The 55,609-nt window shown below is 73.0% G+C and carries 52 protein-coding genes (1 of these 52 cut by a window edge); 18 read left to right on the top strand and 34 right to left on the bottom strand.

Annotated features, from left to right (window positions below):
- Positions 1 to 409 carry the start of an FAD-dependent oxidoreductase gene (locus AB0D46_RS08325; RefSeq protein ID WP_362876498.1) on the bottom strand. 1,547 nt of this gene lie to the left of the window's left edge, so the window shows 409 of its 1,956 coding nt (coding positions 1-409); the start codon lies at positions 407 to 409; its stop codon lies off the left edge, out of view.
- Positions 410 to 568: 159 nt separating this feature from the next.
- Between AB0D46_RS08325 and AB0D46_RS08320 the strand changes: the two genes are divergently transcribed.
- Positions 569 to 1,219, top strand: a complete 651-nt coding sequence (locus AB0D46_RS08320) for a hypothetical protein (protein ID WP_362876497.1) — start codon at positions 569 to 571, stop codon at positions 1,217 to 1,219.
- A gap of 110 nt (positions 1,220 to 1,329) precedes the next feature.
- On the opposite strand, the gene AB0D46_RS08315 is transcribed toward AB0D46_RS08320, so the two are convergent.
- From AB0D46_RS08315 to AB0D46_RS08305, 3 genes are all read right to left on the bottom strand, one after another.
- Positions 1,330 to 2,775 (bottom strand): glyceraldehyde-3-phosphate dehydrogenase, encoded by a 1,446-nt coding sequence (locus tag AB0D46_RS08315; protein WP_362876496.1) that lies wholly within the window; start codon positions 2,773 to 2,775, stop codon positions 1,330 to 1,332.
- A 146-nt stretch (positions 2,776 to 2,921) separates the two neighbouring features.
- The gene (locus tag AB0D46_RS08310) at positions 2,922 to 3,920 is read right to left on the bottom strand and encodes a hypothetical protein (protein WP_362876495.1); all 999 of its coding nucleotides are present in this window, start codon (positions 3,918 to 3,920) and stop codon (positions 2,922 to 2,924) included.
- Positions 3,921 to 4,041: 121 nt separating this feature from the next.
- Positions 4,042 to 5,403 carry a lysine N(6)-hydroxylase/L-ornithine N(5)-oxygenase family protein gene (locus AB0D46_RS08305; protein WP_362876494.1) on the bottom strand — a complete coding sequence of 454 codons (1,362 nt, stop codon included), beginning with the start codon at positions 5,401 to 5,403 and terminating at the stop codon, positions 4,042 to 4,044.
- Positions 5,404 to 5,782: 379 nt separating this feature from the next.
- Here AB0D46_RS08305 and AB0D46_RS08300 point away from each other — a divergent pair, with 379 nt between their 5' ends.
- Both AB0D46_RS08300 and AB0D46_RS08295 read left to right on the top strand, forming a co-directional pair.
- Complete coding sequence (locus AB0D46_RS08300; protein WP_362876493.1) at positions 5,783 to 7,849, top strand: discoidin domain-containing protein; 2,067 nt, start codon at positions 5,783 to 5,785, stop codon at positions 7,847 to 7,849.
- An 87-nt stretch (positions 7,850 to 7,936) separates the two neighbouring features.
- Positions 7,937 to 8,548, top strand: a complete 612-nt coding sequence (locus tag AB0D46_RS08295; protein ID WP_362876492.1) for a TetR/AcrR family transcriptional regulator — start codon at positions 7,937 to 7,939, stop codon at positions 8,546 to 8,548.
- A gap of 14 nt (positions 8,549 to 8,562) precedes the next feature.
- Here the strand turns inward: AB0D46_RS08295 and AB0D46_RS08290 are convergent, their stop codons facing one another.
- The 4 genes from AB0D46_RS08290 to AB0D46_RS08275 form a co-directional block, all read right to left on the bottom strand.
- Entirely contained in the window at positions 8,563 to 9,051 is a 489-nt protein-coding gene (locus AB0D46_RS08290; protein WP_362876491.1) for a DUF6328 family protein, read from the bottom strand.
- A gap of 31 nt (positions 9,052 to 9,082) precedes the next feature.
- Positions 9,083 to 11,563, bottom strand: coding sequence for a SpoIIE family protein phosphatase (locus AB0D46_RS08285; protein ID WP_362876490.1), 2,481 nt, complete (start codon positions 11,561 to 11,563; stop codon positions 9,083 to 9,085).
- A 37-nt stretch (positions 11,564 to 11,600) separates the two neighbouring features.
- Complete coding sequence (locus tag AB0D46_RS08280) at positions 11,601 to 12,710, bottom strand: glutamate--cysteine ligase (protein WP_362876489.1); 1,110 nt, start codon at positions 12,708 to 12,710, stop codon at positions 11,601 to 11,603.
- A gap of 93 nt (positions 12,711 to 12,803) precedes the next feature.
- A complete protein-coding gene (locus tag AB0D46_RS08275; protein ID WP_362876488.1) occupies positions 12,804 to 14,210 on the bottom strand; it encodes an NADP-dependent succinic semialdehyde dehydrogenase in 1,407 nt (468 codons plus the stop codon).
- A 179-nt stretch (positions 14,211 to 14,389) separates the two neighbouring features.
- Here AB0D46_RS08275 and AB0D46_RS08270 point away from each other — a divergent pair, with 179 nt between their 5' ends.
- The gene (locus AB0D46_RS08270) at positions 14,390 to 14,569 is read left to right on the top strand and encodes a CsbD family protein (protein WP_362876487.1); all 180 of its coding nucleotides are present in this window, start codon (positions 14,390 to 14,392) and stop codon (positions 14,567 to 14,569) included.
- Positions 14,570 to 14,667: 98 nt separating this feature from the next.
- On the opposite strand, the gene AB0D46_RS08265 is transcribed toward AB0D46_RS08270, so the two are convergent.
- Positions 14,668 to 15,471, bottom strand: a complete 804-nt coding sequence (locus AB0D46_RS08265; RefSeq protein ID WP_362876486.1) for a LysR family substrate-binding domain-containing protein — start codon at positions 15,469 to 15,471, stop codon at positions 14,668 to 14,670.
- Positions 15,472 to 15,529: 58 nt separating this feature from the next.
- Between AB0D46_RS08265 and AB0D46_RS08260 the strand changes: the two genes are divergently transcribed.
- Positions 15,530 to 15,937, top strand: a complete 408-nt coding sequence (locus tag AB0D46_RS08260) for a DUF5997 family protein (RefSeq protein WP_362876485.1) — start codon at positions 15,530 to 15,532, stop codon at positions 15,935 to 15,937.
- 108 nt (positions 15,938 to 16,045) lie between these two features.
- On the opposite strand, the gene AB0D46_RS08255 is transcribed toward AB0D46_RS08260, so the two are convergent.
- From AB0D46_RS08255 to AB0D46_RS08215, 9 genes are all read right to left on the bottom strand, one after another.
- Positions 16,046 to 17,506 carry an ATP-binding cassette domain-containing protein gene (locus tag AB0D46_RS08255; RefSeq protein ID WP_362876484.1) on the bottom strand — a complete coding sequence of 487 codons (1,461 nt, stop codon included), beginning with the start codon at positions 17,504 to 17,506 and terminating at the stop codon, positions 16,046 to 16,048.
- Positions 17,503 to 18,315 (bottom strand): ABC transporter permease subunit, encoded by an 813-nt coding sequence (locus AB0D46_RS08250; RefSeq protein WP_362876600.1) that lies wholly within the window; start codon positions 18,313 to 18,315, stop codon positions 17,503 to 17,505. Before AB0D46_RS08250 ends, AB0D46_RS08255 begins: the two co-directional genes overlap by 4 nt.
- A 38-nt stretch (positions 18,316 to 18,353) precedes the next feature.
- On the bottom strand, positions 18,354 to 19,307 hold the full coding sequence (locus tag AB0D46_RS08245) for an ABC transporter permease (protein ID WP_362876483.1): 954 nt from the start codon (positions 19,305 to 19,307) through the stop codon (positions 18,354 to 18,356).
- Positions 19,304 to 20,857: an ABC transporter substrate-binding protein gene (locus AB0D46_RS08240; RefSeq protein WP_362876482.1), complete on the bottom strand. Its 1,554-nt coding sequence runs from the start codon at positions 20,855 to 20,857 to the stop codon at positions 19,304 to 19,306. Before AB0D46_RS08240 ends, AB0D46_RS08245 begins: the two co-directional genes overlap by 4 nt.
- A 61-nt stretch (positions 20,858 to 20,918) precedes the next feature.
- Positions 20,919 to 22,178, bottom strand: a complete 1,260-nt coding sequence (locus tag AB0D46_RS08235) for an MFS transporter (protein WP_362876481.1) — start codon at positions 22,176 to 22,178, stop codon at positions 20,919 to 20,921.
- On the bottom strand, positions 22,175 to 23,224 hold the full coding sequence (locus AB0D46_RS08230; protein ID WP_362876480.1) for an enolase C-terminal domain-like protein: 1,050 nt from the start codon (positions 23,222 to 23,224) through the stop codon (positions 22,175 to 22,177). Before AB0D46_RS08230 ends, AB0D46_RS08235 begins: the two co-directional genes overlap by 4 nt.
- The gene (locus AB0D46_RS08225) at positions 23,221 to 24,330 is read right to left on the bottom strand and encodes a pyridoxal-phosphate dependent enzyme (RefSeq protein WP_362876479.1); all 1,110 of its coding nucleotides are present in this window, start codon (positions 24,328 to 24,330) and stop codon (positions 23,221 to 23,223) included. The genes AB0D46_RS08230 and AB0D46_RS08225 overlap by 4 nt, the downstream gene beginning before the upstream one ends.
- Positions 24,327 to 25,328, bottom strand: coding sequence for a DUF364 domain-containing protein (locus AB0D46_RS08220; protein ID WP_362876478.1), 1,002 nt, complete (start codon positions 25,326 to 25,328; stop codon positions 24,327 to 24,329). Before AB0D46_RS08220 ends, AB0D46_RS08225 begins: the two co-directional genes overlap by 4 nt.
- Positions 25,325 to 26,593, bottom strand: a complete 1,269-nt coding sequence (locus tag AB0D46_RS08215) for an ATP-grasp domain-containing protein (RefSeq protein ID WP_362876477.1) — start codon at positions 26,591 to 26,593, stop codon at positions 25,325 to 25,327. The genes AB0D46_RS08220 and AB0D46_RS08215 overlap by 4 nt, the downstream gene beginning before the upstream one ends.
- Before the next feature lie 321 nt (positions 26,594 to 26,914).
- On the opposite strand from AB0D46_RS08215, the gene AB0D46_RS08210 reads away from it, so the two are divergent.
- From AB0D46_RS08210 to AB0D46_RS08200, 3 genes are all read left to right on the top strand, one after another.
- Positions 26,915 to 27,835, top strand: a complete 921-nt coding sequence (locus AB0D46_RS08210; protein ID WP_362876476.1) for an ion transporter — start codon at positions 26,915 to 26,917, stop codon at positions 27,833 to 27,835.
- A gap of 165 nt (positions 27,836 to 28,000) precedes the next feature.
- Positions 28,001 to 28,786 (top strand): molybdopterin-dependent oxidoreductase, encoded by a 786-nt coding sequence (locus tag AB0D46_RS08205; RefSeq protein ID WP_362876475.1) that lies wholly within the window; start codon positions 28,001 to 28,003, stop codon positions 28,784 to 28,786.
- A complete protein-coding gene (locus tag AB0D46_RS08200) occupies positions 28,770 to 29,390 on the top strand; it encodes a cytochrome b/b6 domain-containing protein (protein ID WP_362876474.1) in 621 nt (206 codons plus the stop codon). The genes AB0D46_RS08205 and AB0D46_RS08200 overlap by 17 nt, the downstream gene beginning before the upstream one ends.
- A 45-nt stretch (positions 29,391 to 29,435) precedes the next feature.
- On the opposite strand, the gene AB0D46_RS08195 is transcribed toward AB0D46_RS08200, so the two are convergent.
- The 6 genes from AB0D46_RS08195 to AB0D46_RS08170 all read right to left on the bottom strand — a co-directional run bounded on the left by AB0D46_RS08195 (position 29,436) and on the right by AB0D46_RS08170 (position 36,271).
- Entirely contained in the window at positions 29,436 to 30,947 is a 1,512-nt protein-coding gene (locus AB0D46_RS08195) for a hypothetical protein (RefSeq protein ID WP_362876599.1), read from the bottom strand.
- A gap of 186 nt (positions 30,948 to 31,133) precedes the next feature.
- Entirely contained in the window at positions 31,134 to 31,793 is a 660-nt protein-coding gene (locus tag AB0D46_RS08190; RefSeq protein ID WP_362876473.1) for an ATP-binding cassette domain-containing protein, read from the bottom strand.
- Positions 31,786 to 32,706: an ABC transporter ATP-binding protein gene (locus AB0D46_RS08185; RefSeq protein ID WP_362876598.1), complete on the bottom strand. Its 921-nt coding sequence runs from the start codon at positions 32,704 to 32,706 to the stop codon at positions 31,786 to 31,788. Before AB0D46_RS08185 ends, AB0D46_RS08190 begins: the two co-directional genes overlap by 8 nt.
- Positions 32,707 to 32,795: 89 nt before the next feature.
- Positions 32,796 to 33,668 carry an ABC transporter permease gene (locus AB0D46_RS08180; RefSeq protein ID WP_362876472.1) on the bottom strand — a complete coding sequence of 291 codons (873 nt, stop codon included), beginning with the start codon at positions 33,666 to 33,668 and terminating at the stop codon, positions 32,796 to 32,798.
- Positions 33,661 to 34,626: an ABC transporter permease gene (locus AB0D46_RS08175; protein ID WP_362876471.1), complete on the bottom strand. Its 966-nt coding sequence runs from the start codon at positions 34,624 to 34,626 to the stop codon at positions 33,661 to 33,663. Before AB0D46_RS08175 ends, AB0D46_RS08180 begins: the two co-directional genes overlap by 8 nt.
- A 46-nt stretch (positions 34,627 to 34,672) precedes the next feature.
- Positions 34,673 to 36,271, bottom strand: coding sequence for an ABC transporter substrate-binding protein (locus AB0D46_RS08170; RefSeq protein WP_362876470.1), 1,599 nt, complete (start codon positions 36,269 to 36,271; stop codon positions 34,673 to 34,675).
- 243 nt (positions 36,272 to 36,514) lie between these two features.
- Between AB0D46_RS08170 and AB0D46_RS08165 the strand changes: the two genes are divergently transcribed.
- Entirely contained in the window at positions 36,515 to 37,489 is a 975-nt protein-coding gene (locus AB0D46_RS08165) for a fibronectin type III domain-containing protein (protein ID WP_362876469.1), read from the top strand.
- 150 nt (positions 37,490 to 37,639) lie between these two features.
- Positions 37,640 to 39,664 carry an NB-ARC domain-containing protein gene (locus tag AB0D46_RS08160; RefSeq protein ID WP_362876468.1) on the top strand — a complete coding sequence of 675 codons (2,025 nt, stop codon included), beginning with the start codon at positions 37,640 to 37,642 and terminating at the stop codon, positions 39,662 to 39,664.
- A gap of 143 nt (positions 39,665 to 39,807) precedes the next feature.
- Here AB0D46_RS08160 and AB0D46_RS08155 read toward each other — a convergent pair whose 3' ends face one another.
- Positions 39,808 to 39,993 carry a DUF5999 family protein gene (locus tag AB0D46_RS08155; protein WP_362876467.1) on the bottom strand — a complete coding sequence of 62 codons (186 nt, stop codon included), beginning with the start codon at positions 39,991 to 39,993 and terminating at the stop codon, positions 39,808 to 39,810.
- A 156-nt stretch (positions 39,994 to 40,149) separates the two neighbouring features.
- Here AB0D46_RS08155 and AB0D46_RS08150 point away from each other — a divergent pair, with 156 nt between their 5' ends.
- On the top strand, positions 40,150 to 40,596 hold the full coding sequence (locus AB0D46_RS08150; RefSeq protein WP_362876466.1) for an SRPBCC family protein: 447 nt from the start codon (positions 40,150 to 40,152) through the stop codon (positions 40,594 to 40,596).
- A 5-nt stretch (positions 40,597 to 40,601) separates the two neighbouring features.
- On the opposite strand, the gene AB0D46_RS08145 is transcribed toward AB0D46_RS08150, so the two are convergent.
- Positions 40,602 to 41,828, bottom strand: a complete 1,227-nt coding sequence (locus tag AB0D46_RS08145; protein WP_362876465.1) for an acyl-CoA dehydrogenase family protein — start codon at positions 41,826 to 41,828, stop codon at positions 40,602 to 40,604.
- 182 nt (positions 41,829 to 42,010) lie between these two features.
- On the opposite strand from AB0D46_RS08145, the gene AB0D46_RS08140 reads away from it, so the two are divergent.
- Positions 42,011 to 42,655 carry a TetR family transcriptional regulator gene (locus AB0D46_RS08140; protein ID WP_362876464.1) on the top strand — a complete coding sequence of 215 codons (645 nt, stop codon included), beginning with the start codon at positions 42,011 to 42,013 and terminating at the stop codon, positions 42,653 to 42,655.
- A gap of 7 nt (positions 42,656 to 42,662) precedes the next feature.
- Here AB0D46_RS08140 and def read toward each other — a convergent pair whose 3' ends face one another.
- Positions 42,663 to 43,235 (bottom strand): peptide deformylase, encoded by a 573-nt coding sequence (gene def, locus AB0D46_RS08135; RefSeq protein WP_362876463.1) that lies wholly within the window; start codon positions 43,233 to 43,235, stop codon positions 42,663 to 42,665.
- A 123-nt stretch (positions 43,236 to 43,358) separates the two neighbouring features.
- Here def and AB0D46_RS08130 point away from each other — a divergent pair, with 123 nt between their 5' ends.
- The 6 genes from AB0D46_RS08130 to AB0D46_RS08105 all read left to right on the top strand — a co-directional run bounded on the left by AB0D46_RS08130 (position 43,359) and on the right by AB0D46_RS08105 (position 48,664).
- A complete protein-coding gene (locus AB0D46_RS08130) occupies positions 43,359 to 44,597 on the top strand; it encodes a MurT ligase domain-containing protein (RefSeq protein ID WP_362876462.1) in 1,239 nt (412 codons plus the stop codon).
- 29 nt (positions 44,598 to 44,626) lie between these two features.
- Positions 44,627 to 45,355, top strand: coding sequence for a glutamine amidotransferase (locus AB0D46_RS08125; protein WP_362876461.1), 729 nt, complete (start codon positions 44,627 to 44,629; stop codon positions 45,353 to 45,355).
- Positions 45,356 to 45,557: 202 nt separating this feature from the next.
- Positions 45,558 to 46,583 (top strand): 6-phosphofructokinase, encoded by a 1,026-nt coding sequence (locus AB0D46_RS08120; RefSeq protein WP_362876460.1) that lies wholly within the window; start codon positions 45,558 to 45,560, stop codon positions 46,581 to 46,583.
- A gap of 91 nt (positions 46,584 to 46,674) precedes the next feature.
- Complete coding sequence (locus AB0D46_RS08115; protein WP_362876459.1) at positions 46,675 to 47,631, top strand: cytochrome c oxidase assembly protein; 957 nt, start codon at positions 46,675 to 46,677, stop codon at positions 47,629 to 47,631.
- Positions 47,632 to 47,663: 32 nt separating this feature from the next.
- Positions 47,664 to 47,822 (top strand): hypothetical protein, encoded by a 159-nt coding sequence (locus AB0D46_RS08110; RefSeq protein ID WP_362876458.1) that lies wholly within the window; start codon positions 47,664 to 47,666, stop codon positions 47,820 to 47,822.
- Between the two features lie 134 nt (positions 47,823 to 47,956).
- The gene (locus tag AB0D46_RS08105; protein WP_362876457.1) at positions 47,957 to 48,664 is read left to right on the top strand and encodes a lysophospholipid acyltransferase family protein; all 708 of its coding nucleotides are present in this window, start codon (positions 47,957 to 47,959) and stop codon (positions 48,662 to 48,664) included.
- A 37-nt stretch (positions 48,665 to 48,701) separates the two neighbouring features.
- Here the strand turns inward: AB0D46_RS08105 and AB0D46_RS08100 are convergent, their stop codons facing one another.
- The 7 genes from AB0D46_RS08100 to AB0D46_RS08070 all read right to left on the bottom strand — a co-directional run bounded on the left by AB0D46_RS08100 (position 48,702) and on the right by AB0D46_RS08070 (position 55,132).
- Positions 48,702 to 50,366: an alpha/beta hydrolase gene (locus AB0D46_RS08100; protein WP_362876456.1), complete on the bottom strand. Its 1,665-nt coding sequence runs from the start codon at positions 50,364 to 50,366 to the stop codon at positions 48,702 to 48,704.
- A gap of 195 nt (positions 50,367 to 50,561) precedes the next feature.
- The gene (locus AB0D46_RS08095) at positions 50,562 to 51,368 is read right to left on the bottom strand and encodes an urease accessory protein UreD (protein WP_362876455.1); all 807 of its coding nucleotides are present in this window, start codon (positions 51,366 to 51,368) and stop codon (positions 50,562 to 50,564) included.
- Complete coding sequence (gene ureG, locus AB0D46_RS08090; RefSeq protein ID WP_362876454.1) at positions 51,365 to 52,060, bottom strand: urease accessory protein UreG; 696 nt, start codon at positions 52,058 to 52,060, stop codon at positions 51,365 to 51,367. The genes AB0D46_RS08095 and ureG overlap by 4 nt, the downstream gene beginning before the upstream one ends.
- Before the next feature lie 21 nt (positions 52,061 to 52,081).
- Positions 52,082 to 52,756 (bottom strand): urease accessory UreF family protein, encoded by a 675-nt coding sequence (locus AB0D46_RS08085; protein WP_362876453.1) that lies wholly within the window; start codon positions 52,754 to 52,756, stop codon positions 52,082 to 52,084.
- A gap of 34 nt (positions 52,757 to 52,790) precedes the next feature.
- Positions 52,791 to 54,512, bottom strand: coding sequence for an urease subunit alpha (locus tag AB0D46_RS08080; RefSeq protein WP_362876452.1), 1,722 nt, complete (start codon positions 54,510 to 54,512; stop codon positions 52,791 to 52,793).
- Positions 54,505 to 54,816, bottom strand: coding sequence for an urease subunit beta (locus AB0D46_RS08075; RefSeq protein WP_362876451.1), 312 nt, complete (start codon positions 54,814 to 54,816; stop codon positions 54,505 to 54,507). Before AB0D46_RS08075 ends, AB0D46_RS08080 begins: the two co-directional genes overlap by 8 nt.
- Before the next feature lie 13 nt (positions 54,817 to 54,829).
- The gene (locus AB0D46_RS08070) at positions 54,830 to 55,132 is read right to left on the bottom strand and encodes an urease subunit gamma (protein ID WP_362876450.1); all 303 of its coding nucleotides are present in this window, start codon (positions 55,130 to 55,132) and stop codon (positions 54,830 to 54,832) included.
- Positions 55,133 to 55,609: the final 477 nt, after the last annotated feature.

Genomic DNA, 55,609 nt, shown 5'->3' with positions numbered 1-55,609 from the left:
CGTTGGCCTCGATGACGGTGACCTGGTGGCCGGCCTGGCGCAGCAGGTGCGCGGCGGTCAGTCCGGCGGGACCCGCGCCGACGACCAGGACCTTCTTGCGGTTGCGGGAGCGGGGCAAGCCGTTCTTCAGCAGGATGTCCGCGTACCGGGGCACCAGCGGCTGGTCGTCCTCGTCGCGTACGAGGACGGCCCGGGCGATGGTCAGGCAGGTCTCCCAGTCGGGGCGCGCGGACCCGGCAGGGGCCTGCGGGGTCTCGGCGGAGGCGGCGGCGACGGTGAACGCGCCCGCCCCCGCGACGGCGGCGGCGCCTGCGATGAGGGTGCGTCGGGAGGGCCGGTTGGCGGGCTCCGACGGTGCCCCACCGGGGAGTTCGGGACGCTCGGGGGTGGGAAGCGGTTCCTTGATCATGACGCAACTCTTGCGGCCCGTCGGTGCCCAGGTTCACCGAAATCCCCCGGTGGGGGCAACAACCACCCGGACGTGATCCCCGGGCCGCGGTGCTGACGAACGGAGTTTCGCACGGCGGCCGGCACCTGTGCGAGGGTGATCGTTCGAAAGGAGATCATCATGCGCAGACCGAGCGTGCCGGAGGACCTCGATCCCGCCGGACGACTGTGGGCGAGGGCCGTGACGTTCGCCGTGCTGGCCGCCGCACGGGGCGATCACGAGGAGTACTGGCTGGACGAGGACGGGGTCTCGGGCGAGAACGGCAGCGGTTCGTTCTGGTGGCGCCTGCGGATGTGCGGCCCCGACCGGGCGGTGTTCTGCGGCCAGGACGCGGACGGCAGCTACACCCATGTCGGCCCGGAACCGCTGGACTTCCTCGCCGGCGGGCCCGACTGGCTGCCGTGGGAGCGGCTGCGCGACGACGCCGCGGGGAACCTGTTCGGTTTCGTCTACTGGTGGGAGGACGGCGCCTGGCACCGCGTCGACTACCGCGCGGACGAAATGGGCGACGGGCTGGACGGGGCCGCCCCCTGGGCGGACTCGGTGGAGGAGTTCCTCGACGAGGCCGAGTGCGTGCTCGGCGACGCCACCCGGGGCGGTCCGGCGGTCCGGGAGGCGGTGTCCGTGTTCGCGGCGCACGCCGAGCGGCGCACGGTGGACGGGGACGTCGTCGGCGCGCTCCTGAAGGCGGCGGGCACCGGGCCGGAGGGCGGGGCGCTGGACGCGGACGCGGCCCTGGAGTTGGCCCGGCGGGCCGGCGTCACCGTCTGAGGCGCGGAACGCGACCGGCGTACGACGCGAGGAGGCGCCCGCCCCGGGCTCGTGGCCGGGGCGGGCGCCTTCTCACTTCAGCGGAGCCGCGCTCGTCGGTGACCTGCGGGTCAGACCTGCGGGACCGGGTAGGTCGGGTACTCGACGCCCGAGACGTGCTGGACGACGCGGATGACCTGGCACGAGTAGCCGAACTCGTTGTCGTACCAGAGGTAGAGGATCGCGTTGTCCCCGTCGACCTTGGTCGCACCGGCGTCGACGATCGAGGCGTGGCGCGAGCCGACGAAGTCCATGGAGACGGCGTCGGGCGCGGTGGTGAAGTCGATCTGGCGCTTCAGCGGCGAGTGCAGCGAGACGTCGCGGAGGTAGTCGAGGACTTCCTCGCGGGTGGTCTCGCGGCCCAGGCGCAGGCTGAGGATGGCGATCGAGACGTCCGGGACGGGGACGCGGATCGAGCTGCCGGTGATGGGCGCCTTGAGGTCGGGCAGCGCCTTCGCGACGGCGGAGGCGGCGCCGGTCTCGGTGATGACCATGTTCAGCGGCGCGGACCGGCCACGACGGTCGGCCTTGTGGTAGTTGTCCAGCAGGTTCTGGTCGTTCGTGAACGAGTGGACGGTCTCCACGTGACCGCGCAGGACGCCGTACTCGTCGTCCATGGCCTTCAGCGGCGGCACGATCGCGTTCGTGGTGCAGGAGGCGCAGGACAGGATCTGCTCGTCCGGCTTGATCGTGTCGTGGTTGACGCCGTGCACGATGTTCGGGACGTCGCCCTTGCCCGGGGCGGTCAGGACGACCTTGTCGATGCCCGGACGCAGGTGCTTCGACAGACCCTCGCGGTCGCGCCACTTGCCCGTGTTGTCGATGAGGATGGCGTCCTTGATGCCGTACGCCGTGTAGTCGACCTCGGAGGGGTCGTTGGCGTAGATCACCTTGATCGCGTTGCCGTTGGCGAAGATCGTGCTGGTCGCCTCGTCCACGGTGATCGTGCCCTGGAACTGCCCGTGGATGGAGTCGCGGCGCAGCAGCGAGGCGCGCTTGACGATGTCCTGGTCGCCGCCCTGACGGACGACGATGGCGCGCAGGCGCAGCCCGTTGCCCGAACCGGCCTTCTCGATGAGGAGGCGGGCGACGAGGCGGCCGATGCGGCCGAAGCCGTAGAGGACGACGTCGCGACCCTCGCGGCGCTCGATCTTGTTGGCGCCCGTGGCGCCGGCGACCGCTTCGGCGGTGAACGCCTCGACCGAGAGGCCGCGGCCGTCGGTCTTGTACGTCGCGGCCAGCATGCCGAGGTCGATCTGGGACGGGCCGAGATCGAGGGCGGCGAGGGCCTTGAGGAACGGCAGGGTCTCGGTGACCGAGAGCTCCTCGCCGGCGATCTGCCGGGCGAACCGGTGGGTCTTCAGGATGCTGACCACCGACTTGTTCACCAAGGAGCGGCTGTGGAGCAGGATCGTTACGTCCTGTTCCCGGTGCAGCTTCCCGATGATCGGGATCATCGATTCCGCGATCTCCTCGCGGTTTTTCCAGTTGGTGAACGAGTCGTCTTTGACAGTCACAGGTTTATCTTTCGAGCTAGGCGGCGCTCATATGCTAACCCCTTGTTCGTTTGATCACTCAAGGGGGTGCCCCGGCCCCCGCCCCGCCTGGATCGACGCTGAAGCGGACCTCCGGCGGATCTCGGGCGGAGGGCTCTCGTGCCGCTCTACGGGGCCTGCGGGCCGGCGGGGTCTTCGGCTCCCGCCGGCACCTCCAGGATCCGTCCGTCGACGCCCGCGCGGTACAGCCGGCCCGCCGCGAAGCCGCTGTCGCCGCGCCCGTAGGTGAGCTGGGTGGAGAGGTGCAGTCCCGAGGCGACGGCGCACGGGCGGTCGTCCTCGACCCGCCAGACCTGCCCGGACGCGTGGGTGGAGATCAGCGGGCGGCCGGCGCCGTCCAGGGTGAGGCCGTCGGGCAGCGCCAAGGCGTCCAGGAGGCCGCTGGAGATCCAGCGCCGGGGGCGGTCAGGATCGGCGACGGGGATGCGGTAGAGGCCCGGCGCGAGCGTGGTCTGCACGACGAGCACCTCGGAGCCGTCCGCGGAGACGGCGATCCCGTTGGGCTGCGCAACCCGCGCCCAGGCCGGGTCCACGCGCCCGTCCGGGGTGACCCGGCCGATGTTCCGGCCGCCCAGCGTCGTGGTGTAGACGGTGCCGTCGGGGGCGAGGGCGACCCCGTCGATGCCGCCGAGGCCCGAGGCGTACGTACTGACGGCGCCGGAATCCGGATCCACCAGCAGGAGCTGGGAGCGGGGGAAGAGGTCACCGGTGAGGGAGTGCGCGAGGTCGTTGCCGGTGCCGACGAGGAGCTTGCCGTCGGCCCGGACCACGATCCCGCCGTTGGCGCCGATGTTCCCGGTGAGGGCGACCGGGGTGCTGCCGGGGGCGTCGATGCGGTGGACGCGCCCCGTGAAGTACGCGGTGGCGAACATCCGACCCCGCGCGTCGACGGCGATCGACTCGACCCAGTCGGGCAGTTGCGCCACCTGGACGGGCGGGGCCGCCCGGCCGGCCGGGGCGCACGCGGGAGCCGCGTGTGCCGGGCCCGGCGCGAGCACGCCGACGGCCGCGGCCAGGACGACCGCCGGTACGAGTGCGCCCGCCGGGCGGCGGCGCGAACGACGCGGCCACCGGAAGGCGGTGCGCACCGTACGGGTCGACCTCATCGGGATCCCCTCCGTCGTCGGCGGGCCGGTCCGCCGGGCGCAGTATCGGCGCCGCGCCCGCCCGGCACCACCCCGCCCCGGCCCCGGCGGCCGGAATCACCCGCCCCCGGAAGGAGCCGGCCTAGAAGGCGGAGCCGATCTCGTCGGCGGCCCGGTGGGGTGCGGGCACCCGTACCGGGCCCCGGCCGCCCGCCCGGGTGATGATCGAGTCGAGGATCTCCCCCACCCGTACCGCGGTGTTCGACAGCAGCGCCGAGGTGATGCCGTGGGTGTGTTCGGTACCGCCCTGGAGGTAGATGCCGCAGCGCAGCGCCGGGTCGGTCGTCACCCGGTAGTCCCGCTCCACCCGGACGCGGCCCCGGTCGTCACGCAGGCAGTAGGCCTCGGCCTCGCCGAGGAGTCCGAGGCCGTCGGCGGACCGGTATCCGGTCGCGTAGACCAGTACGTCGGCGTCCAGTGGCGTCCGGGCCCCGGTGACCAGAGATTCGACGGTGGTGCGGACCTTCTCGGGGGTCTCCACGACGTCGGCGATCCGGGACACCTTGAGGAAGCGCAGCCGCTCGGTGCCGAGGACCTTCTCCTGGTACTCCTGGCGGTAGAGCTCGTCGATCAGGTCGACGTCGACGACGGAGTAGTTGGTGTTCCCGTGGTACTCGATCAGCTTGCGCTTGATCGCCTCGGGGGCGGTGAAGTACTCGTCCACCGCCGCCGGGTCGAAGATCCGGTTGGCGAAGCCGCTGTCATCGGCGGGGCTGTACCCGTAGCGGGAGAAGACGGCGCAGACCTCGGCGCGCGGGAACGCGCGGTGCAGGAAGGCCACGTTCTCCGCGGCGCTCTGGCCGGCGCCGACCACGATGAAGCGGGTCGGGTCGGTGTCCGCCAACCCCTCCACCCGGGTCAGCAGGTCCGAGTTGTGCCAGACCCGTTCCGTCCGTACGACGCCTTCCGGTAGGTGGGGCCGCAGGCCGGTGCCGATGACGAGGTTGCGGGCGCGGTGCACCAGCCGTTCGGTTCCGGAGCGGGCGGTGACGTCCACGTACTCGATCACGCCGTCCCGCCCCACGGGCCGCACGTCGACGACCTCGCACCCGTACGAGACCATGTCGTCGACCTTGGCCGCGGCCCACTCGAAGTAGTCGTGGAACTCGACGCGCAGCGGGAACAGGTTCTTGTGGTTGACGAAGTCGATCAGCCGTCCCTTGCTCTTGAGGTAGCAGAGGAAGCTGTATTCGCTGGTCGGGTTGCGCAGGGTCACCAGGTCCTTGAGGAAGGACACCTGCATGGTGGCGTCGTCGATCAACATGCCCCGGTGCCAGCCGAACCGCGGCTGCCGCTCGAAGAAGTGGGCTGTGACCGCCTCCTGCCGTCCGACGCCTGCGTTGTGCTCGCTGAGCGCTATGGCCATGGCCACGTTGGACGGCCCGAAGCCGATTCCGATGAGGTCGTGGATCACTGGCGCGTCGTCGGGATGAGCCTCTGACATGTCACTCCCAATCGTGCGGGGCAGTCGCTTGCCGGGCGTTGGGGAACCGTGGGCAAGGCGCGCCGAAGGAGCGGCGGCCGAGCATACTTAGGCAAGGCTAACCTGATCTTTAAGTCATTGTCGATGGACAAACCGGATCGACCGCGCGCCTCGGCGGGTCGAACTCCCGTCGCAGAAAGCCCTGTTGCGAGACTTGGACACGACTCGCTCCACCGACCCGGACTCCCACCCCAGCCCGAATCCGACGGTCCATCAGGTCATCCGTCCCGGACCCTTGACTCCGGTTGCACCAGGGCCGATTCTCGTCCCACTGCTTGTGCGGGGCATGACAATTCATGCCGGGATCCGACCGCCCCTCCGCCGACCGAAGACATGAGTGATGACCTTGACCCGACAGCCACACCACAGGCGCAGCCCCCTCACGGTCCTGTCGTTGCTCCTCGCCGTCATGGCCATGGTGCTCGGGCCCGTGCCCAGTTCCTCGGCCGACGCCGGCTGGTGGAACCCGACGGCCCGGCCCGCTCCCGACTCCGACATCAACGTCACCGGCGAACCCTTCAAGGGGACCGACGCCCAGGGCAAGGTGCGCGGTTTCGTCGACGCGCACGACCACCTGATGTCCAACGAGGGCTTCGGCGGCCGGCTCATCTGCGGCAAGCCGTTCTCCGACCTCGGCGTCGCCGACGCGCTCAAGGACTGCCCGGAGCACTACCCCGACGGTTCGCTCGCGATCTTCGACTACATCACCAACGGCGGGGACGGCAAGCACGACCCCAACGGCTGGCCCACCTTCAAGGACTGGCCCGCCCACGACTCCCTCACCCACCAGCAGAACTACTACGCCTGGGTGGAGCGGGCCTGGCGCGGCGGCCAGCGGGTGCTGGTCAACGACCTCGTCACCAACGGCGTGATCTGCTCGGTCTACTTCTTCAAGGACCGCGGCTGCGACGAGATGACCGCCATCCGGCTGGAGGCGCAGAAGACCTACGACATGCAGGCCTTCGTCGACAAGATGTACGGCGGCCCGGGCAAGGGCTGGTTCCGGATCGTCACCGATTCCGCGCAGGCCCGTGAGGTCGTCCAGCAGGGCAAGCTCGCCGTGGTGCTGGGCGTGGAGACCTCCGAGCCGTTCGGCTGCAAGCAGGTCCTGGACGTCGCCCAGTGCAGCAAGGAGGACATCGACCGCGGCCTGGACGAACTGCACCGCCTCGGCATCCGCAGCATGTTCCTCTGCCACAAGTTCGACAACGCGCTGTGCGGGGTCCGCTTCGACCAGGGCGCCCTCGGTACGGCGATCAACGTCGGCCAATTCCTGTCCACCGGCACCTTCTGGCAGACCGAGAAGTGCGCCGGCCCGCAGCACGACAACCCCATCGGGCTGGCGGCGGCTCCGGCCGCGCAGAAGGAACTCCCCGCGGGCGTCGCCGTCCCCTCGTACGCGGCCGACGCGCAGTGCAACACGCGCGGACTGACGGACCTCGGTGAGTACGCGCTGCGCGGCATGATGAAACGCAAGATGATGCTGGAGATCGACCACATGAGCGTCAAGGCCGCCGGACGGGCCTTCGACGTCCTGGAGTCCGAGTCGTACTCCGGGGTGATCTCCTCGCACAGCTGGATGGACCTCGACTGGACCGAGCGCGTCTACAAGCTCGGCGGGTTCGTGGCCCAGTACATGAACGGCTCCGAGGCGTTCAGCTCCGAGGCCGACCGGACGAAGGCGCTGCGCGACAAGTACGACGTCGGCTACGGGTACGGCACCGACATGAACGGCGTCGGCGGCTGGCCGGGCCCGCGGGGCGCGGACGCGCCCAATCCCGTGCGCTATCCCTTCCGCAGCACCGACGGCGGGTCCGTCATCGAGAAGCAGACCACCGGGCAGCGGACCTGGGACCTGAACACGGACGGCGCCGCGCACTACGGCCTGGTGCCCGACTGGATCGAGGACGTCCGCCTCGTCGGCGGCCAGGACGTGGTGGACGACCTGTTCAAGGGCGCCGAGTCCTACCTGACCACCTGGGGCAACTCCGAGAAGCACAAGGGCGGGGTCAACCTCGCGGCCGGGGCGTCCGCCGGGGCCTCGTCCGCGGAATGGTGGAACCCGTTCGTGAACTTCTCGGCGGGCCAGGCCGTGGACGGCAACCCGGGCACCCGATGGGCCAGCGAGTGGAACGACGACCAGTGGCTGCGCGTCGACCTCGGTTCCACCAGCCGGGTCGGGCGCGTGACCCTCGACTGGGAGCGCGCGTACGGCAGGGCGTACCGCATCGAGGTCTCCACGGACGGGGTGAACTGGCAGCAGGTCTGGTCGACGACCGCCGGTGACGGCGGCCTGGACACGGCCCGGTTCTCCGGTGTGACGGCGCGCCACGTGCGCGTCCAAGGACTCCAACGAGCCACCCAGTGGGGCTATTCACTGCGCGAGTTCGGCGTCTACAGCAGTTGAGGGCGGAAGCACCGACCAGGAAGCGGGCCGGCCGGATCACATCCGGCCGGCCCGTGCGTCTCCTGCGAACGAGCGGAAGGAACCACCATGGCCCGGATGCCGTCGGCCGACCGGCGCCGCCAACTGACCGAAGCGGCGATCCGCGCGATGACCCGGGACGGCGTGGCCCGGACCACGACCCGGTCCATCGCGGCGGAGGCCGGCGTGTCACTGAGCGTCTTCCACTACTGCTTCGACTCCAAGCAGGCGCTGCTGGAGTCGGTGATCGAGGCGATCACCGCGCACTACGTGGGCGTGGTGAAGGAGGCGATCCGGCCCCGGTCCACCCTGCGCGAGACCGTCCGGGCGGGTTTCCAGGCCTACTGGGACCACGTCTCGGCGCAGCCCGGTGAGCACATGCTCACCTACGAACTCACCCAGTACGCCCTGCGCCAGCCCGGATTCGAGCACCTGGCCCGCCGGCAGTACGAGTTGTACCGCGCCACGTACGAGGAGCTCATCGGCGGGTTGGCCGAGGGCATGGACCTAGAACTGTTGGTGCCGGCGCCGGCGTTGGCCCGCTATCTGGCCGCCATGACCGACGGGTTGACCCTCAACGCACTCGTCCTCGGCGACGAGACGGCCACCAAGGAGATCCTCGACGTGGTCACTGATCACGTCACGGGGCTCATGGTCCCCCGGTCGCCGGGCGGCCCCTGAGGCACCGGCGGCGGTCAGTCGTCCTTGGTGTGGTGGAAGCGCGCCCACATCGGCAGGACGAACCAGCACAGCAGGTACCAGGCGATGACCCCGCTGACGAGCCAGGGCACGAAGGCGTCGTGGGTGGCCACCCGCAGGATCAGGAAGAGCGCGCCCACCAGGGTCGCGAAGAGCAGCACGAGGCCGACGGCGGTGAGGCGGGAGGCCCAGGCGACCGCCTGGGGTTTCATGTGGCGGCCCGTGACGATGCGGTGGAAGACGACCGGCGCTATCAGCGCTCCGGTCGCGAGGGACCCGAGGACGACGGTGACGATGTACAGCGTCTTGTCGGTCTGCTGCAGTCCCTGGAAGTGCGGTGTGAACACCACGGTCAGCAGGAATCCGAACAGGATCTGCACGCCGGTCTGGGCGACCCGTATCTCCTGTACGAGTTCCTCCCATTGCCGGTCCGCGCGCTCCGCCGGGCTCTCACTACGGCCGTCATCAGGGGCGGCTCTTCTCATTGCTCCTCCATCGCTCCGCGTCAGGGGCCGCCTACCCGCAGGGGGCGGGCCCATGCGGCGCCTTCTCGTCGCCGCACGGGTCGGGGTCGTCCGCGGCCGGGACGTGGAGGTCCATGACGCAGATGTCGTCCCGGTGCCCCGGGCGCAGCGCGGCCAGGCTGCGCGCCAGGCTCGCTCCGTGGCCCTCCTCCACGAGTCGACGGGCGGTGGCGGCGAGCCGGGCCAGGCCGAGGTCGATGTCCTCCCCCGGCTCCTCCACGAGCCCGTCGGTGTAGAGCAGGAGGTGGTCGTCGGGCCGCAGGTCGAGGGCGGTCTGTTCGTAGACGGAGCCGAAGTCGGCGCCGAGGAGGGCGCCCGTGGGTTGGGGCAGGAAGCCGGCGTCGCCGTCGCGGATCAGCAAGGGGGGCAGGTGTCCGGCCCGCACCCAGGTCAGCCGGCGGTCCCAGGGCCGGTAGCGCCCCATGATCATGGTGGCGGTGGCCCCGTGCGTATCGGTGGCCGTGTGCAGCAGGAGGCTGTTGAGCCGACTCAGGGCATCGGGCAGTTCCGAGCCGGTGACGATCATGCCCTTGGCGGTGAACCGCAGTTGGGCCATCGTTCCGACGGCGTCCAGGCCGTGGCCGGCGACGTCCCCGAGGACGAAGAGGGCGCTGTCGTCGGGAAGTCCAATGGCGCTGTACCAGTCGCCGCCGACGTTCACCCCGCTGTCGGAGGGCAGGTAGGCGACGTCGACGCACAGTCCGGCCAGCTCCAGGGACTGTTCCTGCAGGGGCAGCAGCGCGTGCTGGAGCCGGGCGGCGAGGATCCGTTCGGCCTGGAGCATGCCGCGCTGGACCAGGACGGCGCGCTCGCTCTCGCGCAGGGCGAGTTCGGCGTCGCGCTGCGCCGAGAGGTCCTGGAAGAAGCCGTGCACCTCGACGGGGGTACCGGCCGCGTCGGTGCCGGCCTCGGCGACGATCCGCAAGTGGCGGATCCCGTCGGCGGTGGTGACGCGGAAGTGCTCGTCGACGGCCCGACCCTCGCCGAGGAGTCGGCGCACGGCGCCGCCCAGGCGCGGCAGGTCGTCCGGCACCAGGTGCAGGTGGAGCTCCTCCAGTGGCATGGGGCCCTCGGCGGGGTCGCGGCCGAAGATGACGTAGACCTGTTCGGACCAGTTGATGGTGTTCGTGACCAGGTCCCAGTCCGCCCAGCCGAGGTTCCCCAACCGCTGCATGTCGGCCGGCCTCCGGGCCTCCCGGTCGCTGGTGTCGAGGCGGATCCAGGACACGACCAGGCGGCCTCCCAGCCGGGTCGCCCGCACCGCGTACGAGGATTCGCGCGGGACTCCGGAGGTCACCTCGTGGTAGCTGAAGGAGGGACCGTCGTAGTCGGTTCCGGTGGTCAACGTGTCCAGGTACCCCTCCCACAGGTCGGTGCCCGCGACGGTGGGGTACGTCTCCAGGACGCTGCGGCCCACGAGCTCCTTGCCCCGCCGGCCGGCCACGTCCACCGAGGCGGGGGCGGCCGCGTCGATCCGGAAGTCCTCCACCTCCCCGGCCTCGGACCGCAGCGGGGTGAGGAGGATCACCGCGCCGGAGAGCGCGTCGAGGATCCGCTGGACGGCGGCCACGTCCGCCTCTCCCGCCGGGTCGGGGACATCGGGTCGGCGCAGGTCGCGCAGCGGGCCCGCGCACATCCGGGCGGCGCGCCGCAGCAGGAGCCGGGTGTCGGTGGTGAACGGGGCCCGGCGGGTCCGGAAGAAGCCGACGGCGGCGGTCGCGGGGCCCTCCGCGAACACCGGGACCCAGGCACGGGAGGGCCAGCGCTCGGGCGGGTCCCCGATCAGGTGGTAGCGCTGGGCATCGTGCGCGGGGTCTTCCAGCCAGACCGGTTCGCGTCCCGCGAGGGCGACCATGGCGGCGACCCCGCTCAGCGGCGGAACGTGCCGCCACTGCTCGGCGAGGGCCTCGCTGATGCCGGCGGCGCCGGCCAGTTCCAGGCCCCCGGCCGGCGCCGCAGTGTAGATCATCACGGCGTCGACGTCCTCGGCCCCGCCGAGTACGGCCACCAGCAGCCCCGCGACCTCGTCGGCCCCGTGCACCCCGGCCAGGCCGTCGGCGAGCCGGGCCAGCAGGGGACGTCGTACCCCGGCGGTGCGGCCCGGCCGGGAGAGGTGGCGCCCCGGGTCGAACGACGACGGGTCCGGCGCCGCGCCCGGCGTGCCCTCAGCGGGGTCGGCGTGCGCTTCGGCGGAGGCGCCGGGGCGGGTGCGCAGGCCTCCGAGGGTGATCCAGCACTCCTCCATCAGGGTCCGCCCGCGCCGGTCCGCGCGCCGCAGCAGCATCGCGTACGCCGCGTCGGCGCTCACACCGGACTGCGCCATGAGCACGCCCTTGGCCCGTTCCAGGACGGCCGCCGTGGAGGCGATCGCCTCCGCGGCCTCGGCCTCGGCCCGCAGCCTCGCCACGATCCTGGCCAGCGCCAGGACCTCGGGTGCGGCGCCGTCGTCGGGAGAAGCGGGATCGCCCTTCATCCTTCGAGCATGGCACGCGAAGGCCGGTGGGGGCGGTTCAGCACGGCAGCGGAACGTCCACCGGGGCCACGGCGAGGCGGTCGACGACGGCGGTCAGGCTGCCGGTGGCCGCGAGGACGGCCCGCTGCCGGCTCGCGCCGGTACCCCGACGGCGCAGCCCCTCCCACAGGGTCCGGGCCAGGTCCAGGTCCCCGGCCGCCGCCAGCCCGGGGGCCGCGCGGTCCAGGAGCCGTTCGACGAGCAGCTCCGCGGGCAGCTGTCCGCGGCCGCACGGGTCGGCGCCGGGGCCGTCGAGGCCACCCTGCGCCGCGAGGGCGTGCGCACCCCACAGCCGGTGCGGCGGAACCGTCGGGGGCGGCACCCCGGCGTCCACGTCCTCCAGCAGGACGGCCGCCAGGCCCCGTACGAGGGCGACGGTGAGGATCACGGTGTCCAGGTCGGCGTTGACGTCGGAGACCCGGATCTCCAGCGTCGGCACGTGCTCCGAGGGGCGGGCGTACCAGTAGAGCATCCGGCGGTCGAGCAGCACTCCGGCGGCGACGAGCCCGTCGACGTGGGCCAGGTAGTGCGCCTCGTCGACCACGGGCGGCGGTCCCACCGTCGGCCAGCAGGAGAAGGCGACCGAGCGCCAGCTGTCGTGCCCGGTGTCGCGGCCCGCCATGAGGGGCGAGTTCCCGGTCAGGGACTGGAGGACGGGCAGCCAGGGCCGCATGTGGCTCGCCAGGGCGAGGGCCCGCGGCCGGTCCAGGGTGCCGACGTGGATGTGGCAGCCGCAGACGGCGGTGAACCCGTCGATCAGGTGCGCGGAGCGGCGGGCCATGCGCCGGTAGCGCTCCTCGTCCGTCACCGTCAGGGGCTCCAGCGGCGCGATCACGGGCACTCCGGAGGCCACCGGCAGGCAGCCCGCGGCGCGGGCGGCGCGTGTGGTGCTCTCCCGCAGCAGCGACAGCTGCCGGCGCAGGTCCGCGCAGTCGGTGGTGGGCCGCGTGCAGATTTCCACCTGGGCGTCGTAGAACTCGCTCTGGACCAGCTCGCCCAGCTCACGGGCCGCCGCGCGGATCACCTGCGGCCCCCGGTTCACCGGGGCCCTGGTGCCCCGGTCCACGAGGAGGTACTCCTCCTCGACTCCCACGGTCGGAACGTCCACGGGATCTCCTTGTCGAATGCGCAGAACGCGCCGAAGGACCGGACTCGGGCGGCGCCTACCCTCCCGGCGCCCCCGCACTCCCCCCTCCAAGGGTCACGCCCCGTCGGTCTCCGCGGCCCGCCAGACGGTGGTGATGTTGCAGAATTCGCGGATGCCGTGCCCGGACAGTTCGCGCCCGTACCCGGAGCGTTTGACGCCGCCGAAGGGCAGCGCGGGATGCGAGGCGGTCATGCCGTTGACGAAGACGCCGCCGGCCTCCAGGTCGCGGACGAACCGCTCCACGTCGGCGTCGTCGCGGGTCCAGACGTTGGAGCTGAGCCCGAAGGGCGTGTGGTTGGCCCGCTCGACGGCTTCGTCGAGGTCGGCCACCCGGTAGAGGGTGGCGACGGGCCCGAAGGTCTCCTCCAGGTCGATCCGCATCTCCCCGGTGATGCCGGCCAGGACCGTCGGCTCGTAGAACCAGCCGTCCTCGTGGCCCGGCGGGCGGCGCCCGCCGCACAGGACGGTGGCGCCTCGGCGCACGGCGTCGTCGACGAGTTCCTCCACGTCCCGGCGGCCGCTCTCGGTGGCCAGCGGGCCGACGTCGGTGGTGTCGAGCATCGGGTCGCCCACGACCAAGGCCTTCATGCCCTCGGTGAACAGCTCGGCGAACTCGTCGTGGACGTCGGTGTGGACGATGAACCGCTTCGCGGCGATGCAGGACTGCCCGTTGTTCTGGACGCGTGCGGTGACGGCCGTACGGGCGGCGCGGGCGACATCGGCCGAGGGCATCACGACGTACGGGTCGCTGCCGCCGAGCTCCAGGACGGTCTTCTTGACCTCGTCCCCGGCCGCGGCGGCGACGGCGCGACCGGCGGGTTCGCTGCCCGTCAGGGTGGCCGCCGCGACCCGCGGATCGCGCAGGACGGCCTCCACGGCTCCCGAGCCGATCAGCAGGGTCTGGAAGCAGCCCCGCGGGAAGCCCGCCCGGTGGAAGAGGTCGCCCAGCCAGAGGGCGGTCCGGGGGACGTTCGAGGCGTGTTTGAGCAGGCCCACGTTGCCCGCCATCAGGGCGGGCGCGGCGAACCGTACGACCTGCCACAGCGGGAAGTTCCAGGGCATGACGGCCAGGACCACGCCGACGGGGCGGTACACGACCCGGACGGACGAGGCTCCCGCGTCGCGCACGTCGGCGTCGGTGGGGTGCTCGTCGGCGAGGAGGCCCTCGGCGTGCGCGGCGTACCAGCGCATCGCCTTGACGCACTTCGCGGCCTCGGCCCGGGCCGCCGCCAGCGGCTTGCCCATCTCGGTCGTCATGGTGCGGGCGACGGCTTCCGCCTCCTCCTCCAGGAGGTCGGCCGCCCGGGACAGCAGCGCGGACCGTTCGGCGAAGCCGGTGCGCCGGTACGTGGCCGCCGTACGCGCCGCCTCGGCCAGGCAGGCCTCGATGCCGTCGGCGTCGAGCGGGTCGAAGGTCCGCAGCGTTCGGCCGTTCGTCGGATTCACGGTGGCGATGCTCATGGTCCGCCCTTCCTCGGAGGGAACCGCCCCATAGACCCTGCCCGCCGGGCCGGCGCCGCGCAACGCGGGGGCCGGTACCCGGGTGTTCCTACGGGCGCCGCGCCGCCACGGATTGCGGGCCGTGCGGAGCCGACGCATGGTGGGCAAGCAACGTCCCCCCAGGAAGGAACGACCCCGTCATGGGCAAGGCAAAGGCGAAGGCCAAGCAGGTCAAGGGCACGATGAAGGAAACCGCGGGCAGCGCGATGGACGACCGCCGCATGGAAGCGGAAGGCGGTGCCGAGCGGATGAGCGGCAAGGCCGAGGAGACGGTCTCGAAGGCGACGGACGCGATGAAGAAGTCCAAGGGCCGCCACTGACGGAGCGACCCCCGGTGACCGGCGCCCCCGTGCGGGGGCGCCGGTCACCGGCACGAGGTCCCGGTGTTCCGGTGGTCGGCGTTGCGGTGCGGCGCCGGCTACGGACGGCCGCGCGGCTTGCCGCGCTTGGCCGCCTTCGGCGCCGCGGAGCCGCCGCGCGGGTTCTTGCCCGTCTGCTTGCCGCCCGACTTCCCGACGGTCTTCCCGCCGGCCCGTCCCGCGGCGCCCTTGCCCTTTCCGGCGCTCGCGTCGGGGCGCTTGCGCTGCTGCTTGGGCTGCGGCGGCGTCGGCGGGCGGCCGCGCGTGCTGTTCACCGTCCGGCCGCGGACGATGCCGATGAACTCCTCGACCAGGTCGGTGGTCTTCTCCTCCGGCCAGGACAGCGCGATCCGGGACTCCGGGGCGCCCGTCACGGGCCGGTAGGTGAGGTCCTTGCGGTGGTGCAGACGGGCCAGGGACTGGGGGACGACGAGGACGCCGATGCCCGCCGCGACCAGTTCGATGGCGTCGGCCGTGGTCTCGGGGCGTTCGAAGGCCGGCTTGCCCGGCAGGGTCTCCCAGCCGAGGACGTCGTCGAGGGGGTGCAGCACGATCTCGTCGGCGAGGTCCCCGGTCGACACCTCTTCCGCCGAGGCCACCAGGTGGTCCTTGGGGATCACGACCACGGTCGCCTCGGTGTACAGCGGGATCGCGCTGAGATCGCTCCGGTCGACGGGCAGCCGGACGAAGCCGGCGTCGGCGCCGTTGCCGCGCAGCAGGTCGAACGCTTCGGCGGCCGGTACTCCGACGAGGGTCAGGGGGACGTCGGGCAGCCGCTCGTTCCAGATCCGCACCCACTTGGTGGGCGTCACTCCCGGGACATAGGCGAGCCGGAACGAAGGGGAAGTTTCCGAGCCTGTCACCCCGCCAGGTTACCGGTCGTGGTCGGAGGTGGCGCACACGCTCGATACCCTTGACCCCATGACGTCGCACCAGAGCACCCAGACGATGAAGCCCGCCACCGCGGCGAAGAAGCTGGGTGTGTACCTCGAAGCCACCCCCGCCGAGTTCCAGGAGGGTGTGGTTTCGCGCACCGAGCTGAACGCCCTCCAGACCGATCCGCCCGCGTGGCTGGTCGAGCTGCGGCAGAACGGTCCGCACCCCCGCCCGGTGGTCGCGGCGAAGCTCGGCGTCTCCATCGCCGGTCTCGCGCGCGGTGGGGTCACCGAAGCCCTGACCACGGAGCAGATCGAGGCGCTGAAGCAGGAGAGCCCCGAGTGGCTCCAGAAGGAGCGCGGCACCCAGGCGGAGGTCCGCAAGGAGACCGTCCGCATCAAGGAGAAGCAGGCCGAGAAGGCGGAGAAGGCGCAGCGCGCCCAGCAGCAGTAGTGGGGGCGGCGGCCACCACGCCGCCCCTCCCCCGGTCCCGGCCGACCGCGGTCGCCGGGGACCGGACCGGTCGGTGATCGGGCCGCGCCCACCGCGCGGTTTCCGGGATCACCTGCCGGTCAGCGCCCGGGTGAGGGCGTGCCGGGGCGCGCCGAGCAGGCGGTGCGCCGGGCCCTCCTCCACGACGCGGCCCGCCTCCAGCACCGCGACGCGGTCCGCGAGGGCGGCGGCGGCCGCCAGGTCGTGGGTGATCAGGAGCAGGCCGAGGCCGCCCCGGTCGCGCAGCCCGGCGAGCACGTCGAGGACGGCCTCCCGCGTGACGGGGTCGAGGCCCGAGGTGATCTCGTCGCAGACCAGTACGTCCGGCCGGGCCGTGAGGGCCCGGGCGAGGGCCGCTCGCTGGAGTTCGCCGCCCGAGAGGCCGCCGGGGCGCCGGCCCGCCTGCTCCTCGGTCAGTCCCAGCTCCGCCAGGGTGCGCAGCGCCTCCTCCCGCGCCCGCTCCGGGGTCGCCCCGCGCAGGCGTACGGCGGTGCGGGCGACCTGGTCCCGCACGGGCCGGTATTCGTCGAAGGCGGCCTTCGGGTCCTGGAAGACGTACTGGACGGCCGCCAGTTCCGCCCGGCTCCGGGACCGCACGCCGCGCGGCAGGGGGGCGCCGCGCCACAGGATCCGGCCGTCGTGGTCGGTGTGCAGCCCGGCCAGGCAGCGGCCCAGGGTGGTCTTGCCGCTGCCGGAGCGGCCGATGAGGGCCAGGCACTCCCCCGCCGCCACCTCCAGTCCGATGCCGTCGAGCGCCGGCGCGGCGCCCCGTCCGGTGCCGTAGGCGGCCGTCAGGTGCCGCGCCTCCAGGCGTACGGGTCCCCGGGCGCGGGCGACCCGGGCGGCGGGCGGTGGCTGCGGAGAGGGGGGTCCGAGCACCGAGCGGGCCGGGCCCCGGGCCACGACGCGGCCCCCGCCGAGGACGACGACCTCGTCGGCGAGCTCCCGCACCACGTCCAGATCGTGGCTGAGCAGGACCACCGCGACGCCCCGGGCGGCGACGGCCGCGAGTTCCGCGACGATGCCCCGCTTGGTGACGGCGTCCTGCCCGGTGGTGGGTTCGTCGGCGACGATCACCCGGGCGCCCCGCAGCAGTGCCTGGGCCAGGACCACCCGTTGCTGCTGGCCCCCGGACAGTTGGTGGGGGAAGCGGCGCAGGACGGTTCCCGGGTCCGGGATCCGGGCCGACAGCAGGGCCTCCTCGACCCGCGCGCGGACCTCCCGGCGGCCGCCCCCGCCGAGGGCCGCGACGTCGCGCAGCAGCGCTCCGGCGCGGCGGGCGGGATTGAGGACGGCCGCGGGGTGTTGGGGCACGTAGCCGACCGCGTCGGCGGTGACGACGTGGCCCAGGACGCGGGCGCCGGGCGGGTACTCGCCGAGCAGGGCCAGGCCCGTCGTGGTCTTGCCGCTGCCGGACGGGCCGACGAGGGCGGTGACGCGGCCCGCGCGGGCGCTGACGTCGACGCCGTCGACGACGGCGCGGCCCCCGATCTCCACGCGCAGGTTCCGTACTTCGGCGACGACGGTCATCGCGGTGTCCCCTTCCGGTCGCCCCGCGCGGGCGCGAGGGGGTGCTGCTGCGCGGCGTCGAACAGCAGGTTGGTGCCCATGGACAGGGCCGCGACGAGCAGCGCGGGCAGCACCACGGGCCACGGCACCAGGAGCAGGCCGGGCCGGTTGCGGTCGACCATGACGGCCCAGTCGGCGGTGTCGGGTTGCACTCCGACGCCGAGGAAGGCGGCCGTGGCCACCAGGTACAGCGAGCCGGTGAGCCGGATCCCGACATCGGCGGCGAGGGTGCGGCGCATGGCGCGGGCCACGTACCCGACGGCCGTGCGCCACCAGGTCTCGCCCTGGGCCCGTAGGGCCTCGACGGCGGGCCGGGCCGCGATCGCGACGGCCGTCGCGTGCACGACGCGGGCCGCGTCGGGTACGGCGGCCAGCCCGACCAGGACGGTCATGCCGACCGGCCCGGGCGTGAGGGTGGCCGCGACGAGCAGCACCAGCAGCAGGGAAGGAACGGCGATCACCACGTCCAGGGGCCGCATCAGCGTCTCTTGGAGCCAGGTGCGGCGGGTGAGGGCCGCGCACAGCCCGAGCGGGATGGCGACGAGGTGGGCGAGCGCGGTGGCCGCCAGGGCGACGAGGACGACGGAGCGGCCGCCGAGGAGGACCTGCCGCCACGCGTCGCGCCCCGCGAAGTCGGTGCCGATCCAGTGGTCCGGACCGGCGGCGAAGGACACCGTACGGGCGCCGGCGGGTCCCGCGAACAGCGGTCCGAGCAGGGCGAGCAGCAGCGGTACGGCGATCAGGGCGAGGGCGGGGCCGTACCGCGCCACCCGGGACGGGTGTGACGCGGGGAGCGGCCGGGGCGGGTTCACGCGGCGGCCTCCGACCGGGGGGCGAGGCGGCGGGCCACGAGGTCGGCCGCGAGGTTGACCAGTACGGTGACGACCCCGAAGACCACGGCGAGGCCCTGGACGACGGGTACGTCCCGGGCGGCGACGGCCTCGATGAGGACGGTGCCCAGGCCCGGCACGACGAACAGGGCCTCCACGACGATGACCCCGCTGAGCAACCAGTCGCAGGTCCGGGCCAGTTGCTGGCCGGCCGGGGCGAGGGCGCCGGGCAGGGCGTGGGTCCAGCGGATGCGGGCCTCGCCGACGCCGAGGCGCCTGGCCTGGGCGGCGTACGGGGAGGCCATCGCGTCGATCATCCCGGCGCGGACCAGCCGGCTGATGGAGCACACCGGCCGGGACAGCAGTACGAGCACGGGCAGGACCAGGACGGCGGGTTCGGTGCGCGGATCCGTACCGAGGGCGGTGGGCGGCAGCCAGCCGAGCTCGACGGCGAACAGGGCGGCCAGCAGGATCCCGAGGGCGAACTCCGGGACGGCGTGCACGGCGAGGGTGCCGGCGCTGACGGTACGGTCCAGCGGGCCGCCCTCGCGGCGTGCGCAGAGCACGCCCAGCCCGCCGGCGACGGGGAGCAGCAGTGCGAGGGTGAGGGCGGCGAGGAGCAGGGTGGGGCCGGCCCCGGCGGCGAGGTGGTCCGTGACGGGGCGGCCCGTGACGAGAGAGGTGCCGAGGTCGCCGTGGAGCAGGCCGGTGATCCAGTCCAGGAGGCGTTCGCCGGCCGGCTGGTCCAGGCCCAGGGTGGTGCGGATGCGGTCGATGCGCAGCGGGTCGGGTTGGTCGCCGGCCAGGACCACGGCCGCGTCGCCGGGCAGGGCTTCGGTGAGGGCGAAGACGAACAGGACGACGGCCGCCGTCTGCCCGAGGCCCAGGAGCAGTCGGCGGCCGGCCCAGGACCGGTGGCGGGTCGCGCTCACGCCAGCCAGGTCCGGTCGAAGCGGGCCCAGTCGAGGGTGTTGGCGGGGGCGTCCTTCGCGATTCCGCGGACCTTGGTCGAGGTGGCCACGATCCAGTCGGCGAAGCCCCAGATCAGGAAGCCGCCCTCGTCGTGGAGGCGGCGTTGGATGCGTTCGTGGAGGGCGGTACGGCGCTGTTCGTCGCGGGTGGACTGGGTCTGCTGGTAGAGGTCGTCGAAGTCCTTGTGCCGCCATTGGGTGGCGTTGGTGGTGGATCCGGTGAGGAGTCGTTGGGAGAGGTGGGATTCGATGGGCATGGCGCCGGACCGGTAGGAGGCGAAGGTTCCGGTGGACAGGATGTCCTTCCAGTAGGTGTCCTTGTTGCCGATCTTGATCTCCACGGTGACGCCGGCCCGGGCGGCCTGGTCCTTGAAGATGCCGGCGGCTTCGACGAAGCCGGGGGCGGCGGGGGCGGTGTCGAGGGTGACGCGCAGTCCTTCGGCTCCGGCCTCCTTGAGGAGGGCGCGGGCCCGGTCGAGGTCCTGGGTGCGTTGGGGCAGGGCGGAGGCGTAGTAGCGGCAGCCCTTGCCGAACAGGTCGTTGCCGACCGTGCCGGCGCCGCCGAGCGCCCCGTCGACGAGTTCCCGGCGGTCGGCGATGAGGAAGAACGCCTGGCGGACCCGTTTGTCGTCGAAGGGGGGTCGGTCGGTCTTCATGACGAAGCCCTGCATGGCGCTGCCGGGGAGCCGGACGACGTCGATCCGGCCCCTGCCCTCGTGGCTGCGGGCGGTGGCGGGGGCGAGTTCGTGGGCGTACTCGACCTGTCCGCCCAGGAGCGCGTTCACCCGGGCCGATTCCTCCGCGGCGATGACGAACTCCAGTTCGTCGAGGTGGGGGGCGCCGTCCCAGTAGGCGTCGTTGCGGCGGACCAGGAGGGATGCGCCGGGCCGGAAGGAGACGAAGGAGAAGGGTCCGGATCCGACGGGGCGGTCGAAGGAGGTCGCGCCCTCGGGGACCACGTACGCGCCGAACGCGGCGAGCACGTTGGGGAATTCGGCGTAGGGGCGCTTGAGGCGGAACTCGACGGTGGTCGGGTCGACGGCCCGGCCGGCGGCGAGGTCGATGGGTTCCAGGGAGGCCTTGGCCCGGAAGGTGCCCCGGGGGTCGGCGATGCGGCGGTAGCTGTACAGGACGTCCGCGGCGGTCACGGGCCGGCCGTCGTGGAACCGGGCCCGGCGCAGGGTGATCCGCCAGGTGTCGAGGGCCTCGTTGGACTCCCAGCCTTCGGCGAGGCGGGGGACGGCGGACAGGTCGGCTCCGAAGTCGGCGAGTTTGTCGAACAGGGCCTTGGCGCGGGCCGCGTCGACGAACAGGTTGGCCGCGTGCGGGTCGAGGGTCTCGGCGGCGCCGCCCCCGGCGAAGGCGGCGCGCAGCCGGCCACCGCGCCGGGGCGGGCCGGCGGGGCCGTCGGTGGCCGGGGCGCCGGCGCATCCGGTGGCCAGGACGAGGGCGCCGGCGCCGCCCGCGATCAGGAACCCGCGCCGGGCGAGGACGTTGGGCTGGTCGTTCATGGGGTGGTGTCTCCGTTGTCGTGGTGGGGCGCGGGGCGGGCGTTCGGGAGGTGGGCGCCGCTCATCGGGGCTCGTTCGCCGGTCGGGCGGTGCGCGGGTGGGGGGCCGGTTCGGCGGGGAGGACGCCGGCGCGGTGCAGTCGGGTCATGCCCGCGGCCGAGGCGAGGCCCAGGGCGAGGCAGCAGGCGTACGGCAGCCAGGTCGCGCCGGTGTGTCCGCCGGCGTCCATGGCCCAGCCGATGCCGGCGCTGCCGAGGGCGGCGGCGAGGCCGGACACCGCGTAGAAGAGGCCGTACGCGGTACCGGTGAGGCCGGGACGGGCGAAGGCCGGTATCAGCTCCATCACGAAGGGCTGGGCCGTCATCAGGCCGAGGTGCAGCAGCAGGACGCCGGCCAGGACGGGCAGCAGGGCCAGGGGCCGTCCGGTGACGTCGGCGACGAGCATCGGCGGGAGGAATCCGGCGGCCATCAGGGCGAGGCCGACGGCGATCCAGCGGGCCCGGCCGTCGAGGGCCGTCAGGCGGCGGGTGAGGCGAAGTTGGAGGAGCAGGTGGGCGAGCGTCCCGGTGAGGAAGAGCAGGCCGATCGAGCCGTTCCAGCCGGAGGCGCGGGCGGCGGCGTGCGGCAGGAGCAGGTAGAGCTGGTTCTCCAGGCCGTACATGCCGACCATGGCGAGCGAGAAGGCCAGGAACCTGCGGTTGCCGGCCACCTCGCGCCAGTCGGCGAGGACGGGTCCTTCGGGGGCGGCGACGGCGCGGGCGGGCAGGACCAGGATCTGGGCGAGGGTGAGGACGGCGAAGACGCCCGCGGCGGTGAGCGCGGCGGCCCGGAAGTCGACGAGCAGCAGCAGGCTGCCGAGCAGCGGTCCGAGCAGGGCTCCGGTGGTGGCGAACACGTTGAACAGGGCGAAGGCCTCGGCCTTTCGCCCGTCGGCCTCCTGGGCGACGTAGGTGCGCACGGCGGGGTTGAAGAGGGCCCCCGCGAGCCCGCTGAGTATGGACGCGGCGACCAGCAGCGGCAGGGAGTCGCCGAGGGCGAAGAGGGCGAAGCCGACGGTGCGCAGGGCGCAACCGGCGATGATCACGCCGCGGGCGCCGAGCCGGTCGGCGGCCGAGCCGCCGATGAGGAAGAGGCCCTGTTGGCTGAGGTTGCGCAGGCCGAGGACGATGCCGATGACGGCGGCGGACAGTCCGAGGTCGTCGGACAGGTGGGTGGCGAGGTAGGGGATGAGCAGGTAGAACCCGGTGGTGACGCCCAGTTGGTTGAGGAGCAGCAGGCGCACGGCGGGCGGGAAGCTTCGTACGGTGGCCAGGGTGTTCACCGGGGCGCCGCCCCGGGGGTCGGGTGGACGCCGAGGCCGGGGCGGCCGGAGGGTCGTACGGTGCCGTCGGCGCCGCCGATCCCGGTCCACGGGTCGGCGGCGAGCAGCAGGTGGCCGTCGAGGTCGACCCAGCGGGCCCGGTCGGCGAGGTGCACGGCGGGTGCGATGCCGAGGGTGCTGGCGGTGAGGCAGCCGAGCATGAGGTCGGTGCCGGTGCCGCGCAGGGCGGCATGGATGCGCAGGGCGGCGCGGACGCCGCCGCACTTGGCGAGTTTGACGTTGACGCCGTGGACGCGGCCGGCGAGGGCGGCGGCGTCCTCGTAGGAGACGGCGTCCTCGTCGGCGATCACCGGTACGGGCGACTCCCGGGCGATCCGGGCCAGTTGGTCGGGGGCGCCGGCGGCGATGGGCTGCTCGACGGCGCCGACGCCCAACGCGTGGAAGCGCGGGAGCAGGTCGAGGCTGCGGCGGGCGCTCCAGGCGCCGTTGGGGTCGAGCAGCAGGCTCGCGCCGGGAGCGGCGGCGCGTACGGCCGCCACCCGGGCGAGGTCCTCGCCCGGGTCGGGGGATCCGGCCTTGACCTTGAGGGCGGTGAAGCCGCTGCGGGCCAGCCGGGCGGCCTGGGCGGCGGCCCGCTCGGGCGCGACGATGCCGATGGTGCGCGTGGTGGCGGCGACGGGGGGTTCGGGGGCGCCGAGCAGGGCGTGGACGGGGCGTTCCGCGCGGATGCCGATCAGGTCGAGGAGGGCCGCTTCGAGGGCGGCGGCCACCCCGGCGGGCAGCGACCGCCAGGGCACGGCGGCGGGGTCCTCCCATCCGGTCTCGGGGTCGGGGAGCCGTTCCACGGCCGGTCGGACGGCGGCGAGTCGGCGCAGGATCCGGGGCGTGGGCAGGCCGAGGTGGTCGCTGCTGACGGCCTCGCCGCAGCCGCGCAGGCCCTCGTGCTCGACGGTGACCCGGACGGCGTCGCGACGGGCCATGACGGAACGGGAGATGCGCAGCGGTTCGGCCAGTTCGAGCGAAGTGGTCCGCCAGCTGAGCTTCACGCGGCGCCTCCGCCGAGCAGGGCGGGCCGGGCTGCGGCCGGGTCGACGACGGTGCGGCAGCGCGCCCAGCCGGTGGCCTCGGCTGCCTGCGGGTGGCCGATCTCCAGCGGCCGGACGGCGAGTTCGGCCCGGTCCAGGCCGTGGGCGCGGCAGAACTCGTCGTCGTAGACGGTGCCGAGATAGCGGTGCGGACCGTCGGGGAAGACGGTCGCGACGACCGCGCCGGCCTCGACCCGGGCGGCCCAGGCGGAGACCAGGGCGACGGCCCCGGTGCTCCAGCCGCCGCTGACGAAGCTGGTGCGGGCGAGCCTGCGGCAGGCGTCGACGGCCTCGGCGGGCCCCACCCAGTGCACCTCGTCGAAGGCGTGGTGGGCGACGTTGCGGGGGTGGATGCTGCTGCCGAGGCCGCGCATCAGGCGGGGTCGCGCGGGTTGGCCGAAGATGGCGGAGCCCACGGAGTCGACGCCGATGACCTTCAGGCGCGGCCAGCGGCGGCGCAGGGGTCCGATCAGTCCGGCGCTGTGGCCGCCGGTGCCGACGCTGCACACGAGGACGTCCAAGTGGTCCAGTTGGGCGGCGAGTTCGGCGGCCATCGGCAGGTATCCGGCCGCGTTGTCGGGGTTGTTGTACTGGTCGGGCCAGTACGCGTCGGGCGTGCGGGCCAGCACCTCGTGCAGCCGGACGATCCGCGCCGCCTGCCAACCGCCCTCGCGGGCGGGCCGGTCGACGATGTCCAGCCGGGCCCCGTGACTGCGCAGCAACTGGCGCATGGAGGGCTCCAGTTCGGCGTCGCCGACCAGGATCACGGGGTGCCCGAGGGCCTGCCCGGCGAAGGCGAGGCCGATCCCGAGGGTGCCGGAGGTGGATTCGACGACGGGCGCACCGGGACGCAGCTCGCCGCGCCGGCGCGCACCGCGCAGCATCGACAGGGCCGCCCGGGCCTTCATCCCGCCCGCCCCGAGGCATTCGAGCTTCGCCCAGAACCCGGGCTGCGGAAACGGCAGTTCGGTGCGGATGCGGGCGAGGGGGGTGTCGCCGGCGAGGGTCAACAGGTCGGGGTTGCCGGCGCCGACGGGCAGCCGGCGGGGCAGGAAGGCCGTGCTCATAGCGGTCCTCCGTAGCGGTGGATGACTCCGGGTCCGCCGTCGAGCCAGAAGAAGGGGTAGGGCTCGGCGGAGATGGCGCTGACGCCGGCGCCGAGGAACCGGGGCAGGACGGCGCTGCCGGTCTGGGCGAACATGACGAGGGGCTTCGCGGTGGCGGCGGCGTGGTCGAGCAGCGGCTGGAAGGTGCCGTTGCCGAGGGTCATGCCCGAGGCGAGGACGGCGTCGCACTCCTCCAGCAGGGCGAGGGCGTCCGTGTGGAGGGGTTCGCCCCATTCGGTGGCGCCGCCTTTGAGGTCGCAGGGCAGGTAGTCGATGCCGCGTCGGCGCAGTTGCTCCAGGAGGGAGTTGACGACGCCGACGACGAGGACCCGGCGGGGCCCGTGCCGCGGCAGCAGGTCGACGACCGCGCGGGCCCTGGCCCGCGAACGGTCCAGCGAGCCGCCGGCGGGCAGCGGGTAGGAACGGGCGCCGTGCGCGGGGGTGTGGGGGCGCACGTGGGCCAGGTAGGCGTCCAGCGCCGCGATCCGCACCGGGCGCAGGGGGTGGTCGAGCAGGTCGGCCACGCTCGCGCCGACCACCTCGTCGAGGGCGGTGGCGGGCAGGGTGCCCGGCTCCACGGCGCAGGAGCCGACGGCCGCGGCGAGGCGCAGGCTGAGCACCTCGTTGCGGTACCCGCCCGCACGGCCTTCGTGGCGCACCGCCTGGGCCGTGGTGAAGGCGAGCGCGATGCGCTCCCCCCGCGGGTCCGGCCCGTATCCGCCGTCCCGCACCCGCGCGACGAGCTCCGCCACGCTCCGTACGACACCGTCGTCGCGCTCCTCCTCGGAGCGCGCGGGCCGGGGCAGGAGGGGGCGGGGGCGTGAGGTCGGCCCGTCCGGGGCGTGCTCCCGTACTCCTGCCCGGCCGGGTGGGGTCCGTCGCGCGTGCGGCGCGGTCCCGGGACCGGGCGGGTCGTGCGGTGGCGGGCCCGGGTGGACCGGGTGGCTCGGGGTCGTCATGCGGGCACCGCCGGGGACTCCTCGTAGCGGGGCCGAAGGCGCGTGAGCAGCCGTTCGGCGGCGACGCGGGCGCCGTGGCCGGCGTCGGCCGTCATGACGTGGCCGAGGTACTCGTTGTTGCTGGTCGCGGCCCGTACGGAGCGGCCGGGTTCGGCGAGGCTGAGCTCCAGCACCTCGGGCAGGTCGCGGACCCCTTCGGCGCCCTCGACGGCGGCGAGGGTGCCGGTGGCGGCGGGCAGCAGGAAGGCGATGGCGGCGCTGTGCACCCCGGTGGCCCGGGGCGTGAGGTCGGGGGCCGCGCCGAGGGCGACGTCGACGCAGGCAGCCGCGAGGTCGACGCCCCTGACGTGGCGGACCAGTTCGGTGATCCGGTTCCCGGCGGGGCGGGGGTTGACCTCGACGACCCGGGGTCCCAGCGGTGTCAGCTTGATCTCGGTGTGGCACACGACGTGGTCCAGTCCGAGGGCCTCGACGGCGGCCCGCGCGGTGTCCGCGGCGGCGCGCGCCTCGGCGGCCGGGAGGTCGGCCGGGAACATGTGGCCGGTCTCCACGAAGGCGGGGGATCCGCCGATGCTCTTGTCGGTGACGCCGACGACGTGCGTGACGCCGCCGTGGGAGACGGTCTCGACGCTGACCTCGGGCCCGGTGAGGAGCTCCTCCAGCAGGACGACGGGGGCGCGGTCCTGTCCGCGCGCGTTGACGGGGAACGCGGCGAGGTCCCGGCAGGCGCGTTCCAGTTCCCGTTCGTCGCGCACCTCCCGCACGAGCATCCCGGCGCACAGGTCCACGGGTTTGACGACCAGCGGGTAGCCGATGTCCCGGGCCGCGTCCGGGATCCGCGCGGGGTCCTCGCAGGCCGCGAAGCGCGGGCCCGGAACTCCGGCGTCCGCCAGGGTCCGGCGGGTCAGGTCCTTGCGGCTGGCCGCTTCGACGGCCGGGACGGCCGGCCCGGGCAGCCCGAGGTGTCGCGCGACGCGGGCCACCGCGGGCAGGTAGTAGTCGCAGGAGGAAACCACCCCGTCGAACGCCAGCACGGCATGGAGCCGTTCCAGCCGGGCCGGCAGGGCGTCGGCGTCGTTCGTGTCCGTCGTGACGATGTTGCGCGCGGCGAGCAACGGGTGCGCCCCGCCGCCGCCGGCGGCCCGCAGGTAGTGGTGGAGGTCGCGGGTGACGAAGGTGAACTCGTGCCCTCCCTCACGGATCGCCCTCGGCAGGAGTCCGCTCATCGATCCCACCCAGCTCTCGACAACCAGCAGATGTGCCACGCCACTTCCTCTCGGACCACGCCGGAATCCCGGAGCGCGGCAGTGCGCCGAGCCGGGTCGACCAGACGTTATCCGAAATCGTTTTCATTTCCAATAGCGGGTTCTCCGTACCGGCCCGACCCGTCCCACCGGGTCGGGCGCCACGGGCGCACGGGCCCCGCGGACCACCCCGACCGCTCCGCGGAGCGACCCCGGATCCCCGGGCGGGCGGGTGGTGTCTGAAACCCGTTCGTCCGTGCGGCGTTAGACGGCTCGGACCGGCGTGCGCGCCAGCGCACCGAACCGGTCCGGCCCGATGCCGATGGAAGTACGAGGAGCGAAATGACGGACCCGATGCCGGCCGGACGCGGTCGCAGGAGACTGGCCGCCCGATGCCGGCGGATCACCGAGGACCCCTCGTTCGGGATGGCCGTCTTCGTCGTGATCCTGCTGAACGCGGCCCTGATGGGGGCCGAGACGTACAGCGGGCTCGCCCGGACGCACCGGCAGGCGTTGGGCATCGCCGAGGAGTGCTGCCTCGCCCTGTTCACCCTGGAGATGCTGCTGCGCATCGGCTCGTTCACCGACCGGCCGAAAGCATTCTTCCGGGACCCGTGGAACATCTTCGACCTGGTGATCGTCGCCTCGGCGTTCGTACCGCTGCTGCGCGAGAACACCACCGTGCTGCGGCTGCTGCGGCTGGCCCGCGTCCTGCGCACCGCCCGGTTCCTGCCCCACCTGCGCATCCTGCTGGTCGCGGTGGGCCGCAGCCTGCCGGGTACCGCCAGCTTCCTGTTCGTCGGCGCGCTGGTGCTGTACGTGTACGCGATGGTCGGTTGGGTCTGCTTCGCGGAGTCGGACCCGCAGCACTACGGCTCGATCGGGCGGGCCTCGCTCACCCTCTTCCTCCTCACCACGCTGGACGGCCTCACCGACGCCGTCCGGGCCGGGTTGCAGATCTCCCGGTTCAGCATCGTCTACTACGCCTCCTACGCGCTGCTCGCCTCGTTCGTGCTGGTCAACGTCCTGATCGGGGTGGTGCTCAACTCGCTCGACGAAGCCCGGGAGATGGAGGCCGAGGACAAGCGGGCCCGCGACCGCGCCGAGGGCACGGGCGATCTCGCCGAGGAGGTCCGGGAGCGGATCGTGGCGGCCCGGACGGCCCTGGACGACCTGGAGGCGAGCCTCGCGGACGTCCCCTCCTCCCCCGCTCCCGGAACCCGGGGCGAGGAACGGAAGCGGGAACTGGAGTCGGCCGTGTAGAGCGGCCGGGACGCCGCGGGTGGGGCCTCCGGTGGCCCGGGCGCGGGCGGCCACGGGCCCCGAGCGGGTCCGGAGACGGCCCGGACCCGGTCGGGATGTGACGGAAGTCCGACGTGCGGCCGGCTGCCCTGGCGTCCGGGGCGCCCTTGGTGGTCGAATCGACGGGTGAGCACGCACAAGGACACCGAAGCCGGAACCGGCGGCCCGCCGGAGGACACCGGCGCCGGCCCCCCGCAGGACCCCGACGGTCACGGCGCCCCGGTCGGCCGCCGACTCGTCCTGGGGATGGCCGGGCTCGGCGCCGTGGGACTGGCCGCCTCGCCCTGGCTGCGTCGGGTGGCCGAGGCCGGGCTCGGCGCCGTCGCGGGCAAGGACCCGACGGGCCTGACCGGGATGCTGCCCAACGGGGGCGGCTTCCGCTACTACTCGGTGGCCTCCTCCGTCCCCGCACGCGGCCCGGCCGACTACCGCCTCACCATCGGCGGCCTGGTCGAGCGGCCGGTCTCGTACCGCCTCGACGAGCTGCTCGCGATGCCGCAGACCCGGGTGGTCCGCGACGTCCAGTGCGTCACCGGCTGGCGGGTGCCCGCCACCGCCTTCGAGGGCGTGCCCGTGGGGCGGCTCCTGGACGCCGCCGGGGTGCTGCCCGAGGGGCGGGCCATCCGCTTCGACTGCTTCGAGGGGACCTACACCGAGAGCCTCACCCTCCCCCAGGCCCGGCGCGAGGACGTCATGGTGGCGCTGAGGATGCAGGACCGACCGCTGAGCCACCGCCACGGCGGGCCGGTCCGCCTGTACGTGGCGCCGATGTACTTCTACAAGTCCGCGAAGTGGCTCTCGGGCATCACCGTGACCCGTGACGTGGAACCCGGCTACTGGGAGGAGCTCGGCTACGACGTCGACGCCTGGGTCGGCAAGTCGAACGGACGCGACGATGCACCCACCGTCTGACCTGCCGCCCCGCGTGCGCCGCTTCGGCCGCGCCGAGCGCTGGGTCCACCGGCTCACGGCCGCCCTGATGGGCGTGTGCGTGGTCTCCGCCGGCTGCCTGTACCTGCCGCCGCTCGCGGAGCTCGTCGGGCGCCGGCATCCGGTCGTCACCGTCCACGAGTGGTCGGGGCTGCTCCTGCCGCTGCCCCTGCTGGGGGGCCTGGCATCCCGGGCCTTCCGCACCGACCTGCGCTTCCTGAACCGGTTCGGGCCGCACGACCGGGTCTGGCTGCGCTCCGCGCTGCGCCGCCGGGGGCCGAGGCCGGCGGGCAAGTTCAACGCCGGGCAGAAGCTGTACGCGGCCTGGTTGGCCGGAGCGGTCCTGGTGATGCTGGGCACCGGACTGCTGATGTGGTTCACGGGGCTCGCGCCCCTGGCCGTCCGCACCGGGGCCACCTTCGTCCACGACTGGCTGGCCCTTGCCGTGGGCATCGTGCTCGCCGGGCACATCGGCAAGGCCCCCGGCGACCCGGAGGCCCGGCGCGGCCTGCGCACCGGCTACGTCGCCCGCTGGTGGGCCGAGCACGAGCACCCGCTGTGGCGCCCCGGGGACGGGCCCCGCTGAACCCCCGCCGGTTCGGCGGGGGTTCGGCGGGGGTTCGGCGGTCGGTCAGCCGCCGTCGCGGACGGCGACGATGCCGTTGAACACGCCGACGTACGCGGTGCCGTCGGGGCCGAGGGTGATCGGCGCCCAGTTGTTGTCGTACAGCGGTCCGGTGCCGGTCAGTTGGCGCCACCGGCGCTCACCGGTGCGGAAGTCCACCGCGGTGAGGTACCAGGCGTCGATCCCCCAGAAGTTGGGCTCCTTCTCGTAGAAGTAGAGGAGCCCGTTGGCGGTGGAGAGCTTGGGGACCACGGAGGGAGCGCGGATCGCGCTCTCCCAGATCGTGTCGCAGCCGCTGCCGTCGGCCCGTACGTCGATGCGACTGACGCCGCCGACCACGGACTTGCCCAGCAACAGCGAGGTGGGGTTCTCGTAGCCGTAGTTGTTCTCGACGACGATGCTGTTGCCCCAGGTGATGAGGGAGTTGTCGGTCGTCGAGGCGCCCGGGCCGAACACGGGCACCTTGCAGACGAGGCGCCGGTCGGCGGGCACGTCGGTGCCGCGCCGGTAGACCAGGACGTTCATCCGGTCGTCGGCGTTGTCGGTGATGGCGACGTAGCCGTTGCCGAAGAGGTCCGGGGTGGTGCCCGAACCCTGGTTCACGGAGCCGGGCTTGGTCCCGGTGCCGCGGTCGTACGTCTGGCGCCACCGCACCTCGGGGGCGCCGTCGGCGGTGGCGCGGAAGCTGTACAGGGCGTGGTCGGTGACGATGGAGACCCCGTCCTCGGCGACCGAGAAGGAGTTCTGGATCTCCTCGCCGGGCAACCGCAGCGAGCGGATCCGCGAGGTCGCCGGGTCCACGGTGCCGACGCGGCCCTGGCGGGTGACCCACCAGATGCGGCCGTTCCAGTCGGGCATCACGGAGGTGATGGGGTCGCAGGTGCCGCTGGGTCGAAGGTTGGTCCAGCTGACGCAGTCGTGCGGGACGTGGCCGGTGAGGTCCCAGTCGTCGTCGACGGTGAACTTCCAGCTCCCGTCGGGGTTCTGGGAATGCGAAAGGCGCAGGACGTGCTGGCGGGAGTCGGCCAGCACGGCCCGGTCCTGGTTGTCCAGGTAGAAGTAGGCGCCGCCCGAGGTGTCCTTGAAGATCTTCGCGAAGTCGAGCGAGGTGATCGCCTCGACGGTCGAAGAACGTTGCGGGAGCTGGTACTCCGCGAGCGTGGCGAGCGTACGGGGCTCCAGGAGCTTGACCTTGAAGCCGGAGAAGGTACCGCAGACGGTGACCAGGCGGCCGCCCGTGTCGAAGGTGGCGGTGGCGCACTCGCCGCCGAGGGCGGCGATCTTCTCGCTGGTGACCTGCGGGTTGCGGCCGAGGGGGCCGGACCACGGGGACGTGGCGCTGCCGGCGGCGTCGGAGTGCATGCCGCTGCGGCCGTTGGGCGCGAGGTACGGGTGTTGCGGCGGGGCCTCCCCGGGCAGCGGGGCGGCGGTGGCGGGGCCGCCCTCGTACTGGCTGACCAGGCGGTGGCCGGGCGCCTTGGGGATCTCCTCGGCCTGGGCCGGCCCGATCCCGTACATCACCGTCAGGACGGCGAGGGCGGGGACCACGGCGCAGTTCAGCGCTCTTCGGAACATCCGGGCATCCTCCTTCGTCTTCAGTTTTGTTGACATTGCGTCTGACATCGCGCCGCCGCCAGACGCTAGATCGCACTGCCCGAGGAGTCCATGGAAGAGCCGGATGATTCACGAAGGCGCAACAGTCGATCAAGGAGCCGTGACGTCGCTCCAGTGCGTCGTACGGTCGCACCAGCGGCCGAGGAGGACCGGATCGTGGCCCACCGCGAGGAGTCCGGCGCCCGTTTCGGCGCGGTACTCCTCGACGACCGCGACCAGCGCGGCGGTGGTGGAGGCGTCCAGCATCGCGGTCATCTCGTCGCACACCAACCAGCGCGGTCGCAGGATCAACGCCCTGGCCACGCAGGCACGTTGCAACTGACCGTCACTGACCTCGTGGGGGCGCCGGTCGAGCAGGTCGGCACCTAGGGCGACCCGGTCGGCGAGTTCGGCGACCCGGTCCCTCGCCTCCTCGCGCCGACCCGTGGCGCGCAGCGGTTCGGCGACGAGGTCGCGCAGCCGAAGGCGGGGATCGGCGGACAGCCTGGGCTGCTGGAAGACGACGCCGACCTCGGTGCGCAGGGAGCGCGGGGCCCGGTGACGGAAGCCCGTCACGGTGCGGCCGTCGAGGGCGACGCTCCCGCGGTCGGGCCGGTGCAGCAGGGCGGCGACCCGGGCCAGGGTGGACTTGCCGCAGCCGCTCGGCCCCAGCAGGCCGAGGGCCTCCCCGGGGCGCAGGGTCAGGTTCGCGTCCCGCACGACGGGGCTGCGCCGGTCGTATCCGGCGGTGATCCCGGTGAGCTCAAGCATGGTGGCAGGCCACCCCTTCGGTGAGCGGGGGTCGGTCGGTGCGGCAGCGGGCGTCGGCCAGGGCGCAGCGGGCGGCGAAGGCGCAGCCGGGCGGCAGGTCACCGAGTTCGGGCGGGGCGCCGGGGATGGGGGTGAAGGCCCGCTCGGGCAGGGCGTCGAGCAGTCCGCGGGCGTAGGGGTGGCGGGGCCCGGGCGCTCCGAAGAAGGCTTCGGCGGGGGCCGTCTCCACGATCCGTCCCGCGTACATGACGGCGACGGTGTCGGCGATCCGCTGGGCGGCGGCGAGGTCGTGGGTGATCATCAGCAGCGCGCGGTCGGCGTCCCGGGTGTGGGCCCGCAGTTCGTCGACGGTGCGGTGGACGAGGTCCCGGTCGAGGCCGGTGGTCGGCTCGTCGGCGAGGAGCAGGGGGGCGTCGCCGACGAGGGCGAGGGCGGTGGCGGCGCGCTGGGCGAGGCCGCCGGAGAGTTCGTGCGGGTGGCGGTCGAGGTGGCTCGCGGGGAACTGGGCGCGCGCGGCGGCCTCCTCGGCCGCGGCGCGCAGTCGGGCCCCGCGCGGGCCCTTCGCTCGCCGGTCGCGCGCTCCCTCGCCGGTGAGTTCCCGGACGGTCTCCTCCAGGTGGGACCGGATGGTGCGGACGGGGGTGAGGTGGGCGGCCGGGCTCTGCGGGACCAGCCCGATCCGGCGGCCCCGTACGGTGCGGGCGAGGGTCGCCTCGTCGGCGGCGAGCAGGTCGAGGCCGTCGGCGAGCCGGGCGGAGCCGGCGGTCTCGGCGTTGCCGGGGAGCAGGCCGAGGAGCGCGGAGGCGAGGACGGACTTGCCGCAGCCGCTCTCGCCGACGAGGGCGAGGCATTCGCCGGGGCCGAGCCGGAAGGTGGCGCCGGTGACGGCCTCGACGTATCGGTCGCCGCGCATCCGGAAGCGGACCGAGAGCCGGTCCACGTCGAGGACGGTTCCGGCGGGGGGTCCTTCGACGGGGACGGCCGCGGCGGGCACGGGCGTGGTCACAGGGTCAGCTCCGAGCGGCGTCGGGGGTTCAGCCGGTCGCGCCAGGCGCCCGCGAGGCCCGCGATGGCGAGCGTCGGGACGATCAGCAGCAGGCCGGGGAAGAGCGTGGGCCACCAGTCCCCGGCGAGCAGCGAGCCGCGCGCCGTCTGAACCAGGTTGCCGAGGCTGGCCTGGTGGGACGGCAGGCCGAGGCCGAGGAAGGAGAGGGCGGACTCGTGCCACATGGCGTGCGGGACCATCAGGACCGCGGCGAGCCCGGCCTGCGGGAGCACGCCGGGCACCAGGTGCCGTACGGCGACCCGCAGGCGCGAGGCCCCGCCGGAGACGGCGGCGTCCACGTAGGGACGGCCGCGCAGCGACAGGACCTCGGCGCGCACGATCCGGGCCGTGGACAGCCAGTGGGTCAGGGCCACCGAGACCACGACGGGCCACACCCCGGGCCGGAACATGGCCACGATGAAGATGCCGAGCAGCAGGTGCGGGATGGACGAGAGGGTGTCCACGGCCCGCATGACGAGGCGGTCGGTCCAGCCGCCCAGCGCCCCGGCCGCCGCCCCGACGGCGGTGCCGATGACGGTGGCGACCAGGGCCGCCACCAGGCCGACGAGCAGGGAGACCCGCAGTCCGTAGACGCAGCGCAGGAGCAGGTCCCGGCCGACGTCGTCGGTGCCGAAGGGGTGTTCCCAGGACGGCGGCAGCAGCTTCGCCGTGAGGTCGACGGCCTGCTGGTCCAACTGCGCCAGCGGGGGCACGAGCAGGACGGCCAGGACGATGACGGCGACGACGGCGGCGCAGACGCGCACGCGCAGCGTCCGGGTGGAGCGACGGGCCGCGCCGCGGGACGTCCAGGTGATCGCCGGGTCAGCCATCGAAGCCCACTCTCGGGTCGGCCAGTCCGTAGAGCAGGTCGGACAGCAGGTTCCCGACGAGGACGGCGGCCGTGGCCAGTACGGTCAGCGCTGCCAGCAGCGGGAAGTCGACGGACGTGGCGGCCTGGACGGTGGCGGCGGCGATGCCGGGCCAGCTGAACACGGTCTCCACCAGGAGGGCTCCGGTGATCAGTTCGGGGACGCGCGAGCCGATCAGCGTGAGCATCGGGAGCATGCCGGAGCGCAGCCCGTGACCCAGCAGGATCCGGCGTTCGGCGATGCCCCGGGCCCGGGCGCCGCGGACGGGGTCCTCCTCCAGCGCGTCGGCCACGCCCTGGCGGACGTAGAGGAAGAACCAGGGCAGCTGGGAGATGCCGAGCACCAGGGCGGGCAGCACCAGGTGGGAGGCGACCTGCCCGAAGGTGATCGTGTCGTCGGCCGCGTCCGTGAGGCCCCCGGAGGGCAGGACGCCCAGGCGTACGGCGAAGAACCAGATGGCCAGCAGCCCCAGCCAGAACGCGGGGGCCGCCTCCAGCGTGTACGCGAGGGCGGACACGGCGCGGTCGAGGAGGCTCCCTTGGCGGCGTGCGGCGAGCACGCCGAGCCCGGTGCCGAGCAGCACGGCCACGGCGAAGGCGCAGCCGGCGAGCAGCGCGGACCAGCCCACCCGCTCGACGATCACGTCCATGACGGGGCGACGCATGACGGAGGAGGTGCCGAGGTCCCCGGTGAGGGCGGAGGTGAGCCACTCCCACCAGCGGACCGGCATCGGCCGGTCGACGCCGAGGTTGATCCGCAGTTGGTCGAGTTCGGCCTGCGAGGCGGTGAGGCCGGCGGTGCCGGCGTACGCCTTGACCGGGTCGAAGGGGGACATCGCGGCGACGGCGAAGACCCCGAAGGTGACGACGAGCAGGACCGGGCCGGCGAACAGCAGCCGCCGCCCGGTCATGCGCGCCATCGGCCCCCAGGGGAGGCGGTGGGAGCGGCTGGTCACGTGGGTCGGCTCACTTCTGCTTCGGCTTCCAGGTCTCCACGTTCCACCAGGGGCCGGTGCCGAGACCGTGGTCGTGCGGCTCGACCTGGGTGGTGGGTCCGTCCCACTTGTCGTTCATCACGTACAGGTGGTCGATGTGGGTGAGGAACACGTAGCCCGGGTTCTTCACGAGTTCGCGCTGCACGGTGTCGTAGGCGTTCTTGCGGACGGCCGGGTCGCCGCTGCGGCGACCGTCGACGAGCGCCTGGTCGACGGTCGGGTTCTCGTACCGGGCCATGTTGTTGAAGCCGTCGCCGCCGAGGGAGGAGGTCAGCAGCAGGTACTGGTCGAAGTCCGGGTCGGCCGGGGAGCCGCCGCCGGCGAGGACGGCGTCGGTCTTCATGCGGGGCTCGATGACCTCCCAGGTCCCGGCCTCGGTCCTGACCTCGATGCCGGCCTTCTTGGCGTCGGAGGCGAAGGCGAGGGCGTGGTCCTGGCGGAGCTTGTCGCCGGAGGGGTACCAGAGCGGGAAGGCGGCGCGGACGCCGTCCTTGACGCGGATGCCGTCCTCGCCCGCCTTCCAGCCGGCGTCGTCGAGGATCCTCTTCGCCCTGTCCGGGTCGTACGGGCGCTCGGTGCCGGCGGTGAACCAGGGGCTGCCGACCGGGACCGGCCCGTAGGCGGCCTTGCCGGCGCCCTCCAGGAGCTTGTCGACCATGGTCTTCCGGTCGACGGCGATGTCCAGCGCCTGCCGGACCGCCACGTCACCGGTGACCTTGTGGTGCGTCGGGAGGGTCACGTTGCGGTAGTCGAAGGACTTGGCCGCGTACGTGGTGCGTACCGGGTCCTTCTCGAAGCCGCGGGCGAGGTTGGGGGGCAGCACGGCCGCGTCGAGCTCGCCGGAGCGCAGCCGGGTGGCGCGGACGTCGTCGTCCTTGATGACGGCCATGGTGAACTTCTTCACCGCGGGCTCGCCGCCCCAGTAGGAGGGGTTGGCCTTGAAGGTGATCTTCTCGCCCCGGGACCAGCCGGCGAGCAGGTACGGGCCGGTGCCGACGGGCTTGGTGCCGAAGTCGCCGCTGTTGACGTCCTGCTTGCCCGCCACGTGCTCGGGGACGACGGGCAGGACGGTCCGCTCGGCGAACGCCGCGTAGGGGTACTTCAGGGTGAAGACGACCCGGTCCTCGCCCTGCGCGGTGACGCTCTCGACGGCGTCCAGCTCGGTCCTCGACGGGTTGTTCGTGGCCGGGTCGAGGATGGTCCGGTAGGTGAAGACCACGTCCTTGGCGCCGAAGGGCGCCCCGTCGCTGAACTTCACGCCCTGGCGCAGCTTGTACGTGTACGTGCGGCCGTCGGCGGAGACCTCGGGCAGCGCCTCGGCCAGCGCGGGCGTCAGCTTCATGTCGACGTCGTGGGCGAGCAGCCCGTCGAAGACCTTGGAGTTGCCGTCCTTGCCGTAGCCCAGGAGCGGGCTGAGGGTGTCCGGTTCGGTCGCGATGCCGACCACCGCGGAGTCGGCCGCCGAGGCGGACGCCGCGCCACCCGTCGGGTTCGAACAGGCCGCCACGCCCGTGATGAGTACGGCGGTCAGCGTCACCGCGGCCGCTCCCCGTGCTGTCCGGGCCGTCATGCGCACATCCTTGTTCGCGATCATCCGTTATTGCAAAGAAATGGCAATAGTGCCAGATGAGGGCCGGGGGGACCGAATCGACCGGCGCACGCCACACGGCCCCGACCCGCTCGTTCCGGGCAAATCCCGTGCCCCACAAGCGGATTCCGGCCACCCGGGGGTTGCCCGGAACCCGCCCCGCGTGCCATATATGTCTAGACCTTTACGGCGACCACGAGGACGCCCCGACCGCGGAGGCCGGCCTTGCGACGCACCGCTCCTTCGCGCCCCCGTCCGGCGGCGCTCGCCCGCTGTCTGGCCCTCGCGGCGCTGACGGCGTTGACGGCCTGCGCGAGCGGCGACACCGAGCCCCCGCGCGCGCCCGCCGGGCTCACCGCCCAGGCCGGCAGCGCCACCTCCGTGCACGTGATGTGGGCGGCGGCGGCGCCCGCCGACGGCGTGACCGGGTACCAGGTGTTCCAGGCCGGGCAGCTGGTCCGTGACCTCCCCGCCGAGAAGACCATGGTCGACATCACCGACCTCGCCCCGCGGACGCCCTACGACTTCACCGTCCGGGCGCGCGACGCCGCCGGCAACCGCTCCCCCCTCAGCGCCCCCGCCCGCGCCACCACCCCGGCCGCCCGGGCCGAGGACCGGCAACCGCCCACCGCCCCGCCCACCGGCACCGGCAGCGCCCTGGGCCCCCGTACGGTCCGCCTCGTGTGGGCGGCGGCCGCCGACGACACCGGCGTCACCGCCTACGACATCCACCAGGGCGACGTGCGGATCCACACGGTCGGCCCCGGCGAGACCTCCACCACCCTCGAAGGGCTCCAGCCCGGCACCGCCTACTCCTTCACCGTCCGCGCCCGGGACGGCGCCGACAACTCTTCCCCCGACGGACCCCCCGTCTCCGTGACCACCCCCGCCGACCCGGCCCAGGGCCCCGGCACCGCCCCCGCCGCGTTCACCGCGACGGCCTCGCCCGGCGCCGTCGACCTGTCCTGGACCGCCCCCGACACCGGGCGGGCGACCACCGAGTACCAGCTCTACGTCAACGGACAGCCCGTCACCGTCATCCAGTTCGGCGCGGGCGCGAAGCCCGGCGGCCCGGCCACGCACCGCCTCACGGCCACCGAGCCGCCCGGTACCGCCTGGACCCTGAAACTCCGGGCCCGACTGCCCGACGGCAACTGGGGCGCCTTCTCCGCGGAGCGGCGCGTCGTCCTCGCGGGCTGACGCGAGCGAGTCGTTCCGGCCGGCCGAACGAACCGAACGGCACTGCCACGAAAGAAGATCGCGCACAATACAACCGTGTTCGGTGAGTACTCGGTCAACGACAATCAGGCAGACTCCGCAGGCGGGGGCCCTGCGCCGGACTCTGGCGCCGTGCCGGGAAATCTGCCGCCGGAAACGGCGAGCTTCGTCGGCCGGGACGGTGAACTCGCCGCACTCGGAGCACTGCTCGGCGATCGCAGGCTGGTCACCCTGACCGGGGTGGGCGGCGTCGGCAAGTCCCGCCTCGCCCTGCAGGCCGCCGCCGACCGGGGCCAGGCCCGCCCCGACGGGGTCTGGTGGGTGGAGCTCTCCCCCCTGCGCGACCCGCAACTGCTCACCACCACCGTCGCCCACGCCGTCGGCCTGGCCGACCACTGCGCCCACTCCCTCGACGAGGAACTGTGCGCGTGGATGGCCGACAAGGAACTCCTGCTCGTCCTCGACACCTGCGAACACCTGGTCCCCGCCGTCCGCCACCTGGTGGCCGAACTCCTCCAATCGGCGCCCGGGTTGACGGTCCTGACCACCTCACGGGAGCGACTGGACTCCCCCGGCGAGACCGTCGTCGACGTACGACCGCTGTCCTGCGAGGGACCCGACAGCGACGCCCTCGCCCTCTTCCGGGCCCGCGCCACGGCCACCGGCGCGCGAGTCGCCGAGATCTTCGAGGACCCCGACCGGACCGAGATCGCCACCGAGGTGTGCCGCCGGCTGGACGGGATCCCGCTCGCTCTGGAGCTCGCCGGGGCCCGGATGCGGCGGTGGTCGCTGGAACAGGTGGCGCAGCGGTTGGGGGCGCGCTTCGACCTGCTCACCGACACCCGCGCCGCGCTGCTGCCCCGGCACCGGACCATGCGCACCGCCATCGGCTGGAGCCACGAGCTGTGCGAGCCCGTGGAACGGCTGCTGTGGGCCCGACTGTCGGTGTTCACCGGGGACTTCGACGTGGCGGCCGCCCGGGCCGTGTGCGCAGGCGGCCCGTTGGCCGCGGCCCGGGTGGAGCGCGTCCTGGACGGCCTGGTCGCGAAGTCCGTCGTACGGCGCTCCCCCGAGCGTGGCGCGGGGGCCCGCTACCGGATGTTGGACACCATCCGCGAGTTCGGCCACGACTGGCTGGCCGAGCTGGGCGAGGTACGGACCGTCACGGACCGGCACGCCCACTGGTACGCGGCCCTCTCCCAGGCCGCCGAACGGGGCTGGATGGGCCCCGGCCAGGTCGACTGGTACCGCAGGGTGACCGCCGAGCACGCACAACTGCGCACGGCCCTGGACCACCTGCTCGGCGCGGATCCCGGCGCCGCACTGGAGATGTCCGGGGCCCTGTGGTTCTTCTGGTTCGCGTGCGGACACGTCCACGAGGGCCGGGACTTCCTGGAACGCGCCCTGGACGGCGGACCGCCGGGCGGTCCCGGTCACGTCCAGGCCCTTTGGGCGCTCGGGCTGACGGCCCTGCTCCAGGGCGACATGGCCCTCGCCCAGGACCTCGGCGCGCGCTGCACCCGGGAGGCGCACGCGCTCGCCGACCCGGAGCGGGAACTGCGCGCCGCCTACCTGCGGGCGGTGTCGGTCCTGATGCCGGGCGACCCGCAGGCGGCGCTCGTCCTGGCCGGCCCCCGGGCGCGGGCGGGCCGTGGGGGACGCGCCGACGGGACGGGTTGGCTGCTGTGCCGGCTGGCCACCGGCTACGCCCTGTGCGACCTCGGGCGCTTCGAGGAGGCCGCCGACGAGGCGCGCGAACTGCGGGAGGCGTGCGCGGAGCTCGGCGAACGATGGCTCCGGGCCTACGCGGATTACATCCTGGCCGTGTCGGCGCTGGGACTCGGCCACCACGGCGAGGCCGCCCGCTGGGTACGGTCCATGCTGTCGGGCAAGCGGCTGCTGGGCGACCGCTTCGGCATCGCGCTGGGCCTGGACGTCCTCGCGGCGGCGGTGGCGGCCCTGGGCGACGGAGAACTGGCCGCACGACTGCTCGGCACCGGGCACGCCTGGTGGCGCACGGTGGGCAGGCCGCAGATGGGCGGGGCGCCCTCGCTCACGGCCCTGCGGGACCGGGGCGAGCGGCAGGCCCGCGCGGCGATCGGGGACGCGGCGTACGAGAGCGCGTTCCTCGGCGGCACGGCGGCGCCCACCGGCTGACCGGCAGCCGGTGAGCGGCCTGACTCGGGGGCTCCCGTCAGTACGGGAGGGGTCTGCCCGACGGGGTACGCAGATCCAGGTCTCGGGGGGCGGGTTTGGGGACGGGCTTGCGGATCAGCTGCTGGCGCATGCTGCCTCCTCGCTCAGACCAGGGCCGGTCGACGGGGTTCCACCGTCCGGCCTTCGGGGAGCAGTTCACCGGTGTCATCGAAAAGCACCACGCCGTTGCACAGCAGGTTCCAGCCCTGTTCGGGGTGGGAGGCCACGGTACGGGCAGCGTCGTGATCGGCGCTGTCGGCGGTCGGGCAGGGGGGCTGGTGGGAGCACATTGGCGCACCTCCTCGCAGAGTGGGGCGGGAGGGCCGGTGGTCACCCGGTCGAATCCGCGATCCACGGTGGCGGTGAGTATTGCTGATCGCCACCCCCGGACGGAACCCATATTCGTGGTCCAGTTCAGGGTGTGTATGCCCGCTTACCATGCGCTCATGCCAGCTATCCGGATCATTCACCGCACACCGCTCCCGCCGGCCGAGGCCTGGCGGCGGCTCACGGACTGGGAACGGCACGGCGCACAGGTTCCGCTCACCCGGACGACCATCGAAACGGCGCCTCCGACGCACGTCGGAACGCGGTTCACGGCGCGCACGGGGGTGGGCGGGATCACCTTCGACGACCCGATGGAAGTGGTCCGCTGGCAGCCCCCCGCGCCGCCCGCCGCCGGACTGGTCCGACTGGAGAAGCGCGGGCGGGCGGTGACCGGCTGGGCGGAGATCGAAGTCCGCCCGCTCCCCTCGGGGGGTACGGAGGCGCACTGGCGCGAGGACCTGCGCGTACGGGGCCTGCCGCGCCTGTTGGACCCGCTGACGGCCGCGGCGGGCCGCGTGCTGTTCACCCGCGCGCTGACCCGTCTCCTGTCCCCCGACGGCCGTTGAGGCCGCTAGCGGATCGGCATCCCGGAGAGCGTCCGAGCGATCACCAGCCGCTGGATCTCGCTGGTGCCCTCGAAGATCGTGTAGATCGCGCTGTCCCGGTGCATCCGCTCCACCGGGTACTCGCGGGTGAAGCCGTTGCCGCCGAGGATCTGGACGGCCTGCGCGGTGACCTTCTTGCACATCTCGCTCGCGAACAGCTTGGACATCGAGCCCTCCGCCGAGGTGAACGGCTTGCCCGCGACCGCCATCCAGGACGCCCGCCACACCAGCAGCCGGGCCGCGTCGATCTGCGTGCGCATGTCGGCGAGCTGGAAGGCGACGCCCTGGTTGTCGATGATCGGACGGCCGAACTGGGTCCGGGTCCTCGCGTAGTCGAGGGCCACCTCGTACGCGGCGCGGGCCGTGCCGACGGCCATGGCGCCGACCGCGGGCCGGGAGGCCTCGAAGGTGGCCATCGCGGCGTTCTTCACCCTCTCGCCGCCCGCCGCCGCCCGCTCGCGGGCCCGCGCGAGCCGCTCGTCCAGCTTGTCCTTGCCGCCGAGCAGGCAGGAGCCCGGGATCCGGCAGTCCTCCAGGACCACTTCCGCGGTGTGCGAGGCGCGGATGCCGTGCTTCTTGAACTTCTGCCCCTGCGAGAGTCCCCGGGTGCCGGGCGGGACGATGAAGGAGGCGTGCCCCTTGGTGCCGAGTGCGGGGTCGACGACGGCCACCACGATGTGCACGTTGGCGATGCCGCCGTTGGTCGCCCAGGTCTTGGTGCCGTTCAGCACCCATTCGTCGGTGGCCCGGTCGTACACGGCGCGGGTGCGCATGGCGCCGACGTCGGAACCGGCGTCCGGCTCGGAGGAGCAGAAGGCGGCGACCTTGACGTCGTCGGGAGTGCCGTACATCTGGGGTATCCAGGTGCCGATCTGCTCCTCGGTGCCGTTGGCGACGACGCCGATGGCCGCGAGGCCGGTGCCGACGATCGACAGGGCGATGCCCGCGTCACCCCAGAAGAGCTCCTCCATCGCCATCGGGATGCCGAGGCCGGTGGGGTCGAAGAACTGCTGGGCGTAGAAGTCCAGGGAGTAGATGCCGACCTTGGCCGCCTCCTGGATGACGGGCCACGGAGTCTCTTCGCGCTCGTCCCATTCGGCGGCCGCGGGGCGGATCACGTCGGCGGCGAAGCCGTGGATCCAATCGCGCACCTGCTTCTGGTCGTCGTTGAGCTCCATGGTGAACTCCGCCATGTCCCCTCCAGCTGTCTCACGTGGCCACCAGCGAAGTTACTGCCGGTAACCAGAACAATGACCACAGTCTGTTACCGGCCGGTAAGCACTGTCAAGCGCCGCCGATTCGATCGCGACGGTGTGCGGGGTGTTACGTTGCGTGGGCGTCACGCACATCGCAAGGGCGGGGAGAGAAACACGTCATGCAGACCACTCAGCAGGCCGGCGAACCGGGAGCGGCGGACCGCCGGCGGCGGGAGCTGCTGGAAGCGGCCGACCGCGTCGTGCTCCGGGACGGCCCCAAGGCGTCCATGAACGCCATCGCGGCCGAGGCCGGCATCACGAAGCCGATCCTCTACCGACACTTCGGCGACAAGGCCGGCCTCTACCAGGCCCTCGCCGTCCGGCACACCGACGCCCTGCTGGAGTCGCTGCGGGCCGCGCTCGACGCCCCCGCCGAACGGCGCCGGCGGGTCGAGGCCACGCTCGACACCTACCTCTCCGCCATCGAGGCCCGCCCCCAGGTCTACCGCTTCCTGATGCACCCGGCCGAGGACTCGCAGAGCCCCGAGCGCGGCTTCGACGTCGGTCTGCACTCGGCCCCGCTGCTGCGCCGACTCGGCGAGGAACTGGCCCAGGTCGTCGGCGAACGGGTCGACCTCGGCCCGGGCGGCGAACGCCTGGCCCGGATCTGGGGGCACGGCATCGTCGGCATGATGCACGCGGCCGGGGACTGGTGGCTCGGCGAGCGCCCCTGCGACCGGGCGGAACTGGTCACGGGCCTCACCGACCTGCTGTGGGGCCGCCTCGCCACCGCGGGCAACCGCGCGGACGGCCCCGGGTTCTGAAGACCCGTCAGGACGTGGAGTCGGCCCCGCCGTACGCCGCCCGCGCGCCCCACGGGGTCTTGCGGATCGCCCGCCGCAGCCGCCTGGCCCGCAGCCCGGTGACCCGGTCCGCGTAGACCGTGCCGTCGAGGTGGTCGCACTCGTGCTGGAGGCAGCGGGCGAAGAACCCGGTGCCCTCGATGCGCACGGGCGACCCGTCGGAGGTGACGCCCTCGACGACCGCGCGGTCGTGGCGCACGGTTCCCGCCTCCAGCCCGGGCAGCGACAGGCAGCCCTCGGGACCGCGGTACTCGTCCCCGTCGGCGGCCACCAACCGCGGGTTGACGACGTGCCCGACGTGGCGGACGTCCTCGTCGTCCGGACAGTCGTAGACGAAGACGCGCTGCCCGACACCGACCTGGTTCGCGGCCAGGCCGACACCTTGGGCCGCGTACATCGTCGCGAACATGTCCTCGATGAGCCGGTCGAGTTCCGGGCCGAAGTCGGTGACCTCCGCGCAAGCGGAATGGAGCACCGGATCGCCCAGCAGACTCATGGCGCGGACGAGTCCGGTGGTACCTGGAAGGGGGCGCTGTCGCATGGCGGTAAGGGTACGACGGGCGAATATATGAGGAGATCCGCGGCGGCCCGGGGGCGCCGCGGTCAAGGCCGCGGCAGGTACTGGATAGGCTGGGGCCGACCGACGCTAGGAGGACAAGGGACGATGGCAGGCAACACGGAGCCGCTTTCGCCGCGGGCCAAGCTGGCCGTGACGGCGGGCAAGGCCGCGGCGGCGGTGTCGCGGGCCGCGGGACGCGGAAGCGGATCGGTAATCGGTGGCAAGGTCGCACTCAGGCTGGACCCCGATCTTCTCGGCGCGCTGGCGCAGCACCTCGACGTCGTCCTCGTGTCCGCGACGAACGGCAAGACCACGACGACCCGGCTGATCGCCGAGGCCCTGCGGGCGGCCGGTCCGGTCGTCTCCAACGCGCTGGGCGCCAACATGCCGGCGGGCATCACCTCGGCCCTGGCCGGCGGCTCGGACGCCAAGTACGGCGTCATCGAGGTCGACGAGAAGTACCTGGCCGGAGTGGCCCGGGACGTCACCCCCAAGGTGATCGCCCTGCTCAACCTCTCCCGCGACCAGCTCGACCGCGCGGCGGAGACCCGCATGCTCGCCGAGAAGTGGCGCGAGGGCCTGGAGGGCTCGAAGGCGGTCATCGTCGCGAACTGTGACGACCCGCTGATCGTGTGGTCGGCCTCCTCCTCGCAGAACGTGGTGTGGGTCGCCGCGGGCCAGGAGTGGAAGGACGACGCCTGGTCGTGCCCCTCCTGCGGCGGCGTGATGCAGCGTCCCGGCGACGACTGGTTCTGCGCCGAGTGCGGCTTCCGCCGGCCGACCCCGAGCTGGGTGCTCTCCGGCGACCACGTGCTGGACCCGCACGGTTCGGCCTGGCCGATCCACCTCCAGCTGCCGGGCCGCGCCAACAAGGCCAACGCCGCCCAGTCCGCCGCCGTGGCCGCCGTGTTCGGCGTGCCGCCGCAGGTCGCGCTGGAGCGCATGTACCAGGTGCAGGCGGTGGCAGGCCGCTACGACGTCGTCAGCTTCATGGGGCGCGAGCTGCGGCTGCTCCTCGCGAAGAACCCGGCGGGCTGGCTGGAGACGTTCTCGCTGATCGACCCGCCGCCGACCCCGGTGATCCTGTCGGTGAACGCGCGCGGCGCCGACGGCACCGACACCTCCTGGCTGTGGGACGTCGACTACCCGCGCCTGGCCGGTCACCCGATCTTCGTGATCGGCGACCGCAAGCTGGACCTGGCGGTCCGCCTGGAAGTCGCGGGCCTGGACTTCCGGGTGTGCGAGACCCTCGACGAGGCCGTGCAGCTGGCGCCGCCCGGACAGATCGAGCTGATCGCGAACTACACCGCCTTCCAGGACGTGCGCCGCCGCGTCGGCAACTAGCCCCCGTCAGAAACGCAGAGGACAAGAGCATGAGCGACAACAGCCTGCGTCTGGTGTGGGTCTACCCCGACCTGCTCAGCACGTACGGAGACCAGGGCAACGCCCTCGTCGTGGAGCGCCGGGCGCGCCAGCGCGGCCTGGACGTGCAGCGCGTGGACGTGCGCAGCGACCAGCCCATCCCCACGTCGGGCGACATCTACCTGATCGGCGGCGGTGAGGACCGGCCGCAGCGACTGGCCGCGGAGCGCCTGCTGCGCGACGGCGGCCTGGAGCGGGCCGTCTCGAACGGGGCGATCGTCTTCTCGGTGTGCGCCGGGTACCAGATCCTCGGCCAGGAGTTCGTCAACGACGTCGGTCAGCGCCAGGAGGGCCTCGGCCTGCTGGACGTGGTGACCGTGCGCGGCGAGGGCGAGCGGTGCGTCGGTGACGTGCTCGGGGACATCGACCCGCGCCTGGGCCTGCCGCAGCTGACGGGCTTCGAGAACCACCAGGGCGTCACCCACCTCGGCCCGACGGCCCGCCCGTTCGCCCGGGTGAGCATGGGCCGCGGCAACGGCACCGGCGACGGCACCGAGGGCGCGTACAACGACACCGTCTTCGGTACGTACATGCACGGCCCCGTGCTGGCCCGCAACCCGCTCATCGCGGACCTGCTGCTGAAGCTGGCCCTCGACGTGAACGCGCTGCCGGCCATGGACGACCGTTGGTACGAGGCGCTGCGCGCCGAGCGCATCGCGGCGGCCACGCAGCCCGCGTAACGCGCGGCCGCGCCGTACCGCACGCCGGGCCCGGATCCCCCCGCGGGGACCCGGGTCCGGCGTGCGTTCGTTCGTACGATTGATCGGACCAGCATGTGGAGGATGGTTCAGTCCAGCGCGGATCCGCTTGTAGGGTGACGGGTAGTTCCAACCGGACGACGTGGTCCGGTCGTCGGCCCACGTTGCAAAGGTTCCTCCTGCCATGCGCATTGGTGTGCTCACTTCCGGAGGCGACTGCCCCGGCCTCAATGCCGTCATCCGTTCCGTCGTGCACCGCGCCGTCGTCGACCACGGCGACGAGGTGATCGGCTTCCACGACGGCTGGCGCGGCCTGCTGGAGTGCGACTACAGCAAGCTCGACCTGGACGCCGTCAGCGGCATCCTGGCCCGCGGCGGCACCATCCTCGGCTCCTCCCGCGTCCAGCCCGCGCACCTGCGCGACGGTGTGGAGCGGGCCCGCGGGCACGTCCAGGACCTCGGCCTCGACGCCATCATCCCGATCGGCGGCGAGGGCACCCTGAAGGCCGCCCACCTGCTGTCGCAGGGCGGGCTGCCGATCGTCGGCGTGCCGAAGACGATCGACAACGACATCGCCTCGACCGATGTCACCTTCGGTTTCGACACGGCCGTGGGCGTCGCCACCGAGGCCCTGGACCGGCTGAAGACCACCGCCGAATCGCACCAGCGCGTGATGGTCGTCGAGGTCATGGGGCGCCACACCGGCTGGATCGCGCTGCACTCGGGCATGGCGGCCGGCGCGCACGCCATCGTGGTGCCGGAGCGGCCCTTCGACATCGACGAGCTGACGGCCATCGTCGGCGAGCGGTTCGAGGCGGGCAAGCGGTTCGCGATCGTCGTCGTCGCCGAGGGCGCCAAGCCGGCCGAGGGCTCGATGGCCCTGGAGCAGGGCGGTACGGACATCTACGGTCACGAGCGGTTCGCCGGCATCGGCAACCGGCTCGCCGTCGAACTGGAGGAGCGCCTCGGCAAGGAGGCCCGTCCGGTGATCCTGGGTCACGTCCAGCGCGGCGGCACGCCGACCGCGTACGACCGGGTGCTCGCGACCCGTTTCGGCTGGCACGCCGTCGAGGCGGCGCACCGCGGCGAGTTCGGCATGATGACCGCGCTGCGCGGTACCGAGATCCGGATGGTTCCGCTCGCCGGGGCCGTGGAGACCCTCAAGACGGTGCCCGCCGAGCGGTACGACGAGGCCCAGACCGTTCTGTGATGTTTCCCCCCTTCTGAGGGCGCCCCCGGACGCGTTCGCCTCCGGGGGCCCCATTACTGTGGTGGAGCACCACGGTCAAGGGAGTGAACAGATGGATCACAGCGGGCACGGCACGGACATGAACATGGACCTGCCGCCGTTCACTCTCGGGCGCGGGTTGGAGTTCTCCTTCGACGCCTTCTTCCTGTTCGCCTCCCTGGCCGGCCTCGCCCTCTACGCGTGGGGCGTGCTGCGGCTGCGCCGGCGCGGCGACGCCTGGCCGGTCGGTCGGACGGTCGCCTTCACCCTCGGTGTACTGACCGTGATCCTGATGATGTGCACCAAGCTGAACGACTACGGCATGGTCATGTTCAGCGTGCACATGGTCCAGCACATGGTGATCAGCATGATCACGCCGATCCTGCTGCTGCTCGGCGCCCCGGTCACGCTGGCGCTGCGCGCGCTGCCGCCCGCCGGGCGCGGTCGCAAGGGACCGCGCGAGCTGCTCCTGAAGCTGCTGCACAGCCGGTACATGCGGATCGTCACCCACCCGGCGTTCACCATCCCGATGTTCATCGCCAGCCTCTACGGGCTGTACTTCACCCCGCTCTTCGACTTCCTGATGGAGAGCCGTACCGGACACATCGCGATGATGGTGCACTTCCTCGCGGTCGGCCTGATCTTCTTCTGGCCGATCATGGGCGTGGACCCGGGCCCGCACCGCCCCGGCTACGTGATGCGGATGCTGGAACTGTTCGCGGGCATGCCCTTCCACGCCTTCTTCGGCATCGCCCTGATGATGGCCAGTGAGCCCATGATCAAGACGTACGCGAGCCCGCCGGCCTCCCTCGGCATCGACCCCCTGCTCGACCAGCAGTGGGGCGGCGGCATCGCCTGGGCCTTCAGCGAGATCCCCTCCGTACTGGTCCTGATCGCGCTGGTCTACCAGTGGTACCACTCGGAGCAGCGGGCCGCGAAGCGCTCCGACCGGGCCGCGGACCGCGACGGCGACCAGGAGCTCGCGGCGTACAACTCGTATCTCGCCTCGCTCCAAGGGCGCGGCCAGTAGCGCGGGAGCGCCCTCCCGCGCCACCATGGGGCATGACAGGATCCGTTAAGGCGATGGCCGTCACGACCTTCGCCGCCCTGGTGGCCGTTTCCGCCTATTCCGTGGTCCTCGGCAGCAACGGCTGGCTGTGGTTCGGCTGGGTGGTGCTGGGGCTCCTGACCCTCGGACTGGCCGCTTCGCGCCACGTCTGACCGATCCGCTCGGCGGGGCCCGCCCGGTGCGGGTCCGTGCCCCGCCGTACTGCGGGCTGCCCCCACCCCTCCTGCTCCGTGCCTGACTGTCCGTAGGATGGACGTGACCTTGAGGCATCGACGGGAGCTGCCCGGTGTTCTACCACTTGCTCAAGCACGTCCTGCTCGGCCCGCTGCTGCGGCTGCTGTTCCGGCCGCGGATCGAAGGACTGGAGAACATCCCCCCGGAGGGCGCCGCGATCATCGCGGGCAACCACCTCTCCTTCTCGGACCATTTCCTCATGCCCGCGATCCTCAAGCGGAGGATCACTTTCCTGGCGAAGGCCGAGTACTTCACCGGGCCGGGGATCAAGGGCCGGCTGACCGCCGCCTTCTTCCGCAGTGCCGGGCAGATCCCGGTGGACCGCTCCGGCAAGGACGCCGGCAAGGCGGCGCTGCGCGAGGGGCTGGGGGTCCTGGCCAAGGACGAGCTGCTCGGCATCTATCCCGAGGGCACGCGCTCGCACGACGGACGCCTCTACAAGGGCAAGGTCGGGGTGGCGGCGATGGCGCTCGGAGCCGGTGTGCCGGTGGTGCCCTGCGCCATGCTGGGCACCTTCGAGATCCAGCCTCCCGGCCAGAAGATCCCGAAGGTCCGGCGCGTCACGATCCGCTTCGGCGCCCCGCTGGACTTCTCCCGGTACGCCGGGATGGAGGGCGAGCGGGCGGTGCTGCGCGCCGTCACCGACGAGATCATGTACGCGATCCTCGGGCTCTCCGGTCAGGAGTACGTCGACCGGTACGCGGGCGAGGTGAAGGCCGAGGAGGAGAAGCGGAAGAAGGCCCGGCGCCCGGGGCGCTGAGCCTTCTCCCTCACCTCGCGTCAGTGCTTCCGGGGTCTCAACGGACGGCCGGGAGCTCCTCGCGCGCCGGCAGGTCCGAGCCGGCCGGCCGGTCGGCCGACTTCGCGGTGGCCGGGGCGGGCGGCACCGGGGTGGCGTGCGGGGCGCACGTCACGTCCTTGGCGTCGACCTTCCCGGTCAGCAGGTAGGTGTCGACTCGCGTGTTGACGCAGGGGTTCACCAGGCTGGTGACGCCGTGCGAACCGGCGTTCATCTCGGTGATCAGGCGCGAGCCCGCCAGCCGCTTGTGCAGCGAGACCGCGCCCTTGTACGGGGTGGCCGCGTCGCGCTCGGACTGGACGATCAGCACCGGCGGCAGACCGCGCTCGGCACCGACCTCGATCGGGGTGCTCTGCTTGGACTTCCAGGTCGCGCAGGGCAGGTTCATCCACGCGTTGGACCAGGTCAGGAACGGGTACTTCTGGTGCAGCTTGGTGTTGTCCCGGTCCCACTTGGCCCAGCTGGTGGGCCACTTGGCGTCGGCGCACTCGACGGCGGTGTAGACCGCGTTGCCGTTCTCCGAGGCCGCGTTGCCCACCGTGTCGGACATGTCCGGGGCGATCGCGTCGACCAGCGCCTGCGTGTCGCCCGCGAGGTACGCGCTCCAGGTCTGGGCGACGGGCACCCAGGAGGAGTCGTAGTAGGGGGCGCCCTGGAAGAAGCCGATCAGCTCGGCCGGGCCGACGACCCCGCCGATGGGGTTGGCCTTGGCGGTGGCGCGCAGCTCCTGGTACTTCGCCTCCACCTTGGCGCGGGTGTCCCCGATGTGGAAGACGCTGTCGTTCTTGGCGACCCAGTCCTGCCAGTCGTTCCAGCGCATCTGGAAGGCGACGTCCTGGCCCAGGTTGGCCTCGTACCAGATGTTGTCCTGGTCGGGGTCGACCACGCTGTCGACGATCATGCGGCGCACGTGGGTCGGGAACAGGGTGGCGTAGACCCCGCCCAGGTAGGTGCCGTAGGAGACGCCGAGGAAGTTCAGCTTCGGCTCACCGAGGGCGGCCCGGATGACGTCCAGGTCGCGCGCGGTGTTGGGGGTGGTCATGTGCGGCAGCATCTCGCCGCTGCGCTCCTTGCAGCCGTCCGCGTACTCGGCGGCGAGCTTGCGCTGGGCGCGCTTGTCGGCCTCGTTGGACGGGACCGGGTCGGCCTTGGGGGCCTTGACGAACTCCTGCGGGTCGACGCAGGAGATCGGCGCGGAGTGACCCACGCCGCGGGGGTCGAAGCCGACGAAGTCGTAGGCCTTCGAGGTGTTCACCCACAGCGGGCTCTTGGTGGTGACCCGGCGCGGGAAGCGCATGCCGGAACCGCCGGGGCCGCCCGGGTTGTAGACGAGGGCGCCTTGGCGCTCCTCCTTGGTCCCGGTGCTGACGGCGCGGTCGACCGCGAGGTCGATGGTCTTGCCGAAGGGCTTGGTGTAGTCGAGCGGGACCTTGACCCAGCCGCACTGGATCGGCTTCTCGAAGCCCCAGTCGGCCGGACAGTCCTTCCAGTCGATGCCGGTCCGCGCGGCGCGCGCGGCGGCGATCCGTACCCCGACCGCCTCGGCGGATCCGTTGTCACGGCCGGCCGGAGCCGCCGTGGCGGGCGTCGCGAGCAACAGGCCTGCGGCCAGTGCGCCGGTGACGAGTGTGGCGGCGCTCCCCAGCGCCGCGGTACGTATCACGTGGTTGGTCCCCTTGCGTAGGTGCCGCCGTGGGCGGCGGGTCGGTCTGCCTCGATCTTGGGGTGCAAGGGGATCCTGCTGCCTGTCGCGTACCCGGCGACAGTGCCCGGGCCGGTTCTTTGCCAACCCGATAACCGGAGAGGGCAGTACCGCTGACCGGTGCCGGGTAGCGTCGTGGGCCGAATCGAGGCTCCGTCACCACCCGTACGAGCGCAGGGCGGCGTCCAGGAGTTCGCGCAGTCGCAGCGCGTCGGGGGCCAGGGCCGTCACCAGTACGGCCGGGCCGGCGAGCGGGGTGGCCGCCGCGAACTCCCCCAGGACCGCGGCGGGCGGCGGCGCCGCGGCGAACGCCGGGTCCACCACGAGGAGCTGACCGAGCGCGCGGTGTCCGGCGAGTCCCGCCGGACCGTCCCAGCCGCCGGGGGCGCCGGGGCCGCAGGTGGTGTCCTGGTCGAGCAGGGGCCGGCCGTCCCGGGTGACGGTGAGCCGGCTGCGCAGCAGACCGGGGTCCTCGCCGCTGCGACCCAGTACCTGTTCCTCCCGCAGCACCAGCCGGGCGGCCGGCGCCAGTTCGGCCCGGGTGCGCACGCGCAGGTCGCTGCCGCGCACGGAGACCAGCTGCTCCGGGAGCCAGCGCACGGCCGCGTCCCCGGCGAGGGTCAGCCGTACGTCGTACCGCGCGGGTTCGCCGCCGCGGCCGGGCAGGGCCAGGGTGGCCGCCGCCGAGCGCAGGGCGAGGCGCGCGCCGGGTCCCGCCGCCGCCTCGACCGTGAGGTGGTCGCCGCCGAGGGGGGCGCTCATCGCGCCGACCAGCATCACCTCCGCTTCGCCGCCGCCCCCGACGCGGCGCAGGGCGAGCGGCCCCTCCCCGGCCAGCAGGGGCAGGGCGGTGCCGCCGCGTCCGTCGGCGACGGCCTCGATGCGGGCGGTGGCCCACAGACCGGTGGCGGGCGGGGCGGCGGGGGGCGCCGGGCCGAGGGTGACGGAGGCCGCGGGCGTCACCGTACGGTCCAGGCGGCGATCCGCTCGCGGACCCAGGCGGCCACCGGGGCCACGCCCTCCGGGCCGCGCAGGGACTGGAAGGTGACGGGCAGGTCGCCGCGCTGCTCGGCGGCGTCGCGGGCCATCCGGCCGAGGTCGGAGCCGACGTGCGGGGCGAGGTCGGTCTTGTTGACGACCAGCAGATCGGCGGTGGTGACGCCGGGGCCGCCCTTGCGGGGGATGTCGTCGCCGCCGGCCACGTCGATGACGAAGATCTGGGCGTCGACCAGGCCCCGGGAGAAGGTGGCGGTGAGGTTGTCCCCACCGGATTCGACGAGGATCAGGTCGAGGGGGCCGCTGTGCAGGAAGGCCTCCTCCAGTTCCTCGACGGCCTCCAGGTTGGCGGAGATGTCGTCGCGGATCGCGGTGTGCGGGCAGGCCCCGGTCTCGACGGCGGCGATCCGCTCGGGCGGCAGGACGGCCTCGCGGAGCAGGAACTCGGCGTCCTCCCGCGTGTAGATGTCGTTGGTGACGACGGCCATGGACAGTTCGGTGCGCAGGCTGCGGCAGAGGGCGGCTACGGTCGCGGTCTTCCCGGAGCCGACGGGCCCGCCGAGGCCGATCCGCAGGGCCCGCCGGCTGCCGTCGGCGCGCACCGGGGCGGCGCTGTGGGTGTGCCGGTGGCTGTGGGTGAGTTCGTGGTCGAGGTGCACGGGGTGACTCCTTCGAAGTGGTCAGGAAGCGAAGAGGCGTACGGGCCAGGCGGCATGGGCCTCGGCGGCGATGTCCAGAAGGACCGAGGATGCCGCGGGCAGTGCCCCCGTTCCCCCGGTGCGGGCCGTCAGGGCGGCTTCGGCCGCCCGCGCGGCGACGTCGTCCAGCTCGCCGGCCAGCCCGGCCAGCACCCCGCTCGCCTCGAAGGGGTCCAGGCCCAGCAGCCGTACCGTGGCGGTGGCGGGCCCGCTGACGCTCTCGTACGCCGCCACGTGCGCGGCCTCCAGCGGTCCGAGCCCGGCGGCCCGGGCGGTGACGCCCAGCACCACCGGCTGGTGCGCCCCGCGCGGGAAGGCCGCGGCCAGCGCCTCCAGTTCGGGGTGCGGCCAGGTGGCGCGGGCGGCCCGCAGCAGTTGCCGTCCCAGACGCCGCGCGGCGGTGCGCAGCGCGGGCGAGGGGGTCCGCGCGTCGGCGGCCTCGTCGAGTGCGGCGGCGTCGAGGCCGAGGGCCGCTGCGGCGGCGAGGCCGGCCGAGGTGAGACCGGCGGTGTGCAGCCGGCCCCGGCAGAACGCGGCCAGGGTGGCGGCGTCGTGGATGCGCCCGGCCTTGCAGGCCGCCTCCGCCCCGCCGGAGTGCGCGTGCCCTCCGGCGGGGAAGCGGCCGTCCGCGAGGACGAGCAGTGCGGCGAGGCTCATCCGTTGGGCTCCCGCGTCGTGGTGTGTCGTCCCATCAGAAGAGGAAGTAACGCTGGGCCATGGGCAGTTCCCGGGCGGGCGCGGGTTCCACGACCTCGCCGTCGATGGAGACGGTGAAGGTGTCGGCGTCGACCTCCACCCTCGGCATGGCGTCGTTGTTGCGCATGTCGGCCTTGCCGACCTTGCGGGTGTTCTCGATCGCCGCGAACTCCTTCCCGAGGCCCAGCCGTTCGGCCAGCCCGTCGTCGAGGGCGACCTGGGAGGTGAAGTTGAGGGAGTTCAGCGCGGGCGCCCTGCCGTGGCCGCCGAACATGGGCCGGGGCAGGACGGGCTGGGGCGTGGGGATCGAGGCGTTGGCGTCGCCCATCTGGGCGTGGGCGATCTGGCCGCCCTTGATGACGACATCGGGCTTGACGCCGAAGAAGGCCGGGTCCCACAGCACGAGGTCGGCGAGCTTGCCGGGTTCGACGGAGCCGACGTCGCGGGACAGGCCTTGGGCGACGGCCGGGTTGATCGTGTACTTGGCGACGTAGCGGCGGGCCCGGTGGTTGTCGGCGGGGCCGTCGCCGGGCAGGAACCCGCGACGCTTCTTCATCACGTGGGCGGTCTGCCAGGTGCGCATGACCACTTCGCCGACCCGGCCCATGGCCTGGGAGTCGGAGGAGATGATGGAAATGGCTCCGAGGTCGTGCAGGACGTCCTCGGCGGCGATGGTCGAAGGTCTGATCCGCGATTCGGCGAAGGCGAGGTCCTCGGGAACGGCCGGGTTGAGGTGGTGGCAGACCATCAGCATGTCGAGGTGTTCCTCCACGGTGTTGACGGTGTGCGGCCGGGTCGGATTGGTGGAGCTGGGCAGGATGTTCGGCTCGGAGACGACGGTGATGATGTCGGGAGCGTGCCCGCCTCCCGCGCCCTCGGTGTGGTACGAGTGGATGGACCGGCCGGCGATGGCGGCGAGGGTGTCGGCGACGAATCCGGCCTCGTTGAGGGTGTCGGTGTGGATCGCGACCTGGGCGCCGGTGTCCTCGCAGACGTTCAGGCAGGCGTCGATGACGGCGGGGGTGGCCCCCCAGTCCTCGTGGATCTTGAATCCGAGTGCTCCGCCGCGCAGTTGGGAGTACATGCCCTCGCGGGACATGGTGTTGCCCTTGCCGAGCAGGCCGATGTTGACGGGATGGGCCTCCAGCGCGGCGAACATCCGGGCGAGGTGCCAGGGGCCGGGCGTCACCGTGGTGGCCTTGGAGCCCTCGGCGGGGCCGGTGCCGCCGCCGACGAGAGTGGTGATCCCGGAGGCGAGGGCCTCGTCGATGACGGTCGGGGAGATGAAGTGCACGTGCGCGTCGATGGCGCCGGCGGTGACGATCCTCCCGTTGCCCGCGATGATCTCGGTCTCGGGGCCGATCACCAGGGCGGGGTCCACCCCGTCCATGGTGTCGGGGTTGCCGGCCTTGCCGAGGGCGCGGATGCGGCCGTCCCGGATGCCGATGTCGGCCTTGACGATGCCCCAGTGGTCGAGGACGACCACGCCCGTGATCACCGTGTCGGGGGCTCCCTCGGCGCGGGTGGTGCGGGCCTGGCCCATGGACTCGCGGATGACCTTGCCGCCGCCGAAGACGGCTTCGTCGCCGGAGCGGGCGGGACCGCCGCTGAGGTCCTGTTCGATCTCCACGAAGAGGTCGGTGTCGGCGAGCCGGATCCGGTCGCCCGCCGTCGGCCCGAAGAGGCGCGCGTACACCTGGCGCGAGAGCTCAGCCATCGAGCGGCCCTCCGGTCTCGCCGCGCAGTCCGGGGACCTGCCGGAGGCCGCCGATCGGTACGAGTTCCACGGCGACCGGGATGCCCGGCTCGAAGCGGACGGCGGTGCCGGCGGCGATGTTGAGGCGCAGTCCGTGCGCGGCCCCACGGTCGAAGTCGAGGCCGGGGTTGGCCTCGGCGAAGTGGTAGTGCGAGCCGACCTGGACGGGTCGGTCGGCGGCGTTGAGTACGGTGATGCGGGTGACGGGCCGACCTTCGTTGAGGCGCACCGGACCGTCCCCGTAGGCGATTTCCCCCGGGATCATGCGGCACTCCCCCTCAGACGATCGGATCGTGGACGGTGACGAGCTTGGTGCCGTCCGGGAAGGTCGCCTCGACCTGGACGTCGTGGATCATCTCGGGGATGCCCTCCATGACCTCGTCGCGCCGCAGGACGGTCCGGCCGGACGTCATGAGCTCGGCCACGGTCCGTCCGTCGCGGGCCCCTTCGAGGAGGTGCGAGGTGATGAGCGCGATCGCCTCGGGGTGGTTCAGCCGGAGGCCGCGCGCCCTCCGCTTCTCGGCCACGTCGGCAGCGACGTGGATGAGGAGTCTCTCTTGTTCATGTGGTGTCAGTCGCACACGTATCACCAAGCTTCCAGGACATGATCAACATCGCGCCGGGGATGACCGTAGCCGCCTTCAACGCTTCGTTGACCTGCGCATATCCGCGCCAAGCAGGACTTGCCCAACGCGGGGGGAGGCTTTCCTCGCCCATCACCGTCGCTTTGCCGCACCATGGGTGATCTTTGACGGAACGCCACGGGTTCGACGGTAGGGCGCGCACTTTTCCACCGCGTTAACGCACGTTTCGGTGAGGCACCCGATTCGACGCGGGAGGCTCCCCGGGCCGGCTTCCGTATACGGGCCGGCGGCGCGGGACACGGGGAGGGTCAGCCCTCGACCCGGTCCGGCGCGTCGGACGCGGCGCGGGCGGGGGCGGCCCCCCCCCGGGGGGGGGGGGGGGCCCCGGGGGGGCCCCCCCCCCGGCCCCCCCCGGGCCCCGGGCGCCCGGGGGGCGGGGGGCGGGGGTGGAACCCGGGGTTGGGCCGGCCGCGG

It is taken from the genome of Streptomyces sp. NPDC048383 (assembly GCF_040651775.1).
In the GTDB taxonomy this organism is placed as follows: Bacteria; Actinomycetota; Actinomycetes; order Streptomycetales; family Streptomycetaceae; genus Streptomyces.
The sequence above is the reverse complement of the archived record's forward strand: the minus strand, read 5'-3'. Positions and strand labels throughout refer to the sequence as shown.

Excerpts from the sequence above, each read along its gene's own strand:
- AB0D46_RS08320 (WP_362876497.1), top strand. The coding sequence starts at position 569 with ATGCGCAGACCGAGCGTGCCGGAGGACCTCGATCCCGCCGGACGACTG.
- AB0D46_RS08310 (WP_362876495.1), bottom strand. The coding sequence starts at position 3,920 with ATGAGGTCGACCCGTACGGTGCGCACCGCCTTCCGGTGGCCGCGTCGT.
- AB0D46_RS08305 (WP_362876494.1), bottom strand. The coding sequence starts at position 5,403 with ATGTCAGAGGCTCATCCCGACGACGCGCCAGTGATCCACGACCTCATC.
- AB0D46_RS08300 (WP_362876493.1), top strand. The coding sequence starts at position 5,783 with ATGACCTTGACCCGACAGCCACACCACAGGCGCAGCCCCCTCACGGTC.
- AB0D46_RS08295 (WP_362876492.1), top strand. The coding sequence starts at position 7,937 with ATGGCCCGGATGCCGTCGGCCGACCGGCGCCGCCAACTGACCGAAGCG.
- AB0D46_RS08290 (WP_362876491.1), bottom strand. The coding sequence starts at position 9,051 with ATGAGAAGAGCCGCCCCTGATGACGGCCGTAGTGAGAGCCCGGCGGAG.
- AB0D46_RS08285 (WP_362876490.1), bottom strand. The coding sequence starts at position 11,563 with ATGAAGGGCGATCCCGCTTCTCCCGACGACGGCGCCGCACCCGAGGTC.
- AB0D46_RS08275 (WP_362876488.1), bottom strand. The coding sequence starts at position 14,210 with ATGAGCATCGCCACCGTGAATCCGACGAACGGCCGAACGCTGCGGACC.
- AB0D46_RS08270 (WP_362876487.1), top strand. The coding sequence starts at position 14,390 with ATGGGCAAGGCAAAGGCGAAGGCCAAGCAGGTCAAGGGCACGATGAAG.
- AB0D46_RS08260 (WP_362876485.1), top strand. The coding sequence starts at position 15,530 with ATGACGTCGCACCAGAGCACCCAGACGATGAAGCCCGCCACCGCGGCG.
- AB0D46_RS08255 (WP_362876484.1), bottom strand. The coding sequence starts at position 17,506 with ATGACCGTCGTCGCCGAAGTACGGAACCTGCGCGTGGAGATCGGGGGC.
- AB0D46_RS08240 (WP_362876482.1), bottom strand. The coding sequence starts at position 20,857 with ATGAACGACCAGCCCAACGTCCTCGCCCGGCGCGGGTTCCTGATCGCG.
- AB0D46_RS08225 (WP_362876479.1), bottom strand. The coding sequence starts at position 24,330 with ATGAGCACGGCCTTCCTGCCCCGCCGGCTGCCCGTCGGCGCCGGCAAC.
- AB0D46_RS08220 (WP_362876478.1), bottom strand. The coding sequence starts at position 25,328 with ATGACGACCCCGAGCCACCCGGTCCACCCGGGCCCGCCACCGCACGAC.
- AB0D46_RS08210 (WP_362876476.1), top strand. The coding sequence starts at position 26,915 with ATGACGGACCCGATGCCGGCCGGACGCGGTCGCAGGAGACTGGCCGCC.
- AB0D46_RS08200 (WP_362876474.1), top strand. The coding sequence starts at position 28,770 with ATGCACCCACCGTCTGACCTGCCGCCCCGCGTGCGCCGCTTCGGCCGC.
- AB0D46_RS08195 (WP_362876599.1), bottom strand. The coding sequence starts at position 30,947 with ATGTACGGGATCGGGCCGGCCCAGGCCGAGGAGATCCCCAAGGCGCCC.
- AB0D46_RS08190 (WP_362876473.1), bottom strand. The coding sequence starts at position 31,793 with ATGCTTGAGCTCACCGGGATCACCGCCGGATACGACCGGCGCAGCCCC.
- AB0D46_RS08185 (WP_362876598.1), bottom strand. The coding sequence starts at position 32,706 with ATGCGCGGCGACCGATACGTCGAGGCCGTCACCGGCGCCACCTTCCGG.
- AB0D46_RS08180 (WP_362876472.1), bottom strand. The coding sequence starts at position 33,668 with ATGGCTGACCCGGCGATCACCTGGACGTCCCGCGGCGCGGCCCGTCGC.
- AB0D46_RS08175 (WP_362876471.1), bottom strand. The coding sequence starts at position 34,626 with ATGGCGCGCATGACCGGGCGGCGGCTGCTGTTCGCCGGCCCGGTCCTG.
- AB0D46_RS08170 (WP_362876470.1), bottom strand. The coding sequence starts at position 36,271 with ATGACGGCCCGGACAGCACGGGGAGCGGCCGCGGTGACGCTGACCGCC.
- AB0D46_RS08155 (WP_362876467.1), bottom strand. The coding sequence starts at position 39,993 with ATGTGCTCCCACCAGCCCCCCTGCCCGACCGCCGACAGCGCCGATCAC.
- AB0D46_RS08150 (WP_362876466.1), top strand. The coding sequence starts at position 40,150 with ATGCCAGCTATCCGGATCATTCACCGCACACCGCTCCCGCCGGCCGAG.
- AB0D46_RS08145 (WP_362876465.1), bottom strand. The coding sequence starts at position 41,828 with ATGGCGGAGTTCACCATGGAGCTCAACGACGACCAGAAGCAGGTGCGC.
- AB0D46_RS08140 (WP_362876464.1), top strand. The coding sequence starts at position 42,011 with ATGCAGACCACTCAGCAGGCCGGCGAACCGGGAGCGGCGGACCGCCGG.
- def (WP_362876463.1), bottom strand. The coding sequence starts at position 43,235 with ATGCGACAGCGCCCCCTTCCAGGTACCACCGGACTCGTCCGCGCCATG.
- AB0D46_RS08130 (WP_362876462.1), top strand. The coding sequence starts at position 43,359 with ATGGCAGGCAACACGGAGCCGCTTTCGCCGCGGGCCAAGCTGGCCGTG.
- AB0D46_RS08125 (WP_362876461.1), top strand. The coding sequence starts at position 44,627 with ATGAGCGACAACAGCCTGCGTCTGGTGTGGGTCTACCCCGACCTGCTC.
- AB0D46_RS08120 (WP_362876460.1), top strand. The coding sequence starts at position 45,558 with ATGCGCATTGGTGTGCTCACTTCCGGAGGCGACTGCCCCGGCCTCAAT.
- AB0D46_RS08115 (WP_362876459.1), top strand. The coding sequence starts at position 46,675 with ATGGATCACAGCGGGCACGGCACGGACATGAACATGGACCTGCCGCCG.
- AB0D46_RS08110 (WP_362876458.1), top strand. The coding sequence starts at position 47,664 with ATGACAGGATCCGTTAAGGCGATGGCCGTCACGACCTTCGCCGCCCTG.
- AB0D46_RS08085 (WP_362876453.1), bottom strand. The coding sequence starts at position 52,756 with ATGAGCCTCGCCGCACTGCTCGTCCTCGCGGACGGCCGCTTCCCCGCC.
- AB0D46_RS08080 (WP_362876452.1), bottom strand. The coding sequence starts at position 54,512 with ATGGCTGAGCTCTCGCGCCAGGTGTACGCGCGCCTCTTCGGGCCGACG.
- AB0D46_RS08075 (WP_362876451.1), bottom strand. The coding sequence starts at position 54,816 with ATGATCCCGGGGGAAATCGCCTACGGGGACGGTCCGGTGCGCCTCAAC.